Consider the following 57,042-nt stretch of genomic DNA (forward strand, 5'->3'; position numbering starts at 1 on the left):
TGCATCGTTGAGACCGAACACCTCAACGGTCGCGCCGTGCTCGCGCAGCTTCATCACTACCCGGTCGAGCGCATCAACGGCGGTCAGGTCCCAGAAGTGGGCGTCCTTCAGATCGATGATGACCTCCTTGGGGACATCCAGATAGTTGAAGCTACTCACGAACTGTCCGGCAGACGCAAAGAACACCTGCCCCTTCACAACGTAGACGCGCGAGTCGGTCTCGACCTGGGTGTCGTCGATGATCAGCATCTTGCCGACCTTGCGGGTGAAGAACACCGCCGACAGGATCACGCCTGTCAACACGCCTTTGGCGAGGTCGTGGGTAGCCACGGTCACGATGACCGTGCCAATCATCACGACCGAAGAGCTCTTGGGATGAATGGCCAGCTCGCGCAGCGAGCGCCAGCTGAAGGTGCCGATGCTGACCATGATCATCACCGCGACCAGTGCGGCCATTGGAATCTGACTCACCAGGTTTGACCCATAAACAACCAGAAGGAGCAAAACCACGCCGGCCACAAGGCACGAGAGACGGCCCCGGCCACCGGAAGTGATGTTGATCACCGACTGGCCGATCATTGCACAGCCTGCCATGCCCCCAAAGAAGCCCGTTACGGTGTTAGCCAAGCCTTGGCCAGCACATTCGCGATTCTTCTGGCTCGGGGTATCGGTCATGTCTTCGACGATCTGCGCGGTCATCAGCGATTCCAACAAGCCAACGACCGCCAAAGTCGCCGAAACCGGCAGCAGGATCTGGAGTGTTTCCCAGGTGAATGGCACATCCGGAATCAGGAACGACGGCAGGCTGTCAGGCAGCGCCCCCATGTCGCCTACGGTGCGTACCTGGAAGCCGAAATACATGGAAGCGGCCGTGAGAACCACGATCGCCACCAATGCCGAAGGAACGGCTTTGGTCAGCAGCGGCAGCAGGTAGATGATTGCCAGACCCACAGCACAGATCGCATACACCATCCACGGCATGCCGATGAGCTCGGGAAGCTGCGCCATGAAAATGAGAATCGCCAGTGCATTCACAAATCCGGTCACCACCGAGCGCGACACAAAGCGCATCAGCGAGCCCAACCGCAGGGCGCCGGCCAGCATCTGCAGGACGCCGGCAAGGATGGTGGCGGCAAACAGATACTGAATGCCGTGCTCGCGCACCAGCGTGACCATCACCAACGCCATGGCGCCGGTCGCAGCCGAGATCATGCCAGGGCGGCCACCGGCGATGGCGGTGATGACGGCGATGCAGAACGAGGCATACAAACCTACCTTTGGGTCGACGCCGGCGATGATGGAAAACGCGATTGCCTCAGGAATCAGGGCTAGCGCAACGACAATGCCCGACAGCAGGTCACCACGGATGTTACCGAGCCATTGCTGGCGCAGGGGATAAATTGCAGACATAGAAAATGATCTCCGCGCACAGCAGTGCGCGCCAAACGAAAGAAACAGGCACCCTTCCAGACCTAAGTGTCTGGGTCGCTTCTTCAATCAAGCGTCAGGGTGGAGTCATCGCTAGCCGATCCGTTGGGTATTTGACGGTATATTGTAGACTGGCATAGCGCCTGAGGGGAAATCCGGCCGGCATCGCGGTCGCCTCGGTGCACTCTCAAGGGTAGCTTCCCAGATCCCAAGATCATTTCGCAGGCGAAGTCGACAAGCTGGTAGGCAGTTGATCAGATTGAATTGAGCTCTGACCGAATCGCCAAAGAAGAGGTGGACATTCGCCGCGGGGCCTATGTCCGCTATCGGCCAGAAGCCGACGTAGGCAGCCAGATTGGTCACACACCGTAGCGCCTGTTGCCTCCAGACGTAATGCAGTAGCGTCCGCCGCGAGGACCAATACAGACGCGTGATCCAGAGCACGGACAGCTCCCATCAGAATAATCGGTACGTGCGGGCCGGAACTTTTCGCGCGAGGGTGACACGGGCCGATTATTAGGCCGGTAGCAGCCGCTTCCGCTACAAAGTAGCTTCGAGCTGACCCATTTGGCAGGGGCGCCCTGGGCCGATATTCGTGCCCACGCTCCTTTGCGTTCATACACCACAACAGAGTCGCCGCCGTCGAGCCTTCCGATGATCTGTCCGTTGGGAGAAGACCGTTGGTTGAGCGTACTGGTTGACACGAACTGCGTCTCTGTCATCTCCGGACGAGAGGATTCCGTCTGAGCCGGAGGAGCGACCGGTGCCTGATCCACTGAGGAGCGCTGTGAGTCGCGCTGCCCGCCCCCATTGCACATTGCGACAAGTAATGCGAAAAATCCGACCACCACCAGCCCAGCTGCTCCAGACGTATTTCGAGCCATGCCGCCCCCCCCCCCTTTCCCTGTGGATCTTTCGAGCTCGGTCCAACTTTATCAGAGTGTCAACCCAATAATCCTAGGGCATCGCAATGGCCAATCCAAGTTCCCAGGCAGCGTTTTGAAGCGTGGTACTTCATTACCTTACGACCTAATTGATGTCCTCTTCCGGCCATGAGTGGACCTCCGTCGTCCAGGATGCTTAGCCTTCTTGTATAGGGGCGAGGCGACTACGATCGCAATGGCCAATCCAAGTTCCCAGGCAGCGTTTTGAAGCGTGGTACTTCATTACCTTACGACCTAATTGATGTCCTCTTCCGGCCATGAGTGGACCTCCGTCGTCCAGGATGCTTAGCCTTCTTGTATAGGGGCGAGGCGACTACGATCGCAATGGCCAATCCAAGTTCCCAGGCAGCGTTTTGAAGCGTGGTACTTCATTACCTTACGACCTAATTGATGTCCTCTTCCGGCCATGAGTGGACCTCCGTCGTCCAGGATGCTTAGCCTTCTTGTATAGGGGCGAGGCGACTACGGAAGAAGTGAATTTGGAACTGTTCTTTCGGTGTTACCGAGCTAAAGCGGGGGCAGTTCGCGAAGTAGCTTTGTCATGGCGCCAAGTTCCACCAATGAGCGGATGACTGGCAGAAGGCTTTAGGGCTAGGATTGCCTCAGGGGCGTGGTCGAAGTTGGTGTCAGTCCGCGTCCTACACGGATCGTTGACCATGCCTCTTACAGGACGCCCCCATGCCTCGAATTCGCCATTTGGCCATCCGGAATTTTCGGTCCATCAAGGCACTCGACTGGGCGCCAGCTCCGGGCATCAACTGTTTGATCGGTCCTGGCGACAGTGGCAAATCCACCATCCTCGATGCCATCGACCTGTGCTTGGGTGCTCGACGAAGCATCTCCTTCGGCGACATGGACTTTTTTGGCCTCGATGTCTCAGAGCCAATTCGTATTGCCGTGACATTCGGGGAACTGCCAGCATCGCTGATGGACATTGATGTCTATGGGGACTTCTTGCGAGGGTTCGATGCGGTATTTGACACCCTCGAAGACGAACCCGCCGCGGGCCTGGAGACGGTGCTTACCCTGCAGCTTCAAGTCGGGGCGGACCTTGAGCCCAGCTGGACGCTGGTTTCCGATAGGTCGCTTCAACAAGGCTTGGAACGAAGCCTGCCTTGGAAAGAACGAATCGCATTGGCCCCGGCACGTATAGGCAGCTTTGCAAGCTCCAACTTGTCTTGGAGCCGCGGATCGGTCCTCAACCGGCTAACCGACGAACGCGCAGAATTGGGAGCCCAGCTCGCTCTCGCAGCGCGTCAGGCACGCGCCAACTTTGGCGCTCAAGCGTCGCCCCACCTGAGTCAGACACTCGGAATCGTCCAAACAACGGCCCAGAGCCTTGGGGTTAACGTCGGGTCGATGCCGCAAGCCTTACTCGATTCGCACTCCGTCTCCATCGGCGAAGGCGCCATCGCGCTCCACAGCGAGGCAGGCATCCCCCTTCGGTCACTTGGTACGGGTTCTTCTCGACTCTTGGTGACTGGACTTCAACGGGCCGCATCGGAGTCAGCGCCGATTGCCTTGGTGGATGAGGTGGAATATGGATTGGAACCCCATCGGCTCATGCGGCTGCTGGATTCCTTGGGAGCCAAGGAGACGCCCCCGCCTCTCCAAGCGTTTCTCACAACACACTCCCCTGTGGCACTTCGCGAGCTTTCAGGTGAGCAGCTACTTGTGGTTCGACCACGACCGGCTGGCCATGTCGTCATTTCCGCTGGCTCAACCGACGAGATTCAAAGCACGCTGCGGACTGACCCGGAAGCTTTCCTGGCGAAGTCTGTGATTGTGTGCGAGGGAGCAAGCGAGGTGGGATTTGTGCGTGGCCTCGATCTATGGGGAGTGGCCAACAAAGAACCATCTTATTTGGCTTTAGGTGGTGCATACGTCAACGCAGGCGGAGGCACTCCGGATAACGCTTTTGCCCGTGCAACTGCGCTTATGAAGTTGGGTTACCGAGTCCTCGTCTTCATCGACGCTGACAAGCCCGCCGCGCCAGGTGTTGCAGAGGCATATCTCCAATCAGGTGGCAGCCTCACGACTTGGCGGGCAGGAATGACGTTGGAGGACGAGCTGTTCCTCTGCCTTCCTGACACATCAATTGATGCCCTGCTCCTGAAGGCTAAAGAGCGTGTCGGTGAAGACCTTGTGAACCAACAGCTGGTTGCCAAATCGAACGGTCTAACAAGCTTGGCGTCCATCGAAGCATTGAGGCCGAAGTCGCCGTATCCGCTCGATATTCGCGTACTGCTTGGCGAGGTCTCGCGCACCAAAAAGAAGAGCTGGTTCAAGTCTCTCACGACTTACCAGTCAATCGTCCTGGATATCGTCTCTCGCGGCTACGCCGATGCGGACGCCAGCTTTAAGGCAGTAGTAGACCAACTCTGGGCCTTTACCCGTGCCGCCTGACATCGATCTGCTAGCCATCCAACGCGGATCTATTACCGCCCCAGCAGGGTGCGGCAAAACTCAGCTGATTGCCGACGCGCTGAAATCCCACGCTGGGGACAGGCCGGTCCTTGTTCTAACTCACACAAATGCTGGCGTCACCGCGTTGAGGACACGCTTGAAACGCGCGGGGGTTCCCTGCTCTGCCTATCGACTCTCGACGATTGATGGATTCGCCATGCGTCTCATCGCCAAGTTCCCGACGCGCAGTGGCCATCATCCCGAACTCTTGAAGCTCAACAACGCGAGTAGCGACTATCCCGCGATCCGTGAATCAGTCCGAAGACTCTTGGAGTCGGGGCATATCGCTCAACCCATCGCAGCCACCTACGCCCGGCTGTTGGTTGACGAGTATCAGGATTGCAGCACCGTCCAACACTCCATCGTGTCCGCCCTCGCTTCCCTTTTGCCCACCTGCGTCCTCGGAGACCCTTTACAGGCCATCTTCGGATTTGGCGGAAATCGGCTGGTTCACTGGGAACGGGACGTTCAATCATCCTTCCCAGCCGAGGGTAGCCTTCGAACTCCTTGGCGCTGGCAGATTGCAGGTAACGAAGAGCTGGGCCAGTGGCTGCTCTCCCAAAGGCATGCTCTTACGGCGAGCTTACCCATTGATCTGACCACGGCTCCGCCATCCGTTCGGTGGATCCAGCTGGTTGCCGGTCGTGAGGTGCAACAAAGGCTGACTGCGGCACGAACCAATGCGCCTGGCAGCCAAGGAACGGTTCTGGTCATTGGCGAGTCCATGAATGTCCAAGGGCGCCATCAGCTCACCAGCCAAACGCCTGGGGCAATGGCGGTAGAAGCCGTGGACATGCGAGACCTCGTCAACTTCGCGAGGCATTTCAATCTTCAGGCTCCTACTGCGCTGCAGGACTTGGCCACCTTTTCCGCTCTCATGATGACGGGTGTCGGCGCGCCAAATCTTGTGACGCGTGTCGGCACCATTCGTAGAGGGAGAGCCAAGACCCCTCCAACTCCTGTAGAAGCTGAGGCAGTCGCCTTTGAGTCCGAGCGGAGCATGGCTAGCGCCTTACGGCTGGTGGACGCCTTGGCCGAACAGACAGGCACTCGGGTCTATCGACCCGAGATTCTGCACTGCTGTCGATCAGCCATGCGAAGCGTTATTAACCAAGAGCAAGATCTATTGGGAGCCGCGCTTCAAGCCCGGGAGCGAAATCGTCACCTCAGCCGTCCCATTGCGCGCAAAGCAGTCGGCAGCACTCTCCTGCTGAAAGGTCTCGAGGCAGACATTGCCGTGGTCCTTTATCCAGAGAGCATGAGCGCGCAAAACCTCTATGTAGCACTCACACGTGGTGCGAAAGGGTTGGTGATCTGTTCCCGCACCTCAACGCTGACCCCGGCCCCATAGCCCGCTAACCTAGCCATGCTCGCCCTATCAAGCACGATGGTTTGCGGCGCTTCGTCATTGCGATGGTCACGGTAGACCCTGTACCAAAGTCGTTGCTGAACATCTGGGTCTGAAGCATGTCGATCTCGCCGGGCAGCGAGTGCATCAGGATTAATTCCAGGGTCCTCCTTGTCCACATAGATGATTGGGCGGCGAAGGTGGCGTACGCTATCTGCCTACTAATGAGACATCAGCGGACGGCAAAATGAGCAGACCCAACTCAGTAGAGGACAGGGCTTTGGCGGCTCTTGACCGCCTGGTGAAGCGACGCCCGACCAATGAACTGCTGAAAGCAAAGATGGCCGCAGGTCATCGGATCATCACGCCTACCTCGGTCGCTGCCGAAGCAGGGGTAAATAGAGGGAGCTTTGGATCAAGGCACGCTCGACTTGGGCACGTCTGGCTTAAAATTCAGGAGCTGGCTGAAGAGGAGAAGCGAGGCTCGGTGGCTGAAGAGCTCACTAAGATTAAGGCTGAGAATGCAAGGTTAAAGGCTCTGCTTTACAAGACCAACATCCACAACGCATCTCTCCAACTAGCAGTGTCCCGGCTTCAGAAAAGAAGTACCAACAGAGACGATGGAGCCAATGTCGTCAACTTTCGCCGGAACGATCGGAAGCGTCCCCGGTAGCGTTGGATATCATCCTCAGGACTGTTCGACTCTGAACAACACGACTCTTAGCAATCTTGGAAGGCTGATTCCTAGAGTTGGTCCGCTCTGCCTGGACAATGGCCTGATTTTTCAGGAGGCGATCCTCCCAGAAGTCCTTATGCTCTGGCAGGATGATGCAACACTTGCACCCCGCGCACAGCCCGGGCGACCGTAGGCCGAAGTTCGGCGAGGCGCGAACAGTGAGGAGGCTTGCTTGTGGGTTGCAACTGGAACGGTCAGGCAACATATCAATCAGGCAACTCGCGTAAGTCCCTGTCCATATCCGCAGGTCGGTGAGCTTCACGTATGCCACGGCCTTATCGATCAGCGTCTCTCCGTCCATCTCGGACAGTGCCTCGGTCATTGATTCGGCATGCTGCATGAGAAGCCGCTGCGCCGGTCCACCTCCGATTGGCTTGCCAAGCGTGATTTGAACGAGGAACCGAGAGGTCTCCATGACTCTCTCTCCTTCCAAGTTCTCGAGCAGGGCCGCATCGTTTCCAATGTACCCCTGATCCGTAATCTGCTCGCTCATGTGACGGAAGTGCGTCCGTAGCGCTGGCATTAGTTCCGGCTTGGATCGGAAGACATAGTGCGCAAAGGTGATCCTCCATCGCTGCGGGCGAAGGGATCTCACCTCGTAGATAGCTTGCGTCGTTTCGATGCCACGCTTCTTCGTGAGGGCTTCGACGGCGAACTCACGCTGCAGCAGAGAATTTCTGGAGGCTGTCATTCGGCCGATTCCATCGGGACCCGACGGAAGGGACTTGGCGTGGGAGAAGCTAAGCATCAGTGACTTACTACCCGATAGAGCTCGCCAAGGCTCCATTAGCCGCACCAGTACTTCGATGGATTTTATTACGATCGGCAGGTGATTTGTGCCCAACGGGCGCAGCCCGGCAGTCCACTCATGCCGCGTCGCTTCCCTTTTGGCGGAAATGCCACAAATGGAGAAAACTTCCATCAGTCCGTCTAGCGATGTCACTGACTTGACCACGCCGTGCTGTAGCGTCGGATCGTGGTCCAGGGAGAGGCCAATCAGCTCATGAGCTCGAATTCCAGTGCATCCCTGGAGCAAGATACTGCATGCGCTCTGAGTCATCAGTATTAGGCGTCTCAGGCTTTGAGTTCCGCTAATCCCGCGCTCGTCTCCAGCGTCATCAATCCGATCTATGGCGGTCAATGGCTCATGCCAGGAAATTAGTGTCCCTGGGATCGGACTCATCTGGAATTCCTCGATGTGCCGTTTGATCTGACGAAGACAGGCAATTCGTCTCGCGCCCGTGGCACTCCGTGCGTCGATGAGCATAGGGATGACCTCAGCCTGAAGTCTGATCACATCCTCAGAGCCGTGGTCAATCCACTCACATGCGTAAGAAAGGATTGGTACGGAGATCTCGTCCGGGACAGGCATCAATCCACCCGTTCGAGCAAGCCCAAGCGGCTCTGTCACGACGTCATAGGTCCTTCGTCCGTCAAACGGCGCTTCGGACGGTGCTTGTCCGCCTCTAGCGCGCAATCTGTCCGCGATCTCGTAGATCTGTGTAAGTGGGTGGATGAGTTTGTAGGCGGTCGCATGCGTCCACGCCCTGTCTCGACCGGTGTCATCTCCAGCGGTCATGTACTGCTCTTCGAGACCTTCGATATATTCCCAGCTTACCGCTGTCGAAATGTCAAAGAGGGAGTGGATTTTCCGCTGCCCCATGAACTTGACCAGCTCCCTCAAGCCCATGTAGGTGGCAGGGATAGACCCAACCGTCATGCGCACCGTGTCCTCGATGATGGCGGTCTTGAGGTAGCACTTCAGCTCGGCGAGGAGTGCTCTGTGTTTGTGGTCTGTGAGCAATTCTCCACGCGCCAGCGGGATTGCCCAGTCAACTGTGACAAACTCCTTCTGTTGGCCGACCGTGGTCTGGGCGAAGGTCCAGATATCACTGTCATAGTCCACTTGGAATGAAGGATGCAGAGTCTCTGCCTGTGCTTTTTCGAAATTTCTTAGTGCGGGCATGGCTTTCTCTCTAGAGTGGACGCGCTAGTGGCGTTAGCGCCCTAGCTATTCAAGTCCGGGCAGGGTCGTCAGCATGATCATCGCCGCTGATTGTTGATTCGCAGCTGTGCTCACTGCCGGAATCCATGAATCGCGGAGAGCAAGGTAGGCGTTCTCGAACTTTCGCCTCCAGATCTCGCTGCCAAGGTCTGCCCTGGCTTCTTCGTATAGCTCCTGCAGTTGAAGAAAGCGGGCGAGGGCATAGGCCTCGTTTGGGTCAGCCGCAGCGAGTGGGCACGCAGGGCAAGCACCATAGGCGGTGCAGAGCTTCCCATGGCGCTGCCCGGGTTGAGGACTTTGGAATGGATCTGCACAGCAGAAGCCCTGCGTTGCTGCCGTTTGATCGCGGTCACTCCGCGCGGATCGCGTGTCAATCTTTCCGTTTGAAGTCACCCAACGCTCCTGTGCCGTCAGGGCTCCTGCCAGCTGTTCCTTCTGCCGACGCTGCATCGTGGTTGTCTGGTAACTGTCTTGGCCAGTTGACAATAGCCGATGGCCTAGCATTGCTCGGAGCTCGAAGGCGTCGCCGTCGGTCAGCCCATCAACCGCTTCGGAGAACGCAAGCCTGTTTGCTTGGGAGCCAGAGTACTTAAGCCCCCTTCGTTTGCAGAACAATGTGATGTAACCGGTCACCCGCGTGGTCACGTCGTCGGTTCTGGCTGAGTAGGAATCGATGTGCATTCCTCGGCGCTTGTGCCGCCCGCCTTCGGAAACGGCGTGGAGGAAGAAGTCATTGGCAAGCTCACCAGCAGCGTAGTCTCTAATTCGTTTGGTCCAAGCAATCACGAAACTGATCAATCTTTCCGGCGCTAGCGGGTGATCGCTAGCGGGGAAGGCTGCTCGCTGTGTCGCGCCCTGAGCGGAAGTTCCTGCCCTGCGCTTAGAGGACTTGATCACCGTTCGCTTTTGTCCAAGCGGGTAGTGCTCCGATATGCCATCTAGGGTGAGTGTTCTAAGTGGCTGCTCGTTGAAGCCCGAGTGCATGGCTAGTACGAGAAAGAATGGGATCAGATCGCCGCCGATGGGGTGCGCTAGTCTCCTCAGACGGAAGTACTCGCTTTCGCTGATCTTTCCTACGCCTGGGAGCTTGTGAACCGCGGCTTGGCGAGGAAGATGACCGTCAAAGTTTGCCAAGATTTGAGCAATTGCCTCTGCCGGGTCGCTTAGCGATACAGCGTCGCCCTTTTTCTTCTGAGCGAGGGCACTGTGAACCCTATCTAGAAGCGGCCACACTTCGTCCATTGTCGATATGCATTCCTCGACAGCCGCCTTCATGACGTTGGCCCAAGCCGCACGGTCCAGCTCTTTGGGCTTGCTCTTCCGTGGCAGTCCTGCGAACGGCTTTGGCGGAATACGGATCACCTTCCACCGTGGATCCATCTCGTGCAGTGCAAGAACGACCTTCTTGAAGGTCCCGTAATAGTGGCGCTGGGTCTGCACCGAGAGAACTGTCGGGTGCGTGGTATCCCCACCTTTCAGATACGTTAGAAATGATTCGCCGAGATCCATCGGAGTGTCGTCTGGGCCGCTTATCTTTACCCCTTTTACGGTTAGGTACTGCACCAGGCCACTCACGATGTTGTTAGCTGAAGAGGATCTAGTCGTCTCCCTGCTGTTCTTGTTAGCTCGACAGAACGCCTCGGCGAAGAGCGGTGCCGCTGCACCTATGCCCTTCCAACGGCTGAGATTGACGATGTTGTCGCGCAGGTCTCCGGCGCGCCTGAACGCGACTTCTAGGCGACCCGCGCTCTCGCGGACATCCCATTTCTTTGTGTTGCCTACCTTTTCCTCAACTACTACGGCGTGCCGCAGTTGGGCGGACCTTCTTCCTGCCACGTAACGCTCCAATCCGTGTTCAATCTGATTTGATAGGTGAGTCGGTCACATGCGAGGATTAGTGCGTATGCCTTGGCCGCGGAGCCGTGCGCGCTCCAGCTCGTCAGGCCTCGACGCCGATTCGCATAAAGGGTTGACCTTCAAGGTGCAGCCTGATCGATTCCCTGGTTTCGCTCTCGAATGCGTTCGCGCTTCGCAGGTAGATGGACTCGGTCGTATCCCTGAGACTGTGTCCCAGTACTGACTGGACATACTTGATCGCATCCATGTCACCGTTTGCGCGCTTCTCCATGTACGTGTACAAGGCGAAGGTGTGTCGAAGGGCGTGAATGGTTATCCGCTCGCGCTGCGTGGATTCGTAGCGAGCCAGGTCAAGCTCTTTGGAAAGCCGTTTGAGCAGCCTGTCCTTGGCCTGGGCGAAATGCCGGTCGAAGATCTGCGGGGTTATCGGATTGCCCGCATGCTTGCGGTTGTTTGCGTTGAGGACGAAGAGGACGCCGTGATCCTCGAGCTTGTGGTACCCCAGTCGGAGGTCAATGAGGCGCTGCCGAACACCTTTTGCATAACGCTTCAGCGCCTCGAGTAGCCAAACTGGAACGGGAACGTTGCGCTTCTTGTTACCTTTCCCGACGACGGGGATAGCCACTGCACTGAAAGGATCGCGCCCTCTCGTATGAGTCTCAAGGACGGTCTGCGCTTTCAGATCGCATACTTCCGCCCGCCTCAGTCCTGCTTGATAGCAAAGCTCAGCCATCAGTCGCTGTGCGGTGGTAGCGAATGCTAGTTCAACGAGACCGTTCCGTTCGAGCAAAGGGTTGGGACCTAGTTCGTCAAGAATACCGACGACGGTCTCGGGATGGAGCGCAGTGATGAGTTCGTCAGCGTCGTTCAGCCCGGGAAGATCGACGCCAACGTCGAGAACTTGAACAGTTCCTCGCTTCGTCTGCTTGCTCAGCAGCGCTGGTGCCTTTCTCAGGTATCCCCGCTTTACGCAGAATGCGATCAGCTTGGTCAGGGTCGACCATCTTCGATGAATAGTCGCGGCGGCGAGCTTGTCCAGGGTCACCGCTGAGTCTAGGTCAGTCAAGGTGTCCGCATAGGATCTGAGGAGATCCTCATCTACGTCGGAAACGAGCTTTTTTCTTGCGTCAAGAAAGTGATGGAAGTCGGTGAGGTCCGCCGCGATAGCTGCTGTCGTGTTCTTGCTGCAGGCAAGCTTTGGCTTTGGACCGATCGTTAGATGGGCATCTGCTAAGAATTCAAATGCGGGCTGAACGATCGTTCCATCAGCCCTGCTGACCAAAAAGCAGAATCCCTCGGGTAAGGGTACGCCTCGCGTACCCGCGATTTCTGTCGCTTCCGGAGCGATCGCACGTGCGGTGCATATTTCGACGTCATAGGCCATGGCGCCGAAAGCTATCAGGTATACGAGAAGTTTTTTTTGCCGTGAGCCTTACGGTACTTTAACAACTGAAATGAGAATCATGCCTTCTTTTTACTTCCATTGATTCATTGATTTACGCGTGATCGTGACCCTACTGGTACGTTCGGTGTGAAGGAAGGCCCGCTCGCTGGTACGGGTGAAGTGCGCAATAGAGAGGTGGGTTCGCTCGTTGCCCAGGCTAGATTTGCCCCTTCAGTACCAACGTGCGTGTCCGCCTGGCGCGGCAATCGATAGCGCGCGGTCAATGGCTACCCAAGGCTGGCAGTGAGTTGACATCACCAATTGGGAGACGCCGCGGTTGCTACTGCGCGTCCTTTAGGGAAGCGTGTTGGCTGGGCGGTGGGTGCGCCTGGAGCTACCAATTCAATTGCTGCCGGAAAAAGTAGGGTTGCCGCAACGGCACTGCACCACTTCTGATTGCTGGCGACCTTTGGGTGGCCGTCTCCGGGTTCTCCGGGTTCTCCGGGTTCTCCGGGTTCTCCGGGTTCTCCGGGTTCTCCGGGTTCTCCGGGGCGACGCTATCAGAGAATTTCTCGAGTGCTACCCGCGTGATGATCCCTAACTGTGCCGAATGTGAGAGAGGACGGCCGCTGCATGCGCGCTCTTTCAATGAGCCATCGAGACAACGCGCTGCTCAGCCATGACCGGCGATCATGTGGCCCTGGTTGGATGCACTCTGCAGTTCCATGATGCGATCGGTCAGGCGTTCAGCTGCGTTCTGCAACCCGTCATCGTCTGGCGAGTACGGAGAGCCGAACATCGGGATCTCGACCCACAGTCTCTCCTGCCCATCATGCACATATGGGCCATGGTCATCCAAGAGAAGGGCTTCACCCACGCGGGGGGAGACATAGGAAAGATCCTTTGTCCTTCCAGACCAATGGATGTATCGAAGTTCGACAAACCATGCCGGAACACTGCCTTCCCTAGCCAAGAGTCCGGCAATTCTTCTTGCAAGTGCCTCGGGAACCGTAGTGAACAGTACAAGTTCCTCGAACTGCGATCGGACATCCTCTAGGAACCGGTGAAGCCCAGGGCGAGGAATCTGACTGATTGCGTTGGAGATGAGCGTACCTTCGAGGTCCAGTGCCAGGATGGTTGGCTTCATTGGGAGTTCCTATCTAAGCTTCTAAGCCTGAGTAAACGCATCGGTAGGTACCTATCCATGGCGTGGGTCACATGGTACCGGTTCGGGCTACGCCCTTCTGAAACTTTGCCCAACCACTTCACTTCCGTTGGATTTCTTCTGAGACCTCTACGGCCCAACGCGAGGTGTGGATGATCCTGGTCTCCTGCAGCTGCTCTTGAAGGATCTGGCGTTTGGTGAGCTGAGACACCGCCTCCCACTCGTTCCTGAAGATGTAAGTGGCATTGCCTGACTCGGGACTCTCGAACACGTACCGATTCCTTCGCGTGAACCCAAAGACGATGTACTCACTGAAACCGCCTAGTCCGACTGCCATGAAGTCGGGCTCGTGACGAGTGATGGTCCGGATGCGCTGCTTAGCGACTGCGCGGTCGCTGTCGGTCAACTGCTTCAGATAGCTATCCAATACCTGCATTGCTCTATCGAACGGGAACTTCCCCGGCGGGAGAATGCGCCAGTTGATCTTCTCGACCCTCACCGGCACCGCAAGGTCCGGGTCAACGATTTCGAAGTGTTGGAAGCATTCCAGGTAGATGTTGAGGAGGTTTGCAATACTCTCTTCTGGCTCCGTCCGGTCAATGATCCTAGTAGCCATTGCGATACCACTGTCTGTATCTACAGCAGTGAGGAATTCACCAGGTGGTGCAACGTATTCCCTGGGATAGGTCTCATAGGATCTTGTCTGGGTACCGTGGTGAGTGCGTCCGTGCCAGTCCTTCCACGAGGTATTGATTGATCGAGACTTGGTGACCATCGGAAGGTCCTTTCGGATGACCTCTTTGCCTCGGGCATTGAATAACGTCGCGGGTCCTTCGGCGCTTGGCACAATGGAAGCGCCTGCGAGTGGAAGGCTGTCGAATCCCAGCATCGCCGCTTGGTGTTCTGTGATTGGACCGCTAAGAAGACGAAACTGTGGCAGCCGCTCAATCGTGCTTCGGTAGACTGATAAACCTCTCACTTGCTTGGGCATACGCTGGTCCTTTTCATGAGGAAGCGGGATAACCAAATATGTTTGGAGAGCCGTCTAAGCTCGCTGAGGAGGAGATGCTATTTCCTTTTCGGGGAGATGGTATCAGTACTCAGAAACCCAGGACGCCCTATCCCTGTAGGCGCCGCTCGGACTGCATCCATAGCTTTGTACTGATGCTAGCCACGTTTTCCCTTCGGCTAGAAAAGTTGCCCCTGTGGCGACTTTTCTTGGGGAGGTTGAAAAAGATGAGTGGCCAGCGCTGGCAGCCTAGTGAAACCGAGCTCACGATGCTTCTTTTCAAAGCGCTTCCGGATCAAGTCCGCTACAGGGCCAGTTCCGGACATCCTTGTGCCAAAGCTGGCGTCATATTCCTTTCCACCATGCATCTGTCGCATCAAGCTAAGCACATGCGCAGCGCGGTCCGGGAAGTGCAGCTCGAGCCATTCTCTCCAAATGTCCTTAATCTCGTTAGGTAGCCTGAGAAGCACGTAGCCTGCTGCCCGAGCGCCGTGTTCGTGAGCAGCCTCTAGGATGGCTTCTAGGTCATGGTCGGTGATCATGGGAATGACCGGTGCGATCAAAACCCCTACCGGTACTCCTGCCTCATGCAGCTGATGCATTGCTCGCAGCCTTGCGTGGGGAGCAGCAGCTCGTGGTTCCAGTTTTGCAGATAGCTTCCTGTCGAGCGTGGTGACCGAGAAGTAGACCGTAACCAACCGATCCTTGGCCATCGACGCCAGCAGTTCGGTGTCCCTGGTGATCAAGGCGCTCTTGGTGACAAAGCTCACCGGATGCTTTGCGTCGGCAAGCACCTCAAGGCATTGGCGTGTAATCTGGTAATTCCTTTCAACCGGCTGATAGCCGTCTGTGTTTATCCCCAGGGCAATCGGGGCGCACTTGTAGCTCGACTTGCTAATTTCTGCTCTGAGCCGCTCCGGGGCATTTGTCTTTGCAAACAGGCGCGTCTCGAAGTCTAAGCCTGGTGAGAGGCTCAAATAGGAGTGAGAAGGGCGAGCAAAACAGTAAACGCACCCATGCTCGCAGCCGCGGTACGGGTTTACCGACGCGCTAAACCCAACGTCAGGGGATGAGTTGTGGCTGATCACTGTGCGCGCTCGCTCTTCCTGCACCTGAGTTCTCAGCCGTGGCGCGTTTTCCATCTCCTGGTAGACCGATTCCCAGCCATCGTCGACTCCCACTGTTGCAGTGGTATCGAAACGGCTTGGGACACGCGATGCGGCCCCTCTACCTTTGAGGGGAACTTGGGCCTTTCGAGCATCCTGTTCCATGACAACAACTTGGGGTGGTTGGCTGTTAGTATTATTGCTAACCACAGGCGCCGCAACACCGTGAAATTCAGGTAGCTGTAGGCCATACGGTCATCTGGCGAAGAGGTTTTGCCCAAGCTTATCCACAGCTTCGGCTGGCAAGGCCTTTGTCAGCTGCGTTGGCCATGGAGCGCTTTGGCTTCCGCCAAAAAGATCTGCATCAATGCCCGCGATCGACGCGTTGCTGCAGGCAGTGGAATGCCCAACTGTGCGCAAAGCGAAGTCGCGTATGCCATCTGCGCACCCGTAGGCGGCTTGATGTCCCAATCCGTTAGTTGGGGAATGAGCTTTGAGAGCTCTTCTGCCAGGCGGCACTCAAAGCCTCTTGCTTGCCCTTCCTCTTCTTGCATTCGACGCACCTGCATTGCGACTTGCTCCCTGCCCATGGGAGAAAAGGGAAGCTCAAGAGTGAACTCCAGTTCCGGACATACGAGGTAAAAGTTCATGGGAGAGGCGATTAGTACTTATAAGTAGACTACCTTTAGAGGCGTAGTCTTTAAAGTACTAGAACCACAAGCTGCTTCGTATGGTCGAGCATACGAACCAAGCGAAACTTGCAGATGTGATCCGAGCGCATCGTATTGATCTGGGCGTCAGCCAAGAAGCCTTTGCTGACCACATCGAGATGCACCGCGCCTACTACAGCAAGATCGAACGTGGCGAAAAGAACCTCACTCTCGCTACCTTGGAGCGAGTGGCTAAAGGCATGGGTACGTCGATGTCGGCCCTGCTACGCGCCGCAGGGCTCTAACTCTCTTTGCAGACCACGAAGGTTGGCCAATACCTCCAGGATGGGCGTGTTGGCCGGCACTGCGCGGGGCTTGTGGCCAGAGCAATGTGTTTACCGATTCTCCCCTAAGTTGTTGATCTCTAGGTATTTATCTAGTGAACAATCAGGGGGTATTGATACCATGCTCGCAACCGCGATACGGATTCACCGACTGGCTGAAGCCAACGTCCGGCGAGGTGTTGCGGCTGATGATGCTGCGCGCGGTCTCGGCACGAACCTCGGTGCGCAGGCGAGGGGCAAGGAACTCCTCGCTCTCGTCGACCGCCCAACCGTCGTCCACCGCCTCGCTGACGGTGCTTTCAAAGCGCCCGGCTAGGTGGGACGTGGAACCTCGACCCTTGATCGCAATACCCATTGCGGCAGGGTACGTCGCGGCCGTCTCAGTGGCTGCGACGGCCGCCTGAAGGGTTCAGGGCGGTGCTGCATCGAGCATGGCTCGACGCTACAGGGGAGCGGTCAGAGCAACGCAAGGTACCCGCGCACCGTGGCATCCAGCCCGTCATACAGCGCCTCGCCGATCAGCGCGTGGCCGATCGACACCTCCAGCACCTCCGGCACGTGGGCCAGGAAATCGCGCAGGTTGTCCTGTGACAGGTCATGCCCGGCATTCACGCCCAAGCCAACGGCCTGTGCACGGCGTGCGGCAGTGGCGAACAGCGCCAGCATCGCGTCAGCATCGCCAGCGGAGTGGGCTTCGGCGTAGGGGCCGGTATAGAGCTCGATGCGATCAGCGCCTACCTCGGCCGCCTGCTCCAGCAGTGGGTTGCCCGCGTCGACAAACAGGCTGACCCGGCAACCCATCGCCTTCAGCTCGGCCACCAACGGGCGCAGTCGTTCGGCATCACGCTCGAAGTCGAAACCATGATCGGAGGTGATCTGGCCGTCGCTGTCAGGCACCAGGGTAGCCTGCGCCGGACGGGTCTGTGCGCACAGCTGCAGCAGCCCCGGATAACCCTCGCGCGGTGGCGCGAATGGATTGCCTTCGATGTTGAACTCCACCCCACGCGCGCGGGTCAGCGTGGACAGGGCCAGCACGTCCTCGGCGGTGATGTGGCGACGGTCCGGCCGCGGGTGCACGGTGATGCCATGCGCACCGGCATCCAGGCAGGCCTGGGCGGCACGCACCACGTCCGGTTCGGCGCCGCCGCGCGAATTACGCAGGACGGCGATCTTGTTGACGTTGACGCTGAGCTGGGTCATGGAACGGAACTACTTGGAAAGAGGGGACGGATCGTGGTCGTTGGCGTCGTCGTTGCGGCGGGCCTGGGCCTGCTCGCGCAGGCGGCGCAGTTCTTCGGTGTCGACCAGGGTGGCGGGGTCACGCTGCAGGTCACCGAAGCGGGCCACGTAGCGACCGCGCACCCAGGCCAGCAGGAAGGCGAGGGCGGCCAGCAGGCACAGGCTCATCAGCCCGGCGCTGGGCGTCTTCAGGGCGAAGGCAAAGCAGCCCAGCGCCAGCAGCAGGTACAACCAGTACATAGTCGGGCTCCCCGGATGATCGCCGCAGTGTAGCGCTGCGTCAGAGCAGCGGCGAGGCCAGCCGGGCGAAGGCCTCGGGCAGGCGGTGCAGCCACAACGAGCGGCCGGCCTGGTCGTGCACCCGCGTGGAACGGTCGAATTCGCCCTGCAGCAGTTCGGCCAGCGCGGCGACGCGGTCACGGTCGCTGATCATCATCGACAGCTCGAAGTTCAGCCGGAAGCTGCGGTGGTCGAAGTTGGCGCTGCCGACGATGCAGACATCGTCATCGGCGATGAAGGCCTTGGTATGCAGCATGCGCGGGCCGTACTCGTAGATCTTCACCCCGGCGTGCAGCAGCTCATCGAAGTAGGAGCGTGCGGCCTGGGTGACGAACCAGGAGTCGCTCATCTTCGGCACCAGCAGGCGCACGTCCAGGCCGCCCAGCGCGGCCGAGGTCAGCGCCATCCGCGCCGCTTCGCCCGGGACGAAGTAGGGCGTGACCAGCCACACGCGCTCGTGCGCTTCCTGGATCGCCGCCACATGCAGGCGATGGATGGTCTCCCAGCCCGAATCCGGACCCGACACCAGTACCTGGGCATTGATCGGGCCATCGCCCCGCAGCGGCATGTCGGCTGGCCACAGACGCGCGATGTCCATGCGCGAGGGATCCTGTCCACTGGCGTAGAGCCAGTCCTCGGCGAACACCAGCTGCAGGCTTCGCACCACGTGGCCACGGATGCGCATGTGCAGGTCGCGGTAGGCGTCGGTCCTGCGGCTTTCATCCTCGTCGTCGGTGATGTTGATGCCACCGGTGAAGGCCAGGCGGCCATCGACGATCACCAGCTTGCGATGCGTGCGCAGGTTCAACCATGGGCGCTTGAACGGCTTCAACAGCTGCCGTGGGTGGAACCAGATCGCTTCGCCACCGGCATCGAGCAGAGGTTGCAGGAAGCGCCGCGGCAGGGCGGATGAGCCCACCGCATCGAGCAGCAGGCGCACCTGCACGCCGGCCCGCGCACGTTCCACCAGCGCGTCGCGCAGGGCGGTACCGGCATGGTCCGGGTTGAAGATGTAGTACTCCAGATGCACGTGATCGCGTGCCTGCGCGACAGCTTCAAGCAGCGCGGCGTAGGTGGCTGCGCCGTCCACCAGCCAGGTCACTTCGGTGGCGCTGCTCGGTGCCAGCCCGGTGGTGGCCTGCGCGATCTTGGCCAGCTCGGTGCAGTCGGCATCGGGCGGGCAGACGTCGCTGTAATGCTCCATGCCCGAGCGCGCACGCCCACGACGCAGGCGCTGCCGCTTCACCTTCTGCGGGCCCAGCAGGTAGTAGATGAAGAGGCCGAGGTACGGCAAGAGCGCCAGCGACAGGATCCAGCTCAGCGTCGCCACCGGCTCGCGCTTCTGCAGCATGATCCAGCCCGCCAGCGCGAACAGGTACAGCAGATAGGCCACCGCCAGGATCGTGCCAAGGTGGGCGATGCCGTCGAGCCAGTGGCGCAGGGAGTCGAAGAGGGCGAGCATCCGCCGATCATAGCGGTCCAGACCGTCAGGCATAAAAAAGACGCCCCTGTTTCCAGGGGCGTCTGCAGTCGCGTCATGACTGTTGTGTTGCGGTGTAGCAGTTACTGCTGCACAAAACCGATCTTCTTCATCTGAGCATTCTTCGCAGCGGCCAGAACCTTGGCCATCACGTCGTACTCGGAATCCGGGCTGGCGTCGATGCGCAGTTCCGGCTGGTTGGTCGGGTCACGCTGGACCTCCTGTTCCATCCGCTGCTGCAGCTCGCTGGTATTGATCGGGCTGTTGTTCCACGAGACCTGGTTGCTGGCGTCGATCTTCAGTTCGATCGGCGGCGGCGGTTCGACCAGCTGCGGCGGTGGGTTGAGCACGCGCTGCGGCAGGTCCACGGCGATCGGGTACGTCATGATCGGCGCGGTCACGATGAAGATGATCAGCAGAACCAGCATCACGTCCACGAGGGGCGTGACGTTGATGTCTGCCATGGGGCCCTTGCCACCACCACTACTGAATGCCATGGCTTATTGCCCCTTTTCTTTGGTCGCGACGAAGCCGACGTCCAGCATGCCCTGCTCCTGCGCGACCTTGGTCAGGTCGTTGATGACGCGCATCTTGGTGGTGCGGTCACCACGCAGGTTAAGCGGCGGCTGCGGGGTCTGCTGGGCGGCGGTCGCCAAGCGCGACTCGAGAGTCTGCTTGTTGATTTCTTCGTCGTTCCAGTAGATCGAGCCGTCTTCCTTGACTGCCAGGGTGATCGGTCCGGAACGCTTTTCAGCGTCTTCCGGCTTCTGGATCAGGTTGGCTTCCGGCAGATCCACCTTGACCTTGTGGGACATCAGGGGCGCCGTGATGATGAAGATGATCAGCAGCACCAGCATCACGTCCACGAGGGGCGTAACGTTGATGTCGGCCATGGGGCCGCCGCTGTTACCACTACTGAAAGCCATAACGGGCTCCGTCTAGATCTTGGTGACTACTTACGTTCGTCGCTGGGTGACGCGCGCCGCAATTAGCGGACGCGCGAGCCGGTGGCGAAGAAGTCGTGCAGGTCGTGCGCGAAGGTATCGAACTTGCTGATGGTCGCGCTGTTGATCTTGCTGAAGAAGTTGAAGGCGAACACGGCCGGGATCGCGACGAACAGACCGATCGCGGTCATGATCAGCGCTTCACCCACCGGGCCGGCAACGGCGTCGATCGAAGCGGAGCCGGTGGCACCGATCTTGATCAGCGCGCCGTAGATGCCCCACACGGTACCCAGCAGACCGACGAACGGAGCGGTTGCACCGACGGTGGCCAGCAGGGTCATGCCCGACTGCAGCTTGTTGCTTTCGCGGGTAACGGCCTGACGCAGAGCGCGGTCAACGAACTCCGAACGGCTCAGGTTCTCACCGACGCCGCCGGTAGCACCGCCTTCAGCGCGCTGGTGGTGGGCAGCTGCCTGGGCAGCGTCCAGGGCGATCTTCGAGAACGGCTCGGAAGCCGGCTGTTCTTCCATCGCACGGATGGCGTCCTGCGCGTTCGGGGTGTCCCAGAACAGGCTGACGACGCGATCAGCGGCGCTCTTCAGGCGGGTGGCGCGGAAGATGTTGATGACGGTCCAGTACCAGGACATGGCCGACATGATGACCAGGGTCAGCAGCACGACCCAGGAAACCGCGAAATCACCCGGCTTGGTGGTCATTTCGTGGATCAGGTGCTCGAAGCCCATCTGCGACAGGGCGTTGGACGGATTGCCCCCGGCAGCAGCGGCGATGAAAATTTCCTGCAGCATGACGCTTACCTTTGTTGTGTGTGGTGATAAAGGGTGTAGCTAAGCTAAACAATCGAACTGAGAGCGGGGGTGGCCAGGTGGCCACCCGGACGCATCAGTTCAGCGCAAAGTTGACCGGGACGCGAACGCGACCTGCCGCCTTCTTACCGCCAGATTCAGCGGCGTTGAAGCGCCACTTGCGAGCTGCTTCCATCGCAGCACGGTCCAGGTCGCGGTTACGGCTGGACTTTTCCACCGTGACATTGGTGACGTTGCCGTTGGCATCGACATCAATGATCAGGATCACTTCGCCCTGGATACCCGCGCGGAAGGCTGCCGGCGGGTAACGCGGCGGATTCATGGCCTTCGAGGAGATATCCACGCTGGCCTCGATCGAGGTCGGCGGAGCCGGCGGCGCCGGCGGCGCAGGCGGGGTGACGATATCGTTCGGACGCGGTTCCGGCACGTCCACGACCGGCGCCTGCGGCGGCGGCGGGACCGGCGACGGCTTCGGCGGCGACAGATTCTTCACCGGCGGTGGCGGAGTATCCTGCGGCGGCGGCGGCGGCGGCGGCGGTGGGGGCGGCGGCGGCGCGTCGACGATGGTCACCATGACGTTGCGCTCCTTCTCAGCCACGGCTTTGGGAGCCACGGCGGGGATCAGGAGCATCATGAACGCGGCCAGATGCAGGGCAATTACAAACGCGATGCCGACGATGCGAGGCCAGCTCAGCCCCTTGTCATCGGGTTGTTCGTACCGGTGAACGACTAGTTGTTCCGTCATGCGCCAAGAGCTCAATAGTGGGGCCGGGGATGCCAGGGGCGGAATCCCTGATCAGCGGTGCATGACACCGCAGGAACCTCCAAGCTTATACCAATCCTGAGCGCCTGCGCATCAACTGTGCAGGCATTCAGGCGTTATTCCTACTTACTTCAGGTTGATGATTTTCTTGGCATCAGCCTGGTTCTTCACACCCTTCGCCAGCGCCTGCTGGGCGGCCTGCTTGGCCTCCGGGATGCGACCTTCGGCATGCAGGACGCGTGCCAGGTTCAGGTAGGTCTCACCGTCCTTGGACAGCGGGGCAGCCTTCTGCCACGCATCGATCGCCTGCGGCACCTGGTCGGAGTAGTAGTAGGACTGGGCCAGCGCCAGGTAGACCTGGTAATCCGGCTTCAGGATGCCCTTCTGCAACCCTTCGTTGATGACCGCGATGACGTCCTTTTCCTTGTGTTCGGTGTTGGCATAGATCGAGTACAGCTGCTTGTACTCGCGCTCTTCGGTGAGCTGGCCGCTGCTGCGCAGCTTGTCCATCACCGCAGCCGCCTTGTCCATCTGGTCGGCCTGCATGTACATGCTTGCCAGGTTCAGCTGGGCCTTCTTGTCGTTCGGGTTCTTGGCAGCCAGGGCCTCGGCTTCCTTCACCGCTTCACCGGACTGGCCGGCTTCGGAAAGGGCCGCCATCAGCAGCTGGTTCCAGTTGTCCTTCGGTTCGGTCGAGCCGGCGATGGCCTGCTTCAGCACCGGGATCGCTTCCTGGTAGCGCTCCAGCTGGTACAGCGCCTGGCCCTTGGCGATCAGCTCTTCCGGCTTGGTCGACTTGCTCTCGGCGAAGTACTTGTCCAGGGTCGCCAGGCCTTCGGCGGTCTTGTCTTCCTGCAGCTCCAGCTGGCCCAGCATCAGCATCGACTGGAAGTGGCCGTTGTTGTCCAGGCCATTGAACTGCAGGACCTGCTTCAGGTAGGCGATCGCCGCTGCGGTGTCGTCGGTCTGGTAGGCGGCCTGCGAGGCCAGCTGCGCAGCCAGCGACTTGTCGTACTCGTTCGCGGCGCTGTCAGCCAGGATGGCGTCGGCCTGGGTGCGGGTCTCCGGGAACTTTTCCTTGTTGTAGCTGTCGATCATTTTCTGCAGCTTGCTGCCCAGCTTGGCCGAAGCCTTGACCGTCGGCTCCTGGCGGGTCGCGTTCGGGTACAGCACCTCGGCCTTGGCCTGCTTGCCGCCGCGGTTGCCGCGCTCGGAGGAGCGCGAGGACTGCGCGAAGGCATCGGTGACCACGGCGCCGGTCAGGGCGGTCGCGACGAGGACGGAAAGCACAGCTTTGTGGTTACGGAAAATCATCGTTCACCTCGATCGAACCGCCGGTTAGCGGCAAAGTCGGACTGTCAGAAAAATCTGAGCCGCCAAACGTATCAGAAACAGATGGCGTGAGAAATCGTTTTATGTGCTGCAATACAGCATAGAACTGCGCACTCATCCGCACTTTGGCCGCAGTCCGGCCGCCTGCGCCTGCTGATAGACCGGCGTCAGTCCCGGTGCATCGCGTCGCAGTTCCTGGATCCGGTTGGCTGGGTCGGGGTGCGTGGACAGCCATTGTGGGCTGCGACCGCCACTTGCTGCCATCATGTTCTGCCACAGATCGACCGCCTGTGCCGGGTTGAAACCGGCCTGGGCCATCAGTCGCTGACCAATCACGTCGGCCTCGCTCTCCTGGGTGCGCGAGCCGGGCAGCAGGAAGGCGGTCTGTGCGCCCATCCCGCCAAGCTGGTTCACGGTGCTGGCCGCCCCCTCGCCATAAGCGGCACCGGCGAGCGCGCCGAGCACGGCCAGGCCGGTCTGCGCGCCCATCTGACGGGTGATGCGCTCTTCGTGGTGGCGGGCGATGACGTGGCCGATTTCATGGCCGATTACGGCAGCCAGCTGGTCCTGGTTCTTGGCGACGGTGAAGATGCCGGTATTCACGCCGACCTTGCCGCCGGGCAGGGCGAAGGCGTTGGGCTCCTTGTCGACGAACACGGCCGTCTCCCACCGTACGCCACGGTATTGAGGCGGCAGCTGCGCGACCAGGGCGTTGACCACGCACTGCACGTAACCGTTCTGGCGGCCGTCGGTGCTGATCTTTTCCTTCTGCTTGGTTTCGGCGAACGCCTGTGCACCGAGCTGGTCCAGCTGCGCCTGCGACACCCCGCCCACCATCTGCCGACGGCCGGTAGGGGAGGTCGTGGTCGCGCAGGCGCTGACCAGGGTGGTGATGACAAGGGCCAGCAGCAGTTGTTTCATGGATCCACCCCCGTGTTCATATGCGCAGTGTGTAGCGTAGCGGCTTAATCTTTCGTCAAGCGGACACGGCGTTACGTTGCCCCGAAGAACACAAGCGCGGCAAGCGCCACGCCGTTGTTCAGCGCGTGCGCGGTGATCGCGGCCCAGAGCGTGCCGGTGCGCTGGTACAACCAGCAGAACGCGGCACCCATGCCGCCATAGACCAGCCACAGCTGCGCGATCTCGGCCGGGCCGTTGGCACTGGTGCCAGGGATTTCATGGATCAGGGCGAAAGCAAGGCTGCTCAGTATCACGCCCAGCCACGGGCGTCCGGCCTTCCACAGGCGGCCAAACAGCACGCGGCGGAACAGCAGCTCCTCGTAGGCCGGTGCCAGTACCACCGCGAACAGCACCAGGAACAGCGGGAAGCGCGCGATCGCGCTCTGCATCAGTGCCAGATTGGTGGGAACCGGCTCGATGCCGAACTGCTTGGCCAGGAAGGCGATGCCATTGCTGCCGAGCACGATCAGGGTCGCCACCAGCAGGGTCCAGCCCCAGGTGGAGGGACGGCGCAGCGCCTGGCGCGACGCGTGGCGCTCGGCGGCATTGGCCGGCCGGCGCCAGAAGTACAGCAGCAGTGCGGCGCCGCCGGTGGCAAACAGCGCCATGAGAATCTGCGCAAGCGCGCCCGGCTGGCCCAGTGACGCCGCTACCGAACTGGCGTCGGGGGCGCCAGCGCCGGCCTGCGCGTTCGCGTAACCGACCACCACGCCACGGTACAGGCCCCATAGCAGGCCGCTGATCAGGCTCAGGCCGAACAGGGTGACAGCGGCGATACCCAGGTCGATGAAAAACCCCGCCAACGGCGAAACGACACGCGGCGCGGCAGAAGCCGGCGGAACCGGGGGCGGAGCGGAAACCGGGGCGGATGCGGACATCAGGTACCTGCGTTCAAGAGTCGAAGGCCGGCGCGCCTCCCCGCGCACCGGCCGTGTCCCGATTGTGTCAGATATCCAGGTTTGCGACCTTCAGCGCGTTGTCTTCGATGAAGTCGCGACGCGGTTCGACGACATCACCCATCAGCGTGCTGAAAATCTGGTCGGCAGCGACAGCATCTTCGATGCGCACCTGCAGCAGTCGACGGGTTTCCGGATTCACCGTGGTGTCCCACAACTGCTCCGGATTCATTTCACCCAGACCCTTGAATCGCTGGATCTGGCGGCCGCGCTTGGCCTCCTCGAGCAGCCAGTTCTGTGCCTTGGCAAAGCTGTCGACTTCGATCGACTTGGCACCGCGGGAAATGGTCGCGCCTTCGCGGACCAGGCCGTGCAGCAGCTTCGATGCCTGGTGGATCGCGCGCAGTTCGCCGCTTTCGAAGGCCGACATCGGCAGCACCTGGATGTGCTGTTCGCCCATGTGGCGACGGGTCACCAGCACAGCGGCCGGGCGCTCATCGTTGGCTTCCTGCAGTTCCAGCGTGAAACGCGGGCTGCCCAGGCTGCCCTGGTTGAGACGCTTGGCCAGTGCATCCAGGCCCTCGCCTTCGCCGGCAGCGCGCAGGCTTTCCAGGTCCATCGGGACGAAGTCGACCAGCGCTTCAAGCAGGTTGCGGTCGTAGCGGTGTGCGTTGCGCTCGATCGAATCCAGCGCGGCCGCGTAGGCCAGCAGCAGCTTCTCCAGCGCCAGGCCTTCGATGCCGGGCTCGCCGGTGGCCGGCACCAGTGCAGCGTTTTCCACTGCGCTGCTGGCCAGGTAGCTGTCCAGCGCCGGGTCGTCCTTCAGGTACAGCTCCTGCTTGCCCTGCTTGATCTTGTACAGGGGCGGCAGGCCGATGTAGACGTAACCGCGCTCGATCAGCTCCGGCATCTGACGGTAGAAGAACGTCAGCAGCAGGGTGCGGATGTGGGCGCCGTCGACGTCGGCGTCGGTCATGATGATGATCTTGTGGTAACGCAGCTTGTCCGGGTTGTACTCGTCACGGCCGATGCCGGTGCCCAGCGCGGTGATCAGCGTACCCACCTGGTCGGAGGACAGCATGCGGTCGAAACGCGCGCGTTCCACGTTGAGGATCTTGCCGCGCAGCGGCAGCACCGCCTGGTTCTTGCGGTTGCGGCCCTGCTTGGCCGAACCACCTGCCGAGTCACCCTCGACGATGAACAGTTCGGACAGCGCCGGATCCTTTTCCTGGCAGTCGGCCAGCTTGCCCGGCAGGCCCGCGATGTCCAGCGCGCCCTTGCGGCGGGTCAGGTCGCGGGCCTTGCGCGCGGCTTCACGTGCACGTGCGGCATCGACGATCTTGCCAGCGATCGCCTTGGCTTCGTTCGGGTTTTCCTGCAGGAACTCTTCCAGGCGCGCACCGAAGGCGTTTTCCACCGCCGGGCGCACGTCGGAGCTGACCAGCTTTTCCTTGGTCTGGCTGGAGAAGCTCGGGTCCGGCACCTTCACCGACAGCACTGCGATCATGCCTTCGCGCATGTCATCGCCGGTCAGGTTGATCTTGGCCTGCTTGGCGATGCCGTTCTGCTCGATGTAGTTGTTGAGCACACGGGTCAGCGCACCGCGGAAACCGGCCAGGTGGGTACCGCCGTCCTTCTGCGGAATGTTGTTGGTGAAGCAGTACATCGTCTCCTGGTAGGAGTCGGTCCACTGCAGCGCCACGTCCACGACGATGCCGTTGTGCTCGCCGGTGACTGAAATGACGTTCGGGTGCAGCGGGGTCTTCAGCTGGGCCAGATGCTCCACGAAGCTGCGGATGCCGCCTTCGTAGTGGAAGTCATCGCGACGGCCATCGCCACGCTCGTCGGCAAGGACGATCTTGACGCCGGAGTTCAGGAACGACAGCTCGCGCAGGCGGCGGGCCAGGATGTCGTAGTGGAATTCCACGTTGTCGTGGAAGGCGACGGTCGACGGCCAGAAGCGCACGGTGGTACCGCGCTTGGTGGTGGCTTCCAGCTTGGCCAGCGCAGTCACGGCTGCGCCGTTGCTGAATTCCTGCTGGTAGTGGGAGCCATTCTGGAACACGTCCACCAGCAGTTTCTGCGACAGCGCGTTGACCACGCTGACGCCGACGCCGTGCAGGCCGCCGGAAACCTTGTAGCTGTTGTCGTCGAACTTGCCGCCTGCGTGCAGGACGGTCATGACGACTTCGGCCGCAGACACTTCGCGACCGAGCTTGGCGCTCATCTGCTCGTGCTTGCCGGTTGGGATACCGCGGCCGTTGTCGGACACCGAGACCGAGCCGTCGGCGTGGATCGTCACTGCAACGTGGTCGGCGTGGCCGGCCAACGCTTCGTCGATCGAGTTGTCGACGACCTCGAACACCATGTGGTGCAGACCGGTACCGTCATGCACGTCGCCGATGTACATGCCTGGACGCTTGCGGACAGCCTCCAGGCCTTCCAGGGCGGTAATGCTGTTGGCGTCGTAATTGCCGTTGTTTGCCGGGGTGTTCTGTTCGTCGCTCATTGCGCTTGCCGTAGGCTCCGCAGGTCGGCCACCGCTTGGGGCGATGTGCCGAGAATGAAAGGATTCCAACCCGAATTATACCAGCCGGGGTCGAGCGGCCCTGGTGTGCCCACTATGGCACAGCCACGATCTGTGCATGTTCCACGTGGAACCGGGCGATGTGGGTCAGTTCCTGCAGCGCCGCCGGGGTTTCGGTGGCGGTGATGAAGATCTGTGCCGGCCCATTGAGCAGACGCTCCAGTACTCGCGCCTGATGGGTGCGATCCAGCTCCGAGGCCAGATCGTCCAATGCGATCACCGGCCATTCGCCTCGCTGTTCCGCATAGTCCTCCGCCTGTGCCAACAGGCACGCCAACGCCGTCAGCTTGGCCTGGCCCCGGGACAAGGCATCGCGGCCCGGGATGCTGTGGAAACCCACACTCCAGTCCGCGCGGTGCGGGCCCACCGAGGTATACCCGGTCTGCCGGTCACGTTCCCGGGCCAGAAGCAGGGCATCGGCCAAGGGAAGCTCATGCCGCCGCCAACCGGGGCTCAGCTCCAATCCCTGGATACCGAGTTGCGGAGCCAGGCTGGCGGCCAAGGCTACCGTGCGCTGCTGCAGACGCTCCAGGTAGTGCTGGCGGCGGCTGGTCAGTGGTTCTCCTGCCTCGGCCAGCTCGTGATCCCAGGTATCGAGCATCCGCGACGGCCCACCCTGCTTGAGCAGGGCATTGCGCTGCTTCAGCGCCCGGGAATAGCGACGCCACAGGGACAGAAAATCCGGTTCCACGTGGAACAAGCCCCAATCGAGGAAGCGGCGGCGGGGTTCACCACCACCACTGACCAGTGCATGGCTCCCGGGCTCGAACGTCACCACGGCCAGCGCCGCGCAGAGATTACCCAGCTGTGCGACATCTTCACCGTCCAGGCGACCCTTCCAGTCCTGACCACTGTGGCGCAAGCCGGCTTTTCGGCGGTGGGGCGGGTGATGGGCACGCTGTTCGTCCCATTCCACGAAGATTTCCAGCGCTTCCTGGCCTTGGCGTACCAGACCGTCGCGCACCCGGCCACGGAAGCTGCGGCCATAGGCCATCAAGTGCAGGGCTTCGAGCACGCTGGTCTTGCCGGCGCCGTTGTCGCCGGTCAGCAGGTTCAATCCCGGCTGGGGCGACAGGTCCACCGCACTGAAGCGACGCAGTTGATGCAAGGCGAGGCGGCGGATCTGCATGGGGCGCGAAAGACCATCCGCACAAGGCGGTAGAGGGGCAGGGAATCCATCAGCTTACTGCATCGGTCAAGCCAGCCGTGCCGCGCCAGACATCACCACTGTACTGAAGCCTCCGCGTGGCCACCCTAAGCGTGTTCCACGTGGTGGCGCTCCCTCACCTGGGCTCGCCTGGGTCTCGATACGTCCGGGAATGCTTGAATTCTGAGCGGCGGCGCAGGGTACCGGCCCTCAGATTTCAACGATTTCAGCCTCATTCCGCGAGCATCGCCAGGTGCCCCGACCGTGGTTTGCGCGAACACCGCGCAGATTCCTTGAAATCTACGATGCGATGCCCTGGAGGGTTTCACAGATTTCAAAGAATTCGAGCCCGCCGTTTCACGCTGTCCACAGCAGGTCTGTATGACTTATACACAAGGTATGGGCAAACTGTGGATAAAAAGGCCCTTTTGCCCGACCTGCGAATCTATCCACAGGTTCCCCCCCAGCCTGAGGGGCCTCTATACAGGGGGTTTCAGGTGCATAAATCTCTTCAAAATCAATTAGATAATGCATTTTTCCACGAAATCTGGGCCTACCATCACCACCATGCTTTAGATTTATACCCAGATTTAGAAGCTAGGCTGGCCCCGATCCGGCCCCAACCGGGCCTGTGGACAGTGACGTCTGCAGATGAAGCAACCGCAGCCCTGCGACCCACGATCTGCTTCTCCCCTCCGGCGATTTCGGGAAACCTGCAATCAGACTGAAGACCAGAACTGCATACTCGATCGAAAGCGGCTGGACAGCGTTCAAGCTCGCAACCTGGATTCCAACCGCTCAGCACCGATTGCATCGGAAGGGCAGCCAGAATCAATCAGCAACCTGCGATCTCAAGGAGGGCATTCACCCATACCTGGAGATCCGGCCATCGCGATGCTCCACGTGGAACCTGCAAAAAAAACGCCCGGGAATCCCGGGCGTCGTTCGGTTCCACGTGGAACAACGCAGCTGTCAGAGACGCAGCGGCATCACCACATGGCGCGACTTCTCGCTGCTGGATTCACGCACCAGCGCCGAGGAGTTGGAGTCGCGCAGCTGGATGATGACTTCCTCGTCGCGCAGGGCAGACAGGGCATCCAGCAGGTAGTTCACGTTGAAGCCGATGGCCAGATCGCTGACCGTGGTGTCGGCTTCGATCTCTTCCTGGGCTTCTTCCTGTTCCGGGTTGTGCGCGCTGATCTTCAGGTTGCCAGGCGAGACTTCTACGCGGATGCCGCGGTACTTCTCGTTGGACAGGATCGCGGCACGCTGCAGCGAGGCACGCAATGCTTCGCGATCAACCTTCACTTCGCGGTCGGCACCGATCGGAATCACCGCTTCGTAATCCGGGAAACGGCCGTCGATCAGCTTCGAGGTGAAGGTGACATCGTCGCGCTTGACGCGGACGTGGCTGCGGCCGACTTCCAGCTCGATCTCGCGATCGCCGCTCTCCAGCAGGCGCTGCAGTTCGGTCACGCCCTTGCGCGGCACGATGATCTGGCGCTTGGAACCACTGGGCTTGGCCAGGTCGGTTTCACACAGCGCCAGGCGGTGGCCGTCGGTGGCGACGGTACGCAGCGCATCGCCGCGCAGATCGAACAGCAGGCCGTTGAGGTAGTAGCGCACGTCCTGCTGGGCCATCGCGAACGCGGTGCGTTCGATCAGTTCCTTCAGGGTCGCTTCGCCGATGGCCACGCGCTCGGTGGCTTCCACTTCGTCAACCGACGGGAAGTCGTTGGAGGGCAGGGTGGCCAGGGTGAAGCGGCTGCGACCGGCCTGCACGGTGATCTTGTCACCGGTCTGCGAGACGGTGATCCGGCTGCCGTCGGGCAGGGCGCGGATGATCTCGAACAGCTTGCGGGCGGGGATGGTGGTTTCGCCGTCCTGGGCATCTTCAACCGCGATCCGCGACACCATCTCCACTTCCAGGTCGGTACCGGTCAGCGACAGCTGGCCGTTCTGCACCTGGACCAGGAAATTGGCCAGAACCGGAAGGGTCTGGCGGCGTTCGACCACGTTGACGACCTGTGCCAACGGCTTGAGAAAGGCTTCGCGCTGCAGTGTGAAACGCATGTGGTTCCGTGCCCCTATGCTTTAAAAAATGTGGAATAAATCAAAAGCTTGGTGGTGCTGGTAGAGACAGAATCGCTGGAAAACAACGCTAAGTCTTTGTAAATAAAAGAATTTCAGACCTCGAAACCCTCTGTATTACCGACCCCCAGGGGGTGGGGAAAGCTGTGGATAAATTCGACGCGATTTCAGATGCCATTTTTATCCACAACGTGTCCCGCGCTTGCTACCGGATTCTGCACCGTTTTGTGCGATGACGCCTCATCGGCATCCGTGCATCATTCGCTCAGCTTCCGGATCAGCTTGTCCCAGTCCTCGCGGAGCTTGCCGTCGGTTTCCATCAGGGTCCGGATCTGGCGGCAGGCATGCAGCACCGTGGTGTGGTCGCGACCGGCAAAGGCGTCGCCGATCTCGGGCAGGCTGTGCTCGGTCAGTTCCTTGGTCAGGGCCATGGCGACCTGGCGGGGGCGGGCCAGCGAGCGGGTCCGGCGCTTGGACAGCAGATCCTTGATCTGCAGGCCGTAGTAGTCGGCAACCGTTTTCTGGATGTTGGGAATGCTGATCGCCTGCTGCTGGGCGCGCAGCAGATCGCGCAGGGTTTCCTGGGCGAATTCGGTGGTGATCGCGCGGCCGGTGAAATTGGCGCGGGCGGTCAGGGTATTGAGCGCACCCTCGAGGTCGCGCACGTTGGAGCGCATCTTCTTGGCGATCAGGAACGCAACATCATCGGGAATCTCGGCACCGCGTTCGCGTGCCTTGGCCAGCACGATCGCAGCGCGGGTCTCGAAGTCCGGCGGTTCGATCGCGACCGACAGGCCCCAGGCAAGCCGCGACTTCAGGCGTGCTTCCAGGCCTTCGACCTCGCGCGGATAGCGGTCGCAGGTCAGGATGATCTGCTGCTTGCCATCGAACAACGCGTTGAAGGTGTGGAAGAACTCTTCCTGCGTGCGGTCCTTGCCGGCGAAGAACTGGATGTCATCGATCAGCAGCGCGTCCACCTGCTGGAACTGGCGCTTGAACTGATCCATGGTCTTTTCCTGCAGAGCCCGGATCATCGCGCTGAAGAACTGTTCCGAACGCAGGTACAGCACCTTCGCACCCGGATTGGCCTGGCGCATGGCATTGCCGGCGGCGAACATCAGGTGGGTCTTGCCCAGGCCCGTGCCTCCGTACAGCAGCAGCGGGTTGTGCGCACGGTCGCCCGGCTTCTGCGCTGCCTGGAAGGCGGCGGCCAGGCCCAGCTGGTTGCTGCGGCCTTCGACGAAGTTGGCGAACGTGTAGTGATTGTCCAGGTTGCCGGCAAACGGCACCTGCGGTTCGCTGGACACATGCGCCGACGGCGTGGAAACCGGCGCGTTCTGCGCCTCCACGGGACGCGGGCGCGAGCCGATTTCAAGAAAAACGTCGCTGAAACCGGCGAAATGGGCCAGCAGTTCGCGGATCCGGGCCAGGTACAGCTCGCGGACCTGGTCGACGATGAAGGCATTCGGTGCATACAGCACCAGGCTGTCCACGCGCAGATCGGCCTGCAGCGGCTTCAACCAGGTATGAACGTCTTCCGGCGGGAACTCCGCTTCGAGGCGCTCGAGACTACGGGACCAAGCATCCATCAGCAATAATCGTCCGGTGGCCGGGGCATGGACGCGACAAGGCGCCCAAACACAGGCCGGAAAGGGGGGAAGTGGATGGCTCAGACTACCACCGAGCGCCCGCCTTCGGAATGCTTGTCCCCTACTTATTCACAAAAACATCCACAGCTATTGCACAGCCCAGTGAATTCGCGTAGCTGCCAGGGGTTGACTTGAGGCGGGGTACCTCTCTAGAATTTCCGGTTCTTTCCGTCCCATTCATACGAGAGGCCCCAATGGCCACGAAGCGCACCTACCAGCCCAGCAACCTCAAGCGTAAGCGCGACCACGGCTTCCGTGCCCGTATGAAGACCGCTGACGGCCGCAAGATCCTGTCGCGTCGCCGCGCCAAGGGCCGCAAAGTCCTGAGCGCCTGATTGCCATGCCGCACATCGCGGCAGACGCAATCCCTTCGACAGTGAATACTGCAGACCCGCGCAAGCGATTCCCTCGCTCTGCGCGGGTTCGCACGCGTGCCGAATACTCAACGGTCTTCAACGGCGCCCGCCGTGTGTCCGATCCGCTGATGACCCTGCACTGGCTGCCGGCTGACCGGCAGGCCAGGCTGGGTCTGGCGGTTTCCCGCAAGGTTGATCCGAACGCCGTCGGGCGTAACCGGATCAAGCGCGTCCTGCGCGACATCCTGCGTCAGACACGTACCGACATCCAGCCAGGCGACTTTGTCGTCGTGGCTCGTAGTGCTGCGCGTTCCGCCAGCAACGACGAGATCCGCCAGGCCTTCCTGCGCCTGCTGCGTCGCCTGCGTGCATTGCCCACGCCGGGCGTGGACGGCACAATGCCGCCGCCTGATGGCATCGCAACTCCTTCTTTGACCGAGCCGGCATCGCGTCCCGGCCCCGCCGAGCCTGTCCGCTGATGAACCAGACCCGCGTATTCCTCATTTTTGCCTGGCTGATGGTGGCCGTGCTGCTGTGGATGGAGTGGAGCCGTGAAAAGGCTGCTCCGACCCCGGCACCGACGACCACGTCGGCCCCGGCCGCCGCACAGAGCGTTCCGGGCGCAACCCCGGGCGCCATCCCCAGCGCCCAGGTGCCGGGTGCCCCCGGCGAGGCCGCCGTGCAGGCCCAGGCCAGCGCCACCCCGGCCAGCCAGCGCGTGACCGTCACCACCGACGTGCTGCGCCTGGTGCTCGACGGCGGCCGCGTGCTCGATGCCGAGCTGCTGCAGTTCCCGCAGACCAAGGATGAAGGCAGCCCGCCGGTCCGCCTGCTGACTGAAGACCCCGCGCACCCGTACAGCGCGATCAGTGGCTGGGCCAGCGAAGACAAGAACACCCCGGTTCCCGGCGCTGACGGCTTCAAGCTGGTCGGTGACACCAAGGACTTCGTGCTGGCCAAGGGCCAGAACGAACTGCAGATCCCGTTCGTATGGACGGCCGACAACGGCGTGACCATCAAGCGCACCCTGACCGTCTCGCGCAACGAGTACGCCGTGCGCTTCAAGGACGAAGTCAGCAACGCTGGCGCCGCCCCGTGGAACGGCTACGTCTACCGCACGCTGGACCGCACCCCGACCATCCTGTCGCGGAGCATGACCAACCCGGATTCCTTCAGCTTCAACGGTGCCACCTGGTACGACAACGACAAGAAGTACCAGCGTCGTGCGTTCAAGGACTACCTGGAAGATGGCACGCTGAACCAGAACATCACCGGTGGCTGGCTGGCGATGCTGCAGCACCACTTCTTCACCGCCTGGATCCCGCAGAAGGACCAGACCGCGCACTACGTGCTGTCGCAGGTGGCCGGTCGTGACCTGATCGAAGCGCGTGGTCCGGCCTTCACCGTGGCCCCGGGCCAGTCGACCAGCACCGAGGCCCGCCTGTGGGTCGGCCCGAAGCTGGTCAACCTGATCGCCAAGGAAGACGTGCCGGGCTTGGACCGGGTGGTCGACTACAGCCGCTTCTCGATGATGGCGGTGATCGGCCAGGGCCTGTTCTGGGTGCTGAACCAAGTGCACAAGCTGGTCGGCAACTGGGGCTGGGCGATCGTCGGCCTGGTGGTGCTGCTGAAGCTGGTGCTGTACCCGCTGTCGGCGACCCAGTACAAGAGCGGCGCCAAGATGCGTCGTTTCCAGCCGCGCATCGCGCAGCTGAAGGAACGCTATGGCGATGACCGCCAGAAGTTCCAGACCGCGATGATGGAGCTGTACAAGAAGGAAAAGATCAATCCGATGGGCGGCTGCCTGCCGATCCTCATCCAGATGCCGATCTTCTTCGCCCTGTACTGGGTGCTGGTGGAATCAGTCGAACTGCGCCAGGCGCCCTGGTTCGGCTGGATCCAGGACCTGACCGCACGCGATCCGTACTTCATCCTGCCGGTGATCAACGTGGCGGTGATGTGGTTCACTCAGAAGCTGACCCCGGCACCGGGCATGGACCCGATGCAGCAGAAGATGATGCAGTTCATGCCGCTGGTGTTCGGCGTCATGATGGCCTTCATGCCGTCCGGCCTGGTCCTGTACTGGGTGGTCAACGGCGGCCTGGGCCTGCTGCAGCAGTGGTGGATGACCAAGCGCCACGGCGGCGAGCCGGTCCCGGCCACCACCGCCCCGGCCCCGGTCAAGAAAAAGTAATCCGACCGGCAGGTCACCTGCTTGGTAGAGTCGACTGTTAGTCGACTGCTCCTGGCCTGACCGACCCGCAGAAGCCCGCCGCAAGGCGGGCTTTTCGCATGCGGCGTTAGAATCGCCGGCACACCGTTCCTCCATCCATCGAGTCCGCCATGCCGCGTGCGTCGTCGTTCCGCCTGTTCCTGCCCTCGCTGTTGGTGACCCTGGTCGTTGCCGGCTGTGGCGACAAGGACGCGAAGGCACCGGTAACCGGCGTGACCCAGCCTAGCGCGCAGGCCGCGGCCGCCGCCGATCCCGCCGCCGCGCCGCTGCTGGTTGCGCTGCAGAAGCAGCTGGACGGCTACCGTCGGATCATCGTGCTGCTGGCCGACGAAGAGCAGCAGTCGACCGCCGACCGCAGCGCCTCCACGCGTGTGGGCCAGCAGCTGTTCCACGATGGCCTGGAACAGCGCACGGCCATCGCCGCGCAGTTCGACACGCTGCTGCGCGGCTCCAGTCCGCAGCGCTTCGCCACCCTCGGCACGGTGCTGGATTACATCGAATCCGCACCGGAACTGTTCGATGCCGATCGCCTGGCCTTCCGCGAAGTGCTGCGTGATCTGCATGAGCGGGTCGGCGCCGATTCCTCGCTGCCGGCGGTGAAGCTGCACCAGCGCATCGGCGAGGACCTGGAGGCGCTCGACGAGATCGAGCGCAACTACAACCAGGAACTGACCCGCATCTTCAGCCGCTTCGAACGCACCCGTGCGATCGAGCTGAAGCGCGAGAAGTGGGACGATTACATCGCCCACCTGCACAAGGACTACAGCCGCGAAGCGATCCTGCGCGACTACGGGGTGATCGAGCCGTACCCGATGTCGATGAAGGACAGCGACCGCGAGATCTTCGGCCGCGACCTGCCAGCCAAGACCGTGGTGCTGACCTTCGACGATGGCCCGCACAAGGCCTACACCGATGAAGTGGTGGCGATCCTCAAGCGCTACGACGTGCCGGGCGTGTTCTTCGAAGTGGGGCGAAACCTGGGCAAGGTCGAGGCCGATGGCAAGGTCAGCCTCGGCCCGATGGCGAAGATCAGCCGCAACCTGATGGAGGAGGGCTATGCGGTCGGCAACCACAGCCTGACCCACGCCCAGCTGTCGCGCACCACTGGCGACGCGCTGCGCCAGCAGGTGCTGGACACCGACACGCTGCTGAAGGACGTGGACAGCAAGCGCGCGCCCCTGTTCCGCTTCCCGTACGGCGCGCGCAACGCCGAAGGCCTGCAGCTGCTCAACGAGGCCGGGCTGAAGTCGATCATGTGGAACATTGACTCGATGGACTGGGCCGACCCGGTGCCGGAATCGATCGTGCAGCGCGTGCTCGACCAGGTGAACAAGGAACAGCGCGGCATCATCCTGTTCCACGACATCCACGATCGTGCGGTGAAGGCGCTGCCGCAGATCCTCGACCGGCTGATCGCCGATGGCTACCAGTTCGCCGGCTGGAACGGCCGCGACTTCACCGTCGCCCGTGCGCGCAAGAGCGATACCGGTGCTGCCACCGTCACCACCGGCTACGAGAAGTCGTGGGCGATCGTGGTCGGCATCGACAACTACGCCAAGTGGCCGAAGCTGGAATACGCCAGCCACGACGCGCAGGCGGTGGCCGATACCCTGACCGGGCAGTTTGGCTTCCCGTCCTCGCAGGTGATCGTGCTGAAGAACGAGCAGGCGACCCGCAACAACATCCTGGCCGCCTTCCACGACCGCCTGGCCGATGACCGCACCGGCAAGAACGACCGCGTGTTCGTGTTCTTCGCCGGCCATGGCGCGACCCGCCAGCTCGCCTCCGGGCGCGATCTCGGCTACATCATCCCGGTTGATTCGGACCCGAAGGAATTCGCCACCGACGCGATTGCGATGACCGACATCCAGAACATCGCCGAAAGCATGCAGGCCAAGCACGTGATGTTCGTGATGGATGCCTGCTACAGCGGCCTGGGCCTGACCCGCGGTGGTCCGTCGTCGTCGTCGTTCCTGCGCGAGAACGCACGCCGCAGCGCGCGGCAGATGCTGACTGCCGGCGGTGCCGACCAGCAGGTGGCAGATGCCGGCCCGAACGGCCATTCGGTGTTCACCTGGGTGCTGCTGCAGGCGTTGGCCGGCAAGGGCGACCTCAACGGCGATGGCCTGATCACCGGCACCGAACTGGCCGCCTACGTGGCGCCGGCGGTGTCCGCGGTATCGCACCAGACGCCGGCCTTCGGCAGCCTGCCCGGTTCGCAGGGCGGCGAGTTCGTGTTCCAGGTGCCGGACAGCCAGGAATTCCTCAACGCCGATACGCGCCAGCTGACCCCCGATGCGATCGCGCTGAACAACAAGGTGGATGCCGCCAGTGAGGCCAAGGGCAGCCAAGCACCGGTGACCGTGGCCGACCTGCAGGGTGGCAAGGCCAAGCTGGTGGTGCCCACCGCCGGCCCGGCCTCGGACCGCCAGCGCGCGCAGCAGGCCAACGACCGCGGCCTGCAGCTGTACCGCGAGAAGCAGTACGACGAAGCGGTAGCCCAGTTCACCGAGGCGCTGAAGCTGCGCCCGGACTTCGCCCAGGCCGCCAACAACCTCGGCTTCGTCTACTACCGCCAGCAGCGCTATGCCGAAGCGGCACGCTGGCTGGAGAACACGTTGAAGATCGACCCGTCGCGTGCGGTGGCCTATCTCAACCTGGGCGATGCCTACTTCAACGCCGGCGACAAGGCCAAGGCGAAGCAGGCCTATACCACCTACCTGGCGCTGCAGCCGCAGGGCAGCGGTGCGGCCCAGGCGCGCGCGCAGCTGGGGAAGCTCTGAGCGATGAACGACGCGATCCATACCGACACCATCGTGGCCATCGCCAGTGCACCCGGCGCCGGCGGTGTCGGCCTGCTGCGCCTGTCCGGCCCGCGCGCTGCAGCGATTGCCAATGCGCTGGGTGCACCTGCACTGCGTCCGCGCCACGCGCACTACGCGCGCCTGCGCGATGCCGATGGCGAGGTGATCGACGACGGCATCGTGCTGTGGTTCCCGGCACCGAACAGCTTCACCGGCGAGGAAGTGGTGGAACTGCAGGGCCACGGCAGCCCGGTGCTGCTGCAGCAGCTGGTCGCGCGCTGCATCGCGCTGGGCGCCCGCCAGGCACGGCCAGGCGAGTTCAGCGAACGCGCGTTCCTCAACGGCAAGCTCGACCTGGCCCAGGCCGAGGCCATCGCCGATCTGATCGCCGCGGGCGACAACCGCGCCGCGCGCGCGGCACGGCGTTCGCTGGATGGCGTGTTCTCGCGCCGTATCGAGGCGGTGGTTGAACAGCTGGTGCTGCTGCGTATCCACGTGGAAGCGGCGATCGACTTCGCCGACGAACCGCTGGATACCCTCGGTGGCGCGCAGGTGCGGCGTGGGCTGGAACAGGCGCGTGGCGATCTGGCGCTGCTGCGTCGTGATGCCGAGCGCGGCCGCCGCCTGCGCGATGGCCTGCATGCGGTGCTGATCGGCCCGCCCAATGCCGGCAAGAGTTCACTGCTGAACGCACTGGCCGGCAGCGAGCGTGCCATCGTCACCGACATCGCCGGCACCACCCGCGACACCCTGCGCGAGACCATCCGTCTGGACGGGTTGGAGCTGACCCTGGTCGATACTGCCGGCCTGCGCGACGGCGGCGACGCCATCGAACGCGAAGGCATGCGCCGCGCCCATGTGGAAATCGAGCGCACCGACCTGGCGCTGATCGTGCTGGATGCGCGCGATCCGGCTGCGGGTGAAGCCGCACTGGGCGATGCCGTGGCGGCGGTGCCGCACAAGGTCTACATCCACAACAAGTCGGACCTGCTGGATGCGTTGCCGGCGCTGGACGATCCGGATCGGGTGTTCGTTTCGGCCGCCACCGGTGCCGGGCTCGAAGATCTGCACGCGCGCCTGCGTTCGATCGCATCGGCCGGGGCAGGGGAGCAGGTGGATGGCGAGTTCTCCGCGCGCACGCGGCATGTGGATGCGATCGAGCGTGCGCAGGAACATGCGCAGCGCGCCGATGGCGAGCTGGCGCATGAGCACCTGGAACTGGCTGCCGAGGAACTGCGGCTGGCGCACGATGCGCTGGGCGAGATCACCGGGCAGATGAGTGCCGATGATCTGCTGGGAAGGATCTTCTCCAGTTTCTGCATCGGTAAGTAAGGTCGGGGTCAGATCCCCGAAGGGATCTCTGACCCCGTCATCGATCAATCGCGCGGCTCATGCTCTGGCAGATTCCAACCTCCGCTCTGGTAGGTGCCAACCTTGGTTGGCACAGGGCGTCCGGGGTCATGAACGCCGGCTGGCAGAACGCCGACCAAGGTCGGCGACTACCGGATCCATGGGGTCCCCCACCTGTCACATTGCCGCCGCATACTGACGCCCATCACATACCGCTTGGGGAAGTCGCAGTGAAGTCGTGGGGTTGTGCGTTGCTGTTGTCGCTGGCCGTGGCACCATCGGTGGCCATGAGTGCTGAATCCTCCACCCCGGCCGCGCACAAGGTGTCGGTCTATGGCCACCGCGGGGCAAGCGCGCTGCTGCCCGAGCACACCCTGGCCTCGTATGCGCAGGCCATCGCCGATGGCGCCGACTACATCGAACCGGACCTGGTCATGACCAAGGACGGGGTGATGGTGGCCCGCCACGAGAACGAGATCAGTGGCACCACCGATGTCGCCTCGCATCCCGAATTCGCCAGCCGCCGCACCAGCAAGGTCATCGACGGGCAGAAGGTCGATGGCTGGTTCACCGAAGACTTCACCCTGGCCGAGCTGAAGACGCTGTACGCACGTGAACGCCTGCCGGAACTGCGCAGCACCGCCTACGATGGCCAGTTCCGCATCGCCAGCCTCGACGAGATCCTTGCGTTCCTGGTGCAGCAGGCTGGCCGCGCCAACCGCGGCATCGGCGTGGTGCCGGAGATCAAGCATCCGACCTACTTCCAGTCGATCGGCCTGCCGATGGAAGACAAGCTCCTGACCGCGCTGCGCGGCAACGCCTATACCAACGTGGGCCCGGTCACCATCCAGTCGTTCGAGACCGCCAACCTGCGCTACCTGCGGGGCAAGATCGGGCGGGGCAGCAACATCCGCCTGCTGCAGCTGCTGTGGAAAGGCGATACCCAGCCGGCCGACATCGCCAAGGCCGGTGGCAAGCTGACCTACGCGCAGATGATGACGACGGCCGGACTGAAGGACATTGCCAGCTACGCCGACAGCATCGGCCCCGAGCTGCGCTCGATCATTCCGCTGGACGCCAAGGGTGCACTGGGGACACCGACCACGCTGGTACAGGACGCACATGCAGTGGGCCTGATGGTGATTCCGTATACCTTCCGCCCGGAGAACCATTTCCAGGCCAGCAACCTGCGCAAGGGCGCCGACAACGCGCGCAATGCAGAGGGGTCGGTTGCCGAGATGCGCGCCTATCTGGCCACCGGCATCGATGCCTTCTTCACCGATGACCCGGCACTGGGCCGGCAGGCGGTGGATGGCATGGGCGCGGCGGGGAATGCGGCGAACTGACCGGCCAATGCCGCCGGGCATGGCCCGGCGCTACCGGATGTGACGGAATGCTCTGGTAGTTGCCAACCTTGGTTGGCATGCAGCAGGAGCGCCGACCAAGGTCGGCCACTACCGGGTCATGAGGTTGCCGGCCAGCGGCCGGCACTACAGTCACCTAACCGCGCGGCTCGTCCGGCCGGCGGAACGGGATCACCACGTAGTCCTGGCCCTCGCGCGGCTGCCACAGCACCGGCACGCGCTGCGGTGACGGTGGCTCCAGCTCGTCGTCGGCCAGCGGCTCGACCGCGTCCTCTTCGTCTTCCCAGCTGTAGCGCGGGCGCGGCGGCAGCGGGTCGGCGTTGCGGAACAGCAGCGCAGCGATGATGCCGGCGAAGGCGCCGCCCATGTGCGACTGCCAGGACACACCATCGGCGTGCGGCAGGATGGTCATCAGCATGCCGCCGTAGAACAGCATGCCGATCAGGCCGGTGGCGATTGCCGCGCGATCGCGGCGCAGCAGGCCCAGGCTGGCCAGCAGGAACATCAGGCCATGGGTCACGCCGCTGGCGCCCAGGTGCACGCTGCCCGGATTGCCCAGCATCCACGCACCGATGCCCGAGCCCAGCCACAGCAAGGGCAGGGCGCGCACCGTGGCTTTCGGGTAGACGCTGCCGGCCAGCGTGCCGAGGATCAGGATCGCGATGCTGTTGGCGGCGATGTGCTCGACCGAGGCATGCAGCATCGGGCCGCCGATCAGGCCAAGCAGGCCCTTCGCTTCCAGCGGCGCGACCGCCCACGGTCGCCAGTCGAACGTGCCCTGCAGGGCGAACACGGCCACCAGCACCAGCACGGCGGCCAGGCTGACATTGAACGCCCGCAGGATGCGCGAGCGGTCATTGCGGGGGGCCGGCACGTCGCCAGCGGGCAGGGGCGCGTTGTTGTTCATACCTCAGCAATGGCGGTGACTGGCGCGAAACCAAGGCCACCGCGGCGGGAGAGTGGAAACGGCCGGCGGGACAATCCCACCGGCCACGCCATCCAACGGGTCAGGCTCAGGCCTGGCCTTCGCCTTCCTTCGGCGGGTACTTCAGGCTCAACACCACGGTAGCGGCGATGATCACCGCCACCACGCCCAGCGACACCGGGGTCGGGATCTTGAACAGGTCGATGATCATCATCTTGATGCCGATGAAGCCCAGCACCAGCGCCAGGCCGTACGGCAGCAGGTGGAAGCGGTCGGCCATGCCGGCCAGCAGGAAGAACATCGCACGCAGGCCCAGCACCGCGAACACGTTGGAGGTGAGCACGATGAACGGGTCGGTGGTGATCGCGAAGATCGCCGGGATGCTGTCCACGGCGAAGATCACGTCGGTGACCGCGATCAGGATCAGCACCGCGAACAGCGGGGTGAACCAGCGCACGCCGTCGCGCTTCACGCTCAGCGCATTGCCCGCGTAATCCGGCAGCAGGCGCAGGTGCTTGCGCATCCAGCGCAGGGCCGGGTTGGCTTCCAGATCCGGCTCCTGGCCGGCGGCGAACCACATCTTCCAGCCAGTGAACAGCAGGAAGGCGCCGAACACGTAGAGCAGCCAATGGAACTGGGTGATCAGCACGCTGCCGGCGAAGATCATGACCGTACGCAGCACGATCGCGCCCAGGATGCCGATGATCAGCACCTTCTGGCGCTGCTCCTCCGGCACCGCGAAGTAGCTCATGATCATCAGGAAGACAAAGATGTTGTCGACCGCCAGCGCCTTCTCGACCAGGTAGCCGGTCAGGAATTCGAGGCCGACCTTGTTGGCCACCACCTGGCCCGCGGTCTCATTCAGGTAGTACCAGAGGCCCGCATTGAACAGCAGGGCCAGCGCGACCCAGCCGATGGACCACCACAGGGCCTCCTTGAAGGTGACCTTGTGCGGTCCACCGTGGCGCATCAACACGAGGTCGACCAGCAGGGCGATGACCACCACCGCTGCGAAGCCGCCCCACAACCACACGTTACCGATCGTCTGCATTGGAAATGTCCGTTGGAAAGATGAATGCCAGGCCGGACGGCGAGGATCTGCAACGGAGGATCGGGAGGGGGATCCAGGGACAGAGCTTCGCCAGTACGGCGAAGGTCTCGCTCGCAGTTCCAGTCGGCTGGAACTGCCGTTGCACCGGAGCCTGCGGGCTCGAAATGACGGCGACAACGTCTGGGAGCTACTCCCCTTCTGGCGCCGATTTTGCCGTCTGGCCGGGCCGCCGTCAAATGCCGGGGGGCGGGACCGGATCCCCAACGTGGCTCCGCGCGCCCTCCCGCGCTGCCGCTCTGGTAGATGCCAACCTTGATTGGCATACCGGCCGGGGTCAGAGCCCCTGCGGGGATCTGACCCCGGTGCCCGGTTTACAATAGGTGGATGAATACCCCCCTTCCGATTGTCCGCCTCAAGAATGCGTGGCGTTCCAGCCACCCGTGGATCTTCCAGAAACTGGTCGAGAAGCCGACCGTCCGGCCCAAGCCCGGTTCCATCGTCGACGTGGTCGGCATCGATGGCGAGTTCATTGGCCGCGGGTTCTACAACGGGCACTCGCGCATTGCCGTGCGCATCCTTGAAACCGACCAGAACGTGCCGGTCGATGCCGGCTGGTTCTCGCGCAAGATCGCCCAGGCGGTGTCGCTGCGCCGTGAGGTGCTGAAGCTCGATGCGGTGTCCGACGCCTGGCGCGTGGTGCACAGCGAAGGCGACGGCCTGTCCGGCCTGGTGGTCGACCGCTACGGCGATCTGGTGGTGGTCGAGTTCTTCGCCGCCGGCATGTTCCGCCACCGCGAGTGGATCTACGACGCCCTGCGCGAACAGTTCCCGGGCTGCCGCTTCCACAGCTTCGCCGACGAACACGTGCAGAAGCAGGAAAGCTTCGATTTCCACGGCAACACCACCACCGAAGCGTCGGTGATCACCGAGTACGGCATCAAGTTCCGCGCCGACCCGGCCGGTGCGCACAAGACTGGCTTCTTCGCCGACCAGCGCGAGAACCGCGAGTGGCTGAGTCAGCAGGTGGAAGGCAAGAGCGTGCTGGACCTGTGCTGCAACACCGGCGGTTTTGCGGTGTATGCGGCGGCGCGCGGCGCCTCGGAAGTGGTCGGTATCGACATCGATGAAGACGTCATCCAGATCGCCAAGGGCAATTCGCGCCTGAACAACGTGCGCCCGAAGTTCGTCCAGTCCGACATCTTCCCGTGGCTGCGCGATGCCGCCAACCGCGGCGAGCAGTACGACGTGGTGATCCTGGACCCGGCGAAGATGACCCGCGACCGCGACCAGGTGATCACTGCGCTGAAGAAGTACCTGGACATGAACAAGCTGGCGCTGGGCGTGGTGAAGCCGGGCGGCCTGTTCGCCACGTTCTCCTGCACCGGCCTGGTGGCCGAGGACCAGTTCCTCGACATGCTGCGCCGCGCGGCCTATTTCTCCGGCCGCACGATCCAGATCCTGAAGGTGGCCGGCGCCGGTCCGGACCATCCGTTCATGGCCCACGTGCAGGAATCGCGTTACCTGAAGGCCGTGTTCTGCCGCGTGGTGGACTGACGGTCCGCTTCTGCGTTCGCCGGGCATGAATCATGTCCACTGCCCGGCGGTCAACTTCCCGCGCATTGCGATGCGTTCGTGAAAGTGGCGCCCCATTGATGAGGGGGCGCAGCTCGACTCTACAAATCAACGGTCCGCAGCGCTATGGTCGGGCTCTTCCCATTGCCGGTGAGAGCCCATGCCATCGTTGAGCCACCTGTCCGTCGTGCTTGCCCTGGCGCTGTGCGCGCCGCTGTCCGCCCACGCCATCGAGTTCAGCGCGCAGGAGCTGGCGCGCGCCAAGGCCCTGCAGCAGCGCTTGGTCACTCTGGACAGCCATCTGGATACGCCGGCCAATTTCGGCCGCACTGGCTTCGACATCGAGCAGCGTCACGACCGCAACGCGCTTTCGCAGGTGGACTACCCGCGCATGGTCGAGGGGGCGCTGGACGGCGGCTTCTGGGCGATCTACACCGACCAGGGCGACCGCACCGCCACCGCCCATCTGGCCGAGCGTGACCATGGCCTGCAACGGCTGCTGGAAATCCGCGAAATGCTGGCCGCCAACCCCGAGCGCTTCGCGCTGGCATTGACCGCTGATGACGCAGCGCGGATCAAGGCCGCCGGCAAGCGCGTGGTCTACATCAGCATGGAAAACGCCAGCCCGCTGGTGGCCGATCCCAGTTTGCTGTCGTTCTACCACCGCGCCGGCCTGCGCCTGCTCAGCACCGTGCATTTTGCCAACAACGAGTTCGCCGATTCGGCCACCGACCCCAAGGGCACAGAATGGAAAGGCCTGAGCCCGGCCGGCAAGGAGCTGGTGCGGCAGGCGGTGAAGCTGGGCATCATGATCGACCAGTCGCATGCCTCGGATGCGGTGTTCGATGACCTGCTGGCGATGATGCCAGTGCCGTTCGTGCTGTCGCACAGCTCGGCCAAGGCGGTCTACGACCACCCGCGCAATCTGGACGATGCGCGCCTGCGCAAGCTGGCCAAGGCGGGCGGCGTGATCCAGGTGAACGCCTATGGCGGCTACCTGATCGACACCGCGAAGACGCCCGAGCGCAAGCAGGCCGAAGAAGCGCTGAGCAAGCAGCTGGGCGGCTGGGAAGGCATGGGCATCGAGCAGGGCGTTGCCCTGTTGAAAGCCGAACAGGCGCTGGACCACGAGCATCCGGTGCGCCATGCCAGCCTGGACGATTTCTTCGCCCACTTCGAGCACATCCTCAAGGTGGTCGGCCCCGAACACGTGGGCATCGGCCTGGACTGGGATGGCGGCGGTGGCCTGAGTGACCTGCCTGACGTCAGCCAGCTGCCGAAGATCACCGCGTGGCTGCTGCGCAAGGGTTATACCGAGAAGCAGATTGCCGGCATCTGGGGCGGCAACCTGCTGCGGGTGATGCGCCAGGCGCAGGATTACGCCGCAAAGCAGGGCGGCTGACCGCCCTGCGTGCATCCGGGATTCCGCCGGGCATGGCCCGGCGCTACCGGTGATCGGTTTATTTCGCGATCAGCGCGTGGCGGCGGCTGTACAGGAAGTACAGCACCAGGCCGGCCAGGTTCCACAGCAGGAAATACAACTGGGTGGTGTGCGGCAGGCTCAGGAACAGGTAGATGCAGCCCAGCGCGGCCAGCGGGCCGACCACGAAGGCCAGCGGCGTACGGAAGGTACGTTCGCGGTTCGGTTCGCGCAGGCGCAGCACCACCAGGCACACACCTACTGCGGTGAAGGCGGCCAGGGTACCGGCATTGGCCAGGGCGGCGATCTCGTCCAGGCGGGCCACGCCGGCCAGTGCCGACACCACCAACGCAGTGAACAGCGTGGTCGCCACCGGCGTGCCGGTACGTGCGTTGACCTTGGACAGACGACGCGGCAGCAGGCCATCGCGGCTCATCACGAAGAAGATGCGGCTCTGGCCGTACAGGAAGGCCAGCAGCACGGTCGGCAGCGCGATGATCGCGATCACGCCGATCACCATTGCGGCGGTCGGATGGCCGAGCTGGCGCATGATCAGGGCCAGCGGCTCGGCGCTGTGGCCGAACACCGCGTAGCTCATCGCACCCACCGCGGCCAGCGCCACCAGCACGTAGACGATGGTGCAGCCGATCATCGAACCGATGATGCCGATCGACAGGTCGCGGCCCGGGTTCTTGGTTTCCTCGGCGGCGGTGGAGATCGCATCGAAGCCATAGAACGCGAAGAAGATGATCGCCGCTGCCGCCATTACGCCGTGTTCGACGCCATCAGGGCCCATCGACTTGGCAAAGCCATACGGCATGAACGGCTGCAGGTTGGCGCTGTCGAACGCGGGCAGCGCCACGGCCACGAAGATGGCCAGCGCGATCAGCTTGAACACCACCAGGATGGCGTTGAGGGTGGCGCTTTCCTTGGTGCCGGCCATCAGCATGCCGGCCACCAGCCAGGTGATGATGATCGCCGGCAGGTTGATCATGCCGCCTTCCACGTGCGGTCCGGCCGCCAGCCAGGCCGGCAGGTGCACGTTCCAGCCGAACTGGGTGTGGACCCATTCGAGGAAGCCGACGAAGTAGCCGGACCAGCCCACCGCCACCGTACTCACCACCAGCGAGTACTCCAGGATCAGGCTCCAGCCCACCACCCAGGCAAACACTTCGCCCAGCGCGCTGTAGCTGTAGGTGTAGGCACTGCCGGCGGCGGGCATCATCGTCGACAGCTCGGCGTAGGACAGCGCCGCGCAGGCGCACACCGCACCGGCGATGGCGAAGGAGATCAGCACGGCCGGGCCGGCCAGGTTGGCACCGACGCCGATCAGCGTGTAGATGCCGGTACCGACGATGGCGCCGATGCCCAGCGCGATCAGGTGCGGCCAGCTGAGCGTCGGGATCAGACGCCTGCCGGCTTCGTGGACGGTGACGGAATCTAGGGACTTGCGCCGGAACAGGGACATGCAGGCCTCGGAAGGGGTGACTAAGAACGACAAGTTCCCGAGTGTGACCGAACGCAGCGCAGCATTACCACTGACGGGGGTCATGCATGGCGGGGCGCGCGCTGCGCCCTGGCCAGGCTGCCGGAATCGGCACAAAGGGCCGTCGGCCCGTGCTGTCTCAGGGAGCGCTGGGCCAGTGGCAGCCGTCTTCCTGCCAGGCTTCGGGGTCATCGTGGAAGCTGGTGCTGCGGCCGTCGCGGGCGCGTTCGTAGCGCAGATCCAGCACCAGGGCACCCTGCGTGCTCAGCAGGTAGCGACCGTTGAGGCGGCCATCGACGTGCTCTTCCCAGATGCTGTCGAGCTGGTAGGGACGATCCTCGGCCAGCACCGTGGTTTCCAGCGAAACCCGGCGCAGCGGCAGTCGCTCGCGATGGCCGGCGTAGCGCACGTCGGACTGGCCGTCCGCCAGCCAGCGCCATTCCAGGTGGATGCTGTCATTGCGACCGCCGGTCAGGCACCGATGGTCCTGCACGGTGGCGCCAGAGGCGGTGCCGGCGAGCAGCAGTGCGACCGCGGTTGCCAGCCAGGCCTTCATCCATTCAGCCCCAACCGGATACCGAACCCCACCAGGAACAGGCCGGCCACGCGGCGCAGCGCATCGCTGATGCGCGGGTGCTGGATCAAGCGGCGACGGGCCAGGTTGCCCACGCCGATCAGCATCGAGCAGTAGGCGATGCTGACCACCAGGATGATGCCGGCCAGCGCGGCGAAGGTCGCGATGCCCTGGTGTGCCTTCGGATCGATGAACAGCGGCAGGAAGGCCATGTAGAACAGGATCGCCTTCGGGTTGAGCAGGCTGACCAGGATCGCCTGCTGGAAGTAGCGGCCCGGCTGCATGCGGATCGGGCCGGCGTCACCACCCTCGTGTTTCGGCGTGCGCAGCAGGCTGATGCCGACCCACACCAGGTAGGCCGCACCCAGGTACTGAACGGCGTGGAACACCAGCGGGTTGGCCTTGAGCAGCGCCGCCACGCCGGCCAGCGCCAGCCACATCAGGATCTGATCGCCGACCAGCAGGCCGGCCAGTGCGGTGTAGCCGCCACGCACGCCGCCACGGCCGGTGGCGGTCAGCAGGGTGAAGGTGCCAGGGCCGGGCAGGGCGAGAAACACCAGCACAGCGACCAGAAACGTCCACAGGTCCTGGATGCCCATCCACGGCATGGCGGCGTTCTCTTGTTACGGGGGGCCGCCATTGTCGGCCAGTGCCGTCGTTGGCGACAGGGGGCGGGTGATGCCAGTGGGCATGCCAGACAGCAGCGGTTGCAGGTGCTGGCGCAGCTGCGCGTGCAGTTGTCGCACGGCCGGCGAGAACTGCTTGCGGTGCGGGCATACCAGCTGCAGCGGGATGCTGCTGCCAACACCGTCCAGCAGCAGCTGCAGGCGCCCGGCCAGCACGTCCTCGCGCAGGTCCAGCCAGGACTTGTAAGTGATGCCTTCGCCGGCCACGGCCCAGCGTCGCACTACATCAGCGTCGTCGCAGACCAGCGGACCGCGCACCGGAATCACGCTGCGGCGCCCGTCGACCTCGAATGACCAGCGATCGTAGGCGCGGCCACTGAGCTGGTAGACCAGGCAATCGTGCTCACGCAGATCCTCCAGGCAGGTGGGCGTGCCACGCCGCTGCAGGTAGTCGGGCGAGGCCGCGAGTACGCGCCGGTTGCCTTCCAGCAGAGGCAGGGCGACGTAGTTGGCGTCGTCGAAGTGGCCGATGCGGATGGCCACGTCGACCGGGTCGCGGAACACATCGGCCACTTCGTCGGACAGGCGCAGGTGCAGGCGCAGCCGCGGGTGCGCAGCGCGGAAGGCGCTCAGCCAGGGCAGCAGCAGGTTGCGGCCGAGGTCCGAGGGCGCCGACAACTGCAGCGTGCCGTGCAGCTCGGTGTCCTCGCCCTGCACGCGCGCCTGGCCCTCGCGCAGGGTGGCCAGCACCTCCTGCGCGTACGGCAGGTACAGCGCGCCCTCGCCGGTCAGGCGCAGGCTGCGGGTGGTGCGCACGAACAGGCGCAGGTCCAGCTCGCGTTCCAGCCGCGCCACTGCCGCGGCGACCTGGCCGGGCAGCAGATCGGCTTCGCGGGCGGCCTGCGAGAAGCTGCCCAGCGCGGCGGTGCGGACGAACAGCTGCAGGTCGTCGAAGCGGATCATCTTCATTGCCAGAGTGAAAGTGCTGCCCGATTCTGCGCCTTTCTGCGGGAGCGCGCGCGGCGCAACCTGTCGCCTCCTTTCCCACTGGACCGCTGCCATGCGCGCCATTGCCTACACCCACGCCGGCCTGCCGATCGATGATGCCCGGGCCCTGATCGACATCGAACTGGCGCTGCCGCAGCCCGGCCCGCGTGACCTGCGCGTGGCGGTACGCGCGGTGGCGGTGAACCCGGTCGACACCAAGGTCCGCCGCGGCGTGGCCACCGATGGCCCGCGCGTGCTGGGCTGGGATGCGGTCGGCATCGTCGACGCGGTCGGCAGCGAGGTGACGCTGTTCCAGCCTGGCGATGCGGTCTACTACGCCGGTGTCATCGATCGCCCGGGCAGCAATGCCGAGTACCAGCTGGTGGACGAACGCAGCGTCGGCCGCAAGCCGGCCAGTCTGGATGACGCCGCCGCCGCCGCGCTGCCACTGACCGCGATCACCGCCTGGGAACTGCTGTTCGACCGCCTGCGCATCCCCGAGGGCGGCGGCGAAGGCCAGACCCTGCTGGTGATCGGTGCTGCCGGTGGCGTTGGTTCGATCCTGGTGCAGCTGGCGCGGAAGCTGACCAGGCTGACCGTGATCGGCACCGCCTCGCGTCCGGATACCCAGGACTGGGCGTACGCAATGGGCGCACACCACGTGATCGACCATAGCCTGCCGCTGGCCGAGGGACTGGTGCGGTTGGGCATCAGCGAGGTGCAGCACGTGGCCAGCCTGACCCACTCCGACCAGCACTACGCGCAGATCGTGGAATTGCTGGCGCCGCAGGGCCAGCTGGGGCTGATTGATGATCCCGGCCAGGTCGATGTGATGGCGCTCAAGCGCAAGGCACTCTCCCTGCACTGGGAATCGATGTTCACCCGGCCGCTGTACAAGACCGCCGACATGCAGCGCCAGCACGACCTGTTGAACCGGGTGGCCGAGCTGATCGACACGGGCGTGCTGCAGACCACGCTGGGCGAGCATTTCGGGCGCATCGACGCGGCCAACCTGCGGCGCGCTCACGCAGTGCTGGAGAGCCACCGCGCCAAGGGCAAGATCGTGCTGGAAGGCTGGTAAGGATCCAGGCCAACGGCTGAGCCCCTCGTGGCTGGTCGCGGAATGCAAAACCCTGCGCTTGGTCGGGCGGGTGGGTTGCGCGGGGGACGCCGTGAATCCGTCCATGGAGGCTTGTCAGCCGCATCCATGCGGCCGACACCCCCGCGCAACCCACCCGGGGGGGGGCGCGGCTCGCGCCCCCCCCCCCCCCCCGCCCCCCCCGCCCCACCCCCCCCCCCCCCCCCCCCCCCCCCCCCCCCCCCCCCCCCCCCCCCCCGACCTCTGACAATTTCCGTGCGCGTCCAGCCACGGAAAAGAAAAAAAAGAGCAAAAGCCGGTCGCTTCACTCGTGTGTCGACCAAGGTCGACACCTACCAGATCCGAACCCGTGCCGACCAACGGTCGGCACCCACCATCAGCAGCGGGAAACTGTCGAAGGCGGGGTGGGTCCGGTTGCGGGGGCGTGAGCCGCATGGATGCGGCGACCGAGCTTACAGGGACGTACTTGCAGCGTCCCCCGTAACCGGACCCACCCCGCCATCCCACGGATAGCCCGCTTCTGCTGTTGCTCTGGCTTCGGCTTCTGCAGGTGCAGGGCTGCAAGCCCTGCAAAAAGACCCCACCCCTCAGGCAACACCGTTGTCGACGTGCGCAGCAAACCCCGGCTGCCGCCGCAGCCGCTCGAACCACGCATCGACATTCGCCAGCACCGGCTTCCCGCCCGGCGTGCTGCGCCAGCGCTGCGTGGAAAGCCCCAGCACGATGTCGGCCAGAGTGAAGTCAGCGCCGGCCACGTATGCGTGGCGCGCCAGCTGCGCATCCAGCATCGCCATCAGCCGGTTCCACTGCGCAAGGCTGGCCTCGGCACGGGCGTCATCCGGATAGTCCGGATGCTGGCGCACGCGCGCCATGAACACATGGCGCCATGCGCTGTTGAGGTCGCTGGCCTGCCAGTCCATCCATTGCTCCACCCGTGCACGGGCCTGCGCCGCGGCGGGCAGCAGGTCCTCGCGTCCGGCGCGCGTGGCCAGGTAGCGGCAGATGCTGTTGGATTCCCACAGCACGAAGTCGCCATCGCGCAGCACCGGGACCTGCCGGTTCGGGTTCAGCGTGGCCAGCAGCGCCGACGATGGCGCCGGTTCGTGGTGGAGCGGGAGATCCAGCACGGCGCCCAGCCACAGTGCCTTGCGGACGTTGATCGAGGTCGCCTTTCCGTACAGGGTGAGCATGGTCCTGACGCAGCAGTTGAGACTCGGCCAGCCTACACTTGCCCCATGCAAACCGAATATCTGCTTATTGGCGGCCTTCTATTGGCCGTGCTCATCCTGCAGCTGGTCGCCCTGCTGCGCCGCCCGCCGCATGACCGCCTGGAACAGGCGGTGCGCGAGGAGGCGCGCGCCGGGCGCAGCGAGCTGCGCGAACAGCTCGATGGCTTCGCCCGCGCGCTGACCGATCTGTCCACCCGCACCGACCAGCGCCTGGACCTGCTGCGCGAAGCGCTGGGCGAAGATGCCCGAAAGGCGCGCGCCGAAGCGGCCGAGAGCCAGCAGCGGGGCGCGGCGTTGATGGGACAGCGCCTGCAGGAACTGCGCGGCCAGCTGGAAACCTTCGGCCAGCAGCAGGAAGCCCGCATCCATGCGTTTGGCCAGCAGCTGCAGGAACTCACCGGGCGTACCGATACCCAGCTTGGCGCGCTGCGGCAGACCCTGGTGGACGATGCACGCAAGGGCCGCGAGGAGGGCGCGCAGTCGCAGCAGCGCCTGACTGAGAACCTGGGCCTGCGCCTGCAGGAACTGACGCAGCGCAACGAGCAGCGCATCGCCGAGATGCGCACGACGCTTGAAGAACAGCTGCGCGCGCTGCAGAACGACAACGCACAGAAGCTGGAGCAGATGCGCCACACCGTGGACGAGAAGCTGCAGTCGACGCTGGAAACGCGGCTGGGCAATTCCTTCAAGCTGGTCTCCGAGCGCCTGGAACAGGTGCAGCGTGGCCTCGGCGAAATGCAGCAGCTGGCCACCGGCGTGGGCGACCTCAAGCGCGTGCTGACCAACGTCAAGAACCGCGGCAGCTGGGGCGAAGTACAGCTGGAGAACATCCTCGAGCAGACGCTCACCCAGGAGCAATACGCGCGCGGGGTGAAGGTGCGCCCGGAGAGTGGCGAGATGGTCGATATCGCCGTGCGCCTGCCGGGTCGCAGCAGCGATGACACGCCGGTGTGGCTGCCGATCGACTCCAAGTTCCCGCGCGAGGACTACGAGCGGTTGCTGGATGCGCAGGAACAGGGCGACGCCGAGGGCGTGCGGCTGCAGGGTATCCAGCTGGAGCGCGCGGTACGCGTGCAGGCCAAGTCGATCTGCGACAAGTACATCGCACCGCCGCACACCACCGATTTCGCGGTGATGTTCCTGCCTACTGAAGGCCTGTATGCCGAGGTGATCCGGCGCCCCGGCCTGGTCGACCTGCTGCAGCGCGAGCACCGCGTGGTGGTGGCCGGCCCGACCACGGTCACCGCGCTGCTCAACAGCCTGCAGATGGGCTTCCGCACGCTGGCCATCGAGCAGCGTTCCAGCGAGGTGTGGAGCCTGCTGGGTGCGGTGAAGAGCGAGTTCGGCAAGTTCGCCGGCATCCTGGAAAAGGCCGAGAAGCAGATCACCACGGTGGGTCGCAGCATCGGCGAGGCCAGCCGCAAGACCCGCACCATCGAACGGCGCCTGCGGGGCGTGGAGTCGCTGGCGTCCGAACAGGCGCAGTCGCTGCTCGGCGATCTGGCCGAGGGTGATGCGGCGGGCGAGGACGAAGGCAGTGAAGGCGACGGCGACGAGGCCTGAGCCACGCTGACACGCCGCCTGCATCGCCGATGCGTATGCTGGCGGCCTGTCCGCCTCGATCAGGTATCGTCATGCGCCTGCGCCGCTTCACCAGCCTTGTCCTGACCGTGCTGCTTGCCGCCTGCAGCAGTGCACCACCGGCCGCCGATATGGTGGCGGCACCCGCCGCAGCCATCAGCCCCGAAGCGGCCGAGGCGTATCGCGAAGCGCGCGACGTCGACTGCCAGGCAGCGGGTGGCACCCTGCAGCGGCTTGGCCGGCTGCAGCGTGAGCAGTGCGTGATTCCCTATGTAGACGCCGGCAAGGCCTGCAGCCGCAGGAGTGACTGCACCGGCCAGTGCCTGACCGGTGCCGAGGTGGCCGCTGGCAGTGCCGCCACCGGTACCTGCCAGCGCGACGTGCGCCAGAATTTCGGCTGCCGCCAGCGCATCGAGGATGGAAAGGCGCAGGGCACGATCTGCGTGGATTGAGGATGTCCTGTAGAGCCGAGCCCATGCTCGGCTGCCTCGCCGATGAGCCGAGCGTGGGCTCGGCTCTACAACAGCGCGCGCGGCGCTATGCTGGTGGGCCATTCCCCGCTGTTGCCGGAGCCCCCGCGTGAGCACCTCGATCCAGGATATTTCCCTCACCACCATCGACGGCCAGCCGTCCTCGCTTGCCGACTACCAGGGCAAGGTGCTGCTGCTGGTCAACGTCGCCTCCAAGTGTGGCCTGACCCCGCAGTACGAAGGCCTGCAGGCGCTGTATGCGGAAAAGCAGGCACAGGGCCTGGAAGTGCTGGGCTTCCCTGCCAACAACTTCCTCGGCCAGGAGCCGGGCAGCGAGGCGGAAATCCAGCAGTTCTGCCAGCTCACCTACGACGTCAGCTTCCCGATGTTCTCCAAGATCAGCGTGGCCGGTGACGACGCCCACCCGCTGTACCAGCAGCTGACCGCTGCCCAGCCGCAGTCGATCGGCGAAGGCCCGCTGCGTGAGCGTCTGGCCAGCAAGGAGATCCCGATCCATCCGGCACCGGCGGTGCTGTGGAACTTCGAGAAGTTCCTGGTTGGCCGTGATGGCAAGGTCATCGCCCGCTTCGCCCCGGATGTGGCGGCCGACGACGCGCGCCTGCGCGAAGCCATCGAGGCGGCGCTGGCCGCCTGATGGGCCGGGGGTCGAATCCCGTCCCATGGGAACGGGTCCTGGTCCCGACAAGGCCACAAAAGAAAAACCCCGCCGCGGCGGGGTTTTTCGATCATGCCTGGCTGCCGCTCAATTGCCCCACTGCGGCATCGGCATGGCGTCGACCGGGATCGGCGAATTGGGATCATCCTGGCCACGCTCGCGCTTGCCGCGCAGATCGTTCTCGATCTGGTAATTGCGGCGTTGCAGCCAGGCATCGCGCACCAGGGCGTACTCATCCACGGCCGAGTCGCGCAGGTCATCCACCGCCAGCAACTGCGCGCGCGTATCGACCAGCTGGAGGCCCTGCAGGCCGATGCGGACCTTGTCCTCCTCGATGTTGCGGATCGGCGACAGCGGAATGTCACCGGCCAGGCCGAACACATCGCGCACGGTACGCGGGCCGAAGAACGGCAGTTCCACGTAGCGCGAACGACGCCAGCCCCAAGCGCCCAGGGTCTGGCCGAAGTCTTCCTTGCGGTTGGGAACCATCGCCTTGCTGGCCGGATCGAACAGGCCGCCGATACCCAGCGTGCTGTTCATCAGGAAGCGGCCCAGCGTATCCCAGGCATCGGCACCACGGCCCTGCAGCAGCTGGTTGGTGATGGTCACCGGTGCACGCAGGTTGCTGAAGAAGTTGCTGACGCCAGTGCGGGCGAAGCGTGGCACCACGTGGGTATAGGCGGTGGCCAGTGGACGGGCGATACCGCGGTCGACCGCGTTGTTGAACGTGTGCACCTTGCGGTTGAACGGTTCCCACGGATCGTAGGCCGCCATGCTGCCGGTGTTGCCGGCACCGCCATAGAGGGCATCGAAGTCGTCGTCACCGCCGGGTGCGGTTGCGGTGGCGGTGTTCGCCGCGTCCGCATCGGCACTGGTCGCCGGGGAGGCGGGTGCGGATGCAGCGGCGGCCGGCGGAGCGGCCACCGGCGTCACCGGTGCCGCCTCGGCCATGCCGGTATCGGCGGTGGCGGGGGCCTCGGCGGCCGAGCTGGCCGGAACCACGGTGCTGGCCGCCGGTGCATCGCTGCGTGCGGGCTTGCCGGCGCAGGCGCTCAGGGCGGTGGCCAGGACGATCAGGGGGACAGCGCGTACGACGTTCATGTCAGCTCGCAGCAGAAGTAGCGTTGAAATCCAGGTCGGGCGACAGCCGGTAGGCCGCGCTCAGCTCGTTGTAGCCGGCCGGTGCGCCGGAGACTGCCAGCGGGTGACCGCTCTTGCGCGCACGTGCGGCCAGCTCGGCCAGCAGCGCCAGGCCGGCGCTGTCCACGCGTTCGACCTCACCCAGCTCCAGCCGTGACAGCTTCGCCGGCAGGGCCTGCAGCTGTGGCCACAGTGCGATCACCGCGGCACGGTCGAGCACCCCGCGCAGGCGCAGGGTGTCGCCTTCCAGCAGCGCCAGTGCGTTACTTGCCATTGCCCGCGGGCCCGGCCTGCATGCTGCCGCTGTGCAGTTCGTTGGCCACCTGCTTGATGCCCTTCTGGCGCAGCGGGGTGTCGAACTGATTGCGGAAGGTCTGCACGTAGGAGATGCCTTCGATGTTGACGTCGAAGATCTTCCACTGGCCGTTCACGTTGCGCATCCAGTACTCGACCGGGGTCGGTTCGTTGCCGGCGCGGACCAGCTCGGTGCTCACGCGCACGCCGCGGTTGCCCGGCAGCGGGCTCTCACCCTTCAGGCGGAAGCTCGGCTTGCCCTGGATGTTGAGCAGGGTCGAGCCGTAGCGCTGCATCAGGCTGTCGGCCATGGCATCGGCGAACAGCTTGATGTCGGCGTCGGAGGCACCGCGGGCGTGCGGGCCCAGCACCAGGCGCGCGGCGTAGTCGCGGTCGAAGGTGCGGGTCAGCTCGCTGTCGATGTAGCTGCGCAGGCTGGCCGGGTTGCTGGTGAACTCGCTCTTGCGCTGCTGCAGCGTGGACAGGATGCGGCTGCTGGCATCGATCACCACCTTGCCGGCCTGGCTCTGCGTTGCGGCAGCGGCAGGTGCGGCGGCCTGCGCCTGGGCCAGGAACGGGGTGGCTGCCAGCAGCGCCGAGGCGAGCAGGGCCGGGATGAGTTTCATCTTCATGGTTGCGGTTCCGTTGCAGGCGCCTGCGCGCCATCGTTGGGCTTCTGAGCAGCGCCGCCACCGGCACCGCCACTGAACATGTACTTGCCGACCAGCTGGATCAGGTCCACTGCCGGCTGGGTGAAGACGATCTCGTCGCCGGCCTTCAGCACGTCCGGATCACCGCCCGGCTGCAGACCGATATAGCTCTCGCCGAGCAAACCACTGGTGAAGATGCCGGCCGAGGTGTCTGCCGGCAGGTCCTTGACCTTGCTGTCCATGCGCAGGGTCACGATCGATTCGAACTTCACCGGGTCCAGGTCGATCGAGGCGACCTGGCCGACGGTGACGCCACCAATCTTCACCGGCGCCTGCTTGCGCAGCTGGCCGACCTGGGAGAAGCGTGCCTTCAGGTCGTAGCCTTCGCTGCCCCAGCTCCAGCGCTGGTTGGTCGAGGCCACGGCCAGCACCATCAGCGAGGCCAGGGCCAGCAGCAGGAAAGCGCCGACGGAGAATTCGAGTCTGGGACCGCGGATGGCCATGTGGATTACCTGATCGAGT

General features: G+C 63.3%; 48 protein-coding genes and 1 pseudogene (1 of these 49 only partly in view). 15 read left to right on the forward strand and 34 right to left on the reverse strand.

Annotated elements, in window-relative coordinates; translation table 11 throughout:
* A protein-coding gene (locus V3B46_RS11270) for a SulP family inorganic anion transporter (RefSeq protein WP_049453246.1) crosses the window boundary here: on the reverse strand, positions 1–1,410 show its 5' portion. The gene continues 69 nt to the left of window position 1, outside the view; 1,410 of the gene's 1,479 nt are visible here — the first part of the coding sequence; its start codon is at positions 1,408–1,410; its stop codon lies off the left edge, out of view.
* Between the two features lie 1,640 nt (positions 1,411–3,050).
* Between V3B46_RS11270 and V3B46_RS11275 the strand changes: the two genes are divergently transcribed.
* On the forward strand, positions 3,051–4,778 hold the full coding sequence (locus V3B46_RS11275) for an ATP-dependent nuclease (protein WP_049453423.1): 1,728 nt from the start codon (positions 3,051–3,053) through the stop codon (positions 4,776–4,778).
* On the forward strand, positions 4,768–6,189 hold the full coding sequence (locus tag V3B46_RS11280; protein ID WP_049453421.1) for a UvrD-helicase domain-containing protein: 1,422 nt from the start codon (positions 4,768–4,770) through the stop codon (positions 6,187–6,189). The genes V3B46_RS11275 and V3B46_RS11280 overlap by 11 nt, the downstream gene beginning before the upstream one ends.
* A gap of 632 nt (positions 6,190–6,821) precedes the next feature.
* Here the strand turns inward: V3B46_RS11280 and V3B46_RS11285 are convergent.
* The 7 genes from V3B46_RS11285 to V3B46_RS11315 form a co-directional block, all read right to left on the reverse strand.
* Positions 6,822–8,888, reverse strand: a complete 2,067-nt coding sequence (locus V3B46_RS11285) for a hypothetical protein (RefSeq protein WP_049453419.1) — start codon at positions 8,886–8,888, stop codon at positions 6,822–6,824.
* A 45-nt stretch (positions 8,889–8,933) separates the two neighbouring features.
* Complete coding sequence (locus V3B46_RS11290) at positions 8,934–10,775, reverse strand: hypothetical protein (RefSeq protein WP_199801528.1); 1,842 nt, start codon at positions 10,773–10,775, stop codon at positions 8,934–8,936.
* A gap of 91 nt (positions 10,776–10,866) precedes the next feature.
* Positions 10,867–12,168: a tyrosine-type recombinase/integrase gene (locus V3B46_RS11295; RefSeq protein ID WP_049453416.1), complete on the reverse strand. Its 1,302-nt coding sequence runs from the start codon at positions 12,166–12,168 to the stop codon at positions 10,867–10,869.
* Positions 12,169–12,841: 673 nt separating this feature from the next.
* On the reverse strand, positions 12,842–13,315 hold the full coding sequence (locus V3B46_RS11300) for an NIF family HAD-type phosphatase (protein ID WP_049452990.1): 474 nt from the start codon (positions 13,313–13,315) through the stop codon (positions 12,842–12,844).
* 118 nt (positions 13,316–13,433) lie between these two features.
* Positions 13,434–14,108, reverse strand: coding sequence for a hypothetical protein (locus V3B46_RS11305; protein ID WP_229653729.1), 675 nt, complete (start codon positions 14,106–14,108; stop codon positions 13,434–13,436).
* A gap of 413 nt (positions 14,109–14,521) precedes the next feature.
* Complete coding sequence (locus V3B46_RS11310; protein WP_049452994.1) at positions 14,522–15,613, reverse strand: PA0069 family radical SAM protein; 1,092 nt, start codon at positions 15,611–15,613, stop codon at positions 14,522–14,524.
* Positions 15,614–15,762: 149 nt separating this feature from the next.
* Positions 15,763–16,098 carry a hypothetical protein gene (locus V3B46_RS11315; RefSeq protein WP_049452996.1) on the reverse strand — a complete coding sequence of 112 codons (336 nt, stop codon included), beginning with the start codon at positions 16,096–16,098 and terminating at the stop codon, positions 15,763–15,765.
* Positions 16,099–16,178: 80 nt separating this feature from the next.
* Here V3B46_RS11315 and V3B46_RS11320 point away from each other — a divergent pair, with 80 nt between their 5' ends.
* Entirely contained in the window at positions 16,179–16,403 is a 225-nt protein-coding gene (locus V3B46_RS11320; protein WP_049452997.1) for a helix-turn-helix domain-containing protein, read from the forward strand.
* A 157-nt stretch (positions 16,404–16,560) separates the two neighbouring features.
* On the opposite strand, the pseudogene V3B46_RS11325 reads toward V3B46_RS11320, so the two are convergent.
* The 15 genes and pseudogenes from V3B46_RS11325 to dnaA form a co-directional block, all read right to left on the reverse strand.
* Positions 16,561–16,797 (reverse strand): annotated as a pseudogene (locus tag V3B46_RS11325) (radical SAM protein); the annotation flags it as partial.
* Positions 16,798–16,898: 101 nt separating this feature from the next.
* The gene (locus tag V3B46_RS11330; protein ID WP_329891921.1) at positions 16,899–17,642 is read right to left on the reverse strand and encodes a pyridoxine 5'-phosphate synthase; all 744 of its coding nucleotides are present in this window, start codon (positions 17,640–17,642) and stop codon (positions 16,899–16,901) included.
* Between the two features lie 9 nt (positions 17,643–17,651).
* Complete coding sequence (locus tag V3B46_RS11335) at positions 17,652–17,921, reverse strand: hypothetical protein (RefSeq protein WP_164090617.1); 270 nt, start codon at positions 17,919–17,921, stop codon at positions 17,652–17,654.
* A 40-nt stretch (positions 17,922–17,961) separates the two neighbouring features.
* A complete protein-coding gene (cls, locus tag V3B46_RS11340; RefSeq protein WP_329891922.1) occupies positions 17,962–19,422 on the reverse strand; it encodes a cardiolipin synthase in 1,461 nt (486 codons plus the stop codon).
* A 101-nt stretch (positions 19,423–19,523) separates the two neighbouring features.
* On the reverse strand, positions 19,524–19,937 hold the full coding sequence (locus tag V3B46_RS11345; RefSeq protein WP_005411740.1) for an ExbD/TolR family protein: 414 nt from the start codon (positions 19,935–19,937) through the stop codon (positions 19,524–19,526).
* A 3-nt stretch (positions 19,938–19,940) separates the two neighbouring features.
* Positions 19,941–20,366 carry an ExbD/TolR family protein gene (locus V3B46_RS11350; protein ID WP_005411739.1) on the reverse strand — a complete coding sequence of 142 codons (426 nt, stop codon included), beginning with the start codon at positions 20,364–20,366 and terminating at the stop codon, positions 19,941–19,943.
* A gap of 62 nt (positions 20,367–20,428) precedes the next feature.
* On the reverse strand, positions 20,429–21,190 hold the full coding sequence (exbB, locus tag V3B46_RS11355) for a TonB-system energizer ExbB (RefSeq protein WP_049420916.1): 762 nt from the start codon (positions 21,188–21,190) through the stop codon (positions 20,429–20,431).
* Between the two features lie 94 nt (positions 21,191–21,284).
* Entirely contained in the window at positions 21,285–21,953 is a 669-nt protein-coding gene (locus V3B46_RS11360) for an energy transducer TonB (protein WP_049465507.1), read from the reverse strand.
* A gap of 144 nt (positions 21,954–22,097) precedes the next feature.
* Entirely contained in the window at positions 22,098–23,285 is a 1,188-nt protein-coding gene (locus V3B46_RS11365) for a tetratricopeptide repeat protein (RefSeq protein ID WP_049447424.1), read from the reverse strand.
* Between the two features lie 132 nt (positions 23,286–23,417).
* Complete coding sequence (locus V3B46_RS11370) at positions 23,418–24,224, reverse strand: M48 family metallopeptidase (RefSeq protein WP_032128510.1); 807 nt, start codon at positions 24,222–24,224, stop codon at positions 23,418–23,420.
* Between the two features lie 71 nt (positions 24,225–24,295).
* The gene (locus V3B46_RS11375; protein WP_154261784.1) at positions 24,296–25,141 is read right to left on the reverse strand and encodes a CPBP family intramembrane glutamic endopeptidase; all 846 of its coding nucleotides are present in this window, start codon (positions 25,139–25,141) and stop codon (positions 24,296–24,298) included.
* A 67-nt stretch (positions 25,142–25,208) separates the two neighbouring features.
* Positions 25,209–27,668, reverse strand: a complete 2,460-nt coding sequence (gene gyrB, locus V3B46_RS11380; RefSeq protein WP_010487426.1) for a DNA topoisomerase (ATP-hydrolyzing) subunit B — start codon at positions 27,666–27,668, stop codon at positions 25,209–25,211.
* A 112-nt stretch (positions 27,669–27,780) separates the two neighbouring features.
* Positions 27,781–28,875, reverse strand: a complete 1,095-nt coding sequence (gene recF, locus V3B46_RS11385; RefSeq protein WP_329891923.1) for a DNA replication/repair protein RecF — start codon at positions 28,873–28,875, stop codon at positions 27,781–27,783.
* A 990-nt stretch (positions 28,876–29,865) separates the two neighbouring features.
* A complete protein-coding gene (dnaN, locus tag V3B46_RS11390; protein WP_005411731.1) occupies positions 29,866–30,966 on the reverse strand; it encodes a DNA polymerase III subunit beta in 1,101 nt (366 codons plus the stop codon).
* 275 nt (positions 30,967–31,241) lie between these two features.
* Positions 31,242–32,573 carry a chromosomal replication initiator protein DnaA gene (gene dnaA, locus V3B46_RS11395; protein ID WP_005411730.1) on the reverse strand — a complete coding sequence of 444 codons (1,332 nt, stop codon included), beginning with the start codon at positions 32,571–32,573 and terminating at the stop codon, positions 31,242–31,244.
* 254 nt (positions 32,574–32,827) lie between these two features.
* Here dnaA and rpmH point away from each other — a divergent pair, with 254 nt between their 5' ends.
* From rpmH to V3B46_RS11425, 6 genes are all read left to right on the forward strand, one after another.
* On the forward strand, positions 32,828–32,968 hold the full coding sequence (rpmH, locus tag V3B46_RS11400) for a 50S ribosomal protein L34 (protein WP_005411729.1): 141 nt from the start codon (positions 32,828–32,830) through the stop codon (positions 32,966–32,968).
* Positions 32,969–32,973: 5 nt separating this feature from the next.
* Positions 32,974–33,468 (forward strand): ribonuclease P protein component, encoded by a 495-nt coding sequence (gene rnpA, locus V3B46_RS11405; protein WP_081352321.1) that lies wholly within the window; start codon positions 32,974–32,976, stop codon positions 33,466–33,468.
* On the forward strand, positions 33,468–35,183 hold the full coding sequence (yidC, locus tag V3B46_RS11410; protein ID WP_154264883.1) for a membrane protein insertase YidC: 1,716 nt from the start codon (positions 33,468–33,470) through the stop codon (positions 35,181–35,183). The genes rnpA and yidC overlap by 1 nt, the downstream gene beginning before the upstream one ends.
* Before the next feature lie 149 nt (positions 35,184–35,332).
* On the forward strand, positions 35,333–38,005 hold the full coding sequence (locus tag V3B46_RS11415; RefSeq protein WP_329891924.1) for a polysaccharide deacetylase family protein: 2,673 nt from the start codon (positions 35,333–35,335) through the stop codon (positions 38,003–38,005).
* Between the two features lie 3 nt (positions 38,006–38,008).
* Entirely contained in the window at positions 38,009–39,358 is a 1,350-nt protein-coding gene (mnmE, locus tag V3B46_RS11420; protein WP_329891925.1) for a tRNA uridine-5-carboxymethylaminomethyl(34) synthesis GTPase MnmE, read from the forward strand.
* 248 nt (positions 39,359–39,606) lie between these two features.
* Positions 39,607–40,722: a glycerophosphodiester phosphodiesterase gene (locus tag V3B46_RS11425; RefSeq protein ID WP_329891926.1), complete on the forward strand. Its 1,116-nt coding sequence runs from the start codon at positions 39,607–39,609 to the stop codon at positions 40,720–40,722.
* Between the two features lie 154 nt (positions 40,723–40,876).
* On the opposite strand, the gene V3B46_RS11430 is transcribed toward V3B46_RS11425, so the two are convergent.
* Together V3B46_RS11430 and V3B46_RS11435 are read right to left on the reverse strand one after the other, a co-directional pair.
* Positions 40,877–41,647, reverse strand: a complete 771-nt coding sequence (locus V3B46_RS11430; RefSeq protein ID WP_154353577.1) for a rhomboid family intramembrane serine protease — start codon at positions 41,645–41,647, stop codon at positions 40,877–40,879.
* Positions 41,648–41,753: 106 nt separating this feature from the next.
* Positions 41,754–42,716, reverse strand: coding sequence for a TerC family protein (locus V3B46_RS11435; protein ID WP_329891927.1), 963 nt, complete (start codon positions 42,714–42,716; stop codon positions 41,754–41,756).
* Between the two features lie 384 nt (positions 42,717–43,100).
* Here V3B46_RS11435 and V3B46_RS11440 point away from each other — a divergent pair, with 384 nt between their 5' ends.
* Together V3B46_RS11440 and V3B46_RS11445 are read left to right on the forward strand one after the other, a co-directional pair.
* Positions 43,101–44,270, forward strand: a complete 1,170-nt coding sequence (locus tag V3B46_RS11440) for a class I SAM-dependent rRNA methyltransferase (RefSeq protein WP_010487449.1) — start codon at positions 43,101–43,103, stop codon at positions 44,268–44,270.
* 178 nt (positions 44,271–44,448) lie between these two features.
* Positions 44,449–45,690 carry a dipeptidase gene (locus V3B46_RS11445; RefSeq protein WP_329891928.1) on the forward strand — a complete coding sequence of 414 codons (1,242 nt, stop codon included), beginning with the start codon at positions 44,449–44,451 and terminating at the stop codon, positions 45,688–45,690.
* A 58-nt stretch (positions 45,691–45,748) separates the two neighbouring features.
* Here the strand turns inward: V3B46_RS11445 and V3B46_RS11450 are convergent, their stop codons facing one another.
* The 4 genes from V3B46_RS11450 to V3B46_RS11465 all read right to left on the reverse strand — a co-directional run bounded on the left by V3B46_RS11450 (position 45,749) and on the right by V3B46_RS11465 (position 49,363).
* Positions 45,749–47,176 (reverse strand): amino acid permease, encoded by a 1,428-nt coding sequence (locus V3B46_RS11450; protein WP_106469583.1) that lies wholly within the window; start codon positions 47,174–47,176, stop codon positions 45,749–45,751.
* Between the two features lie 157 nt (positions 47,177–47,333).
* Entirely contained in the window at positions 47,334–47,750 is a 417-nt protein-coding gene (locus V3B46_RS11455; protein WP_329891929.1) for a hypothetical protein, read from the reverse strand.
* Positions 47,747–48,376 carry a leucine efflux protein LeuE gene (gene leuE / locus V3B46_RS11460; protein WP_005411716.1) on the reverse strand — a complete coding sequence of 210 codons (630 nt, stop codon included), beginning with the start codon at positions 48,374–48,376 and terminating at the stop codon, positions 47,747–47,749. The genes V3B46_RS11455 and leuE overlap by 4 nt, the downstream gene beginning before the upstream one ends.
* A gap of 15 nt (positions 48,377–48,391) precedes the next feature.
* On the reverse strand, positions 48,392–49,363 hold the full coding sequence (locus tag V3B46_RS11465) for a LysR family transcriptional regulator (RefSeq protein ID WP_329891930.1): 972 nt from the start codon (positions 49,361–49,363) through the stop codon (positions 48,392–48,394).
* Positions 49,364–49,454: 91 nt separating this feature from the next.
* Between V3B46_RS11465 and V3B46_RS11470 the strand changes: the two genes are divergently transcribed.
* On the forward strand, positions 49,455–50,462 hold the full coding sequence (locus V3B46_RS11470; protein WP_329891931.1) for a zinc-binding alcohol dehydrogenase family protein: 1,008 nt from the start codon (positions 49,455–49,457) through the stop codon (positions 50,460–50,462).
* Positions 50,463–51,067: 605 nt separating this feature from the next.
* On the opposite strand, the gene V3B46_RS11475 is transcribed toward V3B46_RS11470, so the two are convergent.
* A complete protein-coding gene (locus V3B46_RS11475; protein ID WP_329891932.1) occupies positions 51,068–51,670 on the reverse strand; it encodes a glutathione S-transferase family protein in 603 nt (200 codons plus the stop codon).
* 45 nt (positions 51,671–51,715) lie between these two features.
* Here V3B46_RS11475 and V3B46_RS11480 point away from each other — a divergent pair, with 45 nt between their 5' ends.
* The 3 genes from V3B46_RS11480 (at position 51,716) to V3B46_RS11490 (ending at position 54,415) form a co-directional block, all read left to right on the forward strand.
* Positions 51,716–53,272, forward strand: a complete 1,557-nt coding sequence (locus tag V3B46_RS11480) for a DNA recombination protein RmuC (RefSeq protein WP_329891933.1) — start codon at positions 51,716–51,718, stop codon at positions 53,270–53,272.
* Between the two features lie 71 nt (positions 53,273–53,343).
* Entirely contained in the window at positions 53,344–53,742 is a 399-nt protein-coding gene (locus V3B46_RS11485; protein ID WP_329891934.1) for a hypothetical protein, read from the forward strand.
* A gap of 127 nt (positions 53,743–53,869) precedes the next feature.
* On the forward strand, positions 53,870–54,415 hold the full coding sequence (locus V3B46_RS11490) for a glutathione peroxidase (RefSeq protein ID WP_106469574.1): 546 nt from the start codon (positions 53,870–53,872) through the stop codon (positions 54,413–54,415).
* 108 nt (positions 54,416–54,523) lie between these two features.
* Here V3B46_RS11490 and V3B46_RS11495 read toward each other — a convergent pair whose 3' ends face one another.
* Genes V3B46_RS11495 through mlaD form a run of 4 tightly spaced genes read right to left on the reverse strand, consistent with a single transcriptional unit; the run spans position 54,524 to position 57,023 of the window.
* Positions 54,524–55,537, reverse strand: a complete 1,014-nt coding sequence (locus V3B46_RS11495) for an MlaA family lipoprotein (protein WP_164090510.1) — start codon at positions 55,535–55,537, stop codon at positions 54,524–54,526.
* 1 nt (position 55,538) lies between these two features.
* Positions 55,539–55,850: an STAS domain-containing protein gene (locus V3B46_RS11500; RefSeq protein ID WP_032128488.1), complete on the reverse strand. Its 312-nt coding sequence runs from the start codon at positions 55,848–55,850 to the stop codon at positions 55,539–55,541.
* Entirely contained in the window at positions 55,840–56,502 is a 663-nt protein-coding gene (locus tag V3B46_RS11505) for an MlaC/ttg2D family ABC transporter substrate-binding protein (protein WP_010487479.1), read from the reverse strand. The genes V3B46_RS11500 and V3B46_RS11505 overlap by 11 nt, the downstream gene beginning before the upstream one ends.
* Positions 56,499–57,023 (reverse strand): outer membrane lipid asymmetry maintenance protein MlaD, encoded by a 525-nt coding sequence (gene mlaD, locus V3B46_RS11510; protein WP_010487482.1) that lies wholly within the window; start codon positions 57,021–57,023, stop codon positions 56,499–56,501. Before mlaD ends, V3B46_RS11505 begins: the two co-directional genes overlap by 4 nt.
* Between the last annotated feature and the right edge of the window lie 19 nt (positions 57,024–57,042).

Origin of the sequence: Stenotrophomonas sp. SMYL11, assembly GCF_036320005.1 — a bacterium.
GTDB lineage: Bacteria > Pseudomonadota > Gammaproteobacteria > Xanthomonadales > Xanthomonadaceae > Stenotrophomonas > Stenotrophomonas maltophilia_A.

What these genes read in the sequence shown, in the direction of transcription:
- rpmH (WP_005411729.1), top strand. Translation starts at nt 32,828, where the DNA reads ATGGCCACGAAGCGCACCTACCAGCCCAGCAACCTCAAGCGTAAGCGC.
- dnaA (WP_005411730.1), bottom strand. Translation starts at nt 32,573, where the DNA reads ATGGATGCTTGGTCCCGTAGTCTCGAGCGCCTCGAAGCGGAGTTCCCG.
- V3B46_RS11465 (WP_329891930.1), bottom strand. Translation starts at nt 49,363, where the DNA reads ATGAAGATGATCCGCTTCGACGACCTGCAGCTGTTCGTCCGCACCGCC.
- V3B46_RS11295 (WP_049453416.1), bottom strand. Translation starts at nt 12,168, where the DNA reads ATGGCCTATGACGTCGAAATATGCACCGCACGTGCGATCGCTCCGGAA.
- V3B46_RS11475 (WP_329891932.1), bottom strand. Translation starts at nt 51,670, where the DNA reads ATGCTCACCCTGTACGGAAAGGCGACCTCGATCAACGTCCGCAAGGCA.
- yidC (WP_154264883.1), top strand. Translation starts at nt 33,468, where the DNA reads ATGAACCAGACCCGCGTATTCCTCATTTTTGCCTGGCTGATGGTGGCC.
- V3B46_RS11335 (WP_164090617.1), bottom strand. Translation starts at nt 17,921, where the DNA reads ATGTACTGGTTGTACCTGCTGCTGGCGCTGGGCTGCTTTGCCTTCGCC.
- V3B46_RS11430 (WP_154353577.1), bottom strand. Translation starts at nt 41,647, where the DNA reads ATGAACAACAACGCGCCCCTGCCCGCTGGCGACGTGCCGGCCCCCCGC.
- V3B46_RS11330 (WP_329891921.1), bottom strand. Translation starts at nt 17,642, where the DNA reads ATGACCCAGCTCAGCGTCAACGTCAACAAGATCGCCGTCCTGCGTAAT.
- cls (WP_329891922.1), bottom strand. Translation starts at nt 19,422, where the DNA reads ATGCTCGCCCTCTTCGACTCCCTGCGCCACTGGCTCGACGGCATCGCC.
- V3B46_RS11365 (WP_049447424.1), bottom strand. Translation starts at nt 23,285, where the DNA reads ATGATTTTCCGTAACCACAAAGCTGTGCTTTCCGTCCTCGTCGCGACC.
- V3B46_RS11320 (WP_049452997.1), top strand. Translation starts at nt 16,179, where the DNA reads ATGGTCGAGCATACGAACCAAGCGAAACTTGCAGATGTGATCCGAGCG.
- V3B46_RS11505 (WP_010487479.1), bottom strand. Translation starts at nt 56,502, where the DNA reads ATGAAGATGAAACTCATCCCGGCCCTGCTCGCCTCGGCGCTGCTGGCA.
- V3B46_RS11375 (WP_154261784.1), bottom strand. Translation starts at nt 25,141, where the DNA reads ATGTCCGCATCCGCCCCGGTTTCCGCTCCGCCCCCGGTTCCGCCGGCT.
- mlaD (WP_010487482.1), bottom strand. Translation starts at nt 57,023, where the DNA reads ATGGCCATCCGCGGTCCCAGACTCGAATTCTCCGTCGGCGCTTTCCTG.
- V3B46_RS11470 (WP_329891931.1), top strand. Translation starts at nt 49,455, where the DNA reads ATGCGCGCCATTGCCTACACCCACGCCGGCCTGCCGATCGATGATGCC.
- V3B46_RS11480 (WP_329891933.1), top strand. Translation starts at nt 51,716, where the DNA reads ATGCAAACCGAATATCTGCTTATTGGCGGCCTTCTATTGGCCGTGCTC.
- leuE (WP_005411716.1), bottom strand. Translation starts at nt 48,376, where the DNA reads ATGCCGTGGATGGGCATCCAGGACCTGTGGACGTTTCTGGTCGCTGTG.
- recF (WP_329891923.1), bottom strand. Translation starts at nt 28,875, where the DNA reads ATGCAGATCCGCCGCCTCGCCTTGCATCAACTGCGTCGCTTCAGTGCG.
- V3B46_RS11445 (WP_329891928.1), top strand. Translation starts at nt 44,449, where the DNA reads ATGCCATCGTTGAGCCACCTGTCCGTCGTGCTTGCCCTGGCGCTGTGC.
- V3B46_RS11315 (WP_049452996.1), bottom strand. Translation starts at nt 16,098, where the DNA reads ATGAACTTTTACCTCGTATGTCCGGAACTGGAGTTCACTCTTGAGCTT.
- V3B46_RS11300 (WP_049452990.1), bottom strand. Translation starts at nt 13,315, where the DNA reads ATGAAGCCAACCATCCTGGCACTGGACCTCGAAGGTACGCTCATCTCC.
- exbB (WP_049420916.1), bottom strand. Translation starts at nt 21,190, where the DNA reads ATGCTGCAGGAAATTTTCATCGCCGCTGCTGCCGGGGGCAATCCGTCC.
- rnpA (WP_081352321.1), top strand. Translation starts at nt 32,974, where the DNA reads ATGCCGCACATCGCGGCAGACGCAATCCCTTCGACAGTGAATACTGCA.
- V3B46_RS11345 (WP_005411740.1), bottom strand. Translation starts at nt 19,937, where the DNA reads ATGGCATTCAGTAGTGGTGGTGGCAAGGGCCCCATGGCAGACATCAAC.
- V3B46_RS11495 (WP_164090510.1), bottom strand. Translation starts at nt 55,537, where the DNA reads ATGAACGTCGTACGCGCTGTCCCCCTGATCGTCCTGGCCACCGCCCTG.
- V3B46_RS11450 (WP_106469583.1), bottom strand. Translation starts at nt 47,176, where the DNA reads ATGTCCCTGTTCCGGCGCAAGTCCCTAGATTCCGTCACCGTCCACGAA.
- V3B46_RS11455 (WP_329891929.1), bottom strand. Translation starts at nt 47,750, where the DNA reads ATGAAGGCCTGGCTGGCAACCGCGGTCGCACTGCTGCTCGCCGGCACC.
- V3B46_RS11285 (WP_049453419.1), bottom strand. Translation starts at nt 8,888, where the DNA reads ATGCCCGCACTAAGAAATTTCGAAAAAGCACAGGCAGAGACTCTGCAT.
- V3B46_RS11275 (WP_049453423.1), top strand. Translation starts at nt 3,051, where the DNA reads ATGCCTCGAATTCGCCATTTGGCCATCCGGAATTTTCGGTCCATCAAG.
- V3B46_RS11435 (WP_329891927.1), bottom strand. Translation starts at nt 42,716, where the DNA reads ATGCAGACGATCGGTAACGTGTGGTTGTGGGGCGGCTTCGCAGCGGTG.
- gyrB (WP_010487426.1), bottom strand. Translation starts at nt 27,668, where the DNA reads ATGAGCGACGAACAGAACACCCCGGCAAACAACGGCAATTACGACGCC.
- V3B46_RS11350 (WP_005411739.1), bottom strand. Translation starts at nt 20,366, where the DNA reads ATGGCTTTCAGTAGTGGTAACAGCGGCGGCCCCATGGCCGACATCAAC.
- V3B46_RS11310 (WP_049452994.1), bottom strand. Translation starts at nt 15,613, where the DNA reads ATGGAACAGGATGCTCGAAAGGCCCAAGTTCCCCTCAAAGGTAGAGGG.
- V3B46_RS11500 (WP_032128488.1), bottom strand. Translation starts at nt 55,850, where the DNA reads ATGGCAAGTAACGCACTGGCGCTGCTGGAAGGCGACACCCTGCGCCTG.
- V3B46_RS11485 (WP_329891934.1), top strand. Translation starts at nt 53,344, where the DNA reads ATGCGCCTGCGCCGCTTCACCAGCCTTGTCCTGACCGTGCTGCTTGCC.
- mnmE (WP_329891925.1), top strand. Translation starts at nt 38,009, where the DNA reads ATGAACGACGCGATCCATACCGACACCATCGTGGCCATCGCCAGTGCA.
- V3B46_RS11305 (WP_229653729.1), bottom strand. Translation starts at nt 14,108, where the DNA reads ATGGTCACCAAGTCTCGATCAATCAATACCTCGTGGAAGGACTGGCAC.
- V3B46_RS11370 (WP_032128510.1), bottom strand. Translation starts at nt 24,224, where the DNA reads ATGAAACAACTGCTGCTGGCCCTTGTCATCACCACCCTGGTCAGCGCC.
- V3B46_RS11415 (WP_329891924.1), top strand. Translation starts at nt 35,333, where the DNA reads ATGCCGCGTGCGTCGTCGTTCCGCCTGTTCCTGCCCTCGCTGTTGGTG.
- dnaN (WP_005411731.1), bottom strand. Translation starts at nt 30,966, where the DNA reads ATGCGTTTCACACTGCAGCGCGAAGCCTTTCTCAAGCCGTTGGCACAG.
- V3B46_RS11440 (WP_010487449.1), top strand. Translation starts at nt 43,101, where the DNA reads ATGAATACCCCCCTTCCGATTGTCCGCCTCAAGAATGCGTGGCGTTCC.
- V3B46_RS11360 (WP_049465507.1), bottom strand. Translation starts at nt 21,953, where the DNA reads ATGACGGAACAACTAGTCGTTCACCGGTACGAACAACCCGATGACAAG.